The following is a 57671-nucleotide window of genomic DNA, read 5'->3' on the forward strand; positions in this document are numbered from 1 at the left end:
GACCGTATCGACCCCGTAGGTGCCTGTGTAGGTATGAAGGGAAGTCGTATTCACGGTATCGTTCGTGAACTTCGCAACGAGAACATTGATGTCATTAACTATACATCGAATATCTCCTTGTTTATTCAGCGTGCCCTCAGCCCTGCCAAAGTATCTTCGATCCGTTTGAACGAAGAAGAACGCAAAGCAGAGGTATTCCTTAAACCCGAAGAGGTTTCGCTGGCTATTGGTAAAGGCGGTTTGAACATCAAACTGGCCAGTATGTTAACTGAGTACACCATCGACGTGTTCCGTGAACTGGATGAAGCGGCGCAGGACGAAGACATCTATCTGGACGAATTCAAAGACGAAATCGACAGTTGGGTCATCGACGCCATCAAAGCTATCGGTATCGATACGGCAAAAGCAGTATTGGCCGCACCTCGCGAAATGTTGATTGAAAAAACGGATCTGGAAGAAGAGACGGTGGACGAGGTATTGCACATTTTGAAATCGGAGTTTGAAGACAATGAATGATTTCATTTACGATTAGACTATTTACGATTTACGATTGGAAACCCTTCTTTATTGTGAGTTGTAGATAAAAAGATAAAGCAATCGTCTAATCGTCAAACGTATAATCGTAAGTATTTTCACTCCATCATTCATTAAATTAAAGTATGACGATAAGGTTAAACAAAGTTACAAGAGATTTAAATGTAGGAATTTCAACGGTCGTTGAGTTCTTACAAAAAAAGGGACACACGATTGAGGCGAACCCTAATACTAAAATTACAGAAGAAGAGTATGCGATGCTCGTAAAAGAGTTTAGCACTGACAAGAACCTTAGACTTGAATCAGAGCGTTTTATACAAGAACGCCAAAATAAGGATCGCAACAAGTCAGTCGCTATCGACGGTTACGACAAACAGGCCGAAAAGCCGAAAGCAGACGAAATCTTCAAGACAGTAGTTCCCGAAGACGCGCGTCCGAAGTTTAAACCTGTCGGGAAAATAGATTTGGACAAAGTAAACCGTCGGTCGGAAGCCGCACCGGTAAGCGAACCCAAACCCCAACAACCGGCTGCTCCTATTGTGAAAGAAGAGAAGAAGGTAGAAGAAGTAGTAAAACCCATTGTGGTAGAAGCTCCCAAAGAGACAGTAACACCCGCTCCGGCTCCGAAACCGGAACCGGTCAAAGAACCTCAACCTGTGGTTGTGGAAGCCAAACCGGTGGTGGAAGAAAAAATAATCAACCCAGTAAAGAAAGAAGAGCCGAAAGTGGAAGTTGCTCCAGAAAAAGAACCAGAAAAGAAGGTCGAAGAGAAACCCGTAGTAGTTGAACAAGCTACCGAGGCTGCGACCGAGTCGGATAAGGAAGACGGTGTCTTCAAGATTCGTCAACCCGAGTTTGTCTCCAAAATCAACGTTATCGGACAGATTGACCTGGCTGCATTGAACCAGTCTACCCGTCCGAAAAAGAAGTCGAAAGAAGAAAAGCGGAAAGAACGCGAAGAAAAAGAGAAGGTACGTCTGGATCAGAAGAAACAGATGAAAGAAGCCATCATCAAAGAGATTCGCAAGGACGACAACAAGCTGGCCAAGGCAGGACCGAAAGAGAGCGCCGATGCAGCCAAGAAGAAACGCATCCGTATTAATAAGGAGAAGGTCGATGTTAACAACGTAGCATCCAACTTCGCTCCCCCCCGCCCCAACAGCGAAAGAGCAGCCAATGGCGGACACCCCGGACAAGGTGGTGCCAACAGAGGCCCCGGACAAGGTGGCTCGCAAAACCGCAACCGCAATACCGGTGGTGGCAATAATGGCGGTGGTGGCAACATCAACAGCCGTTTCAAGAAGCCAATCGTAAAGGCAGAGGTGAGCGAGGAAGATGTAGCTAAACAAGTAAAAGAAACCTTGGCTCGCTTAACAACCAAGGGTAAAAATAAAACCTCTAAATATCGTAAAGAGAAACGCGAATCGGTTTACAACCGTCAGCAGGAACAAGACGATAGAGAGATGGCAGAGAGCCGCGTATTGAAACTGACCGAGTTCGTAACAGCCAACGAGTTGGCAAGCATGATGAACGTATCGGTCAACCAAGTAATCGGAACCTGTATGAGCATTGGTATGATGGTATCTATCAACCAACGTCTGGATGCGGAAACCATTAATCTGGTGGCCGAAGAGTTCGGATACAAAACCGAATACGTAAGTGCAGAGGTAGCTCAGGCCATCGTCGAAGAAGAAGATTCGGAAGACGATTTGAGCCCACGCGCTCCGATTGTAACAGTGATGGGACACGTTGACCACGGTAAGACTTCGTTGCTTGACTATATTCGTAAAGCAAACGTTATTGCCGGCGAAGCAGGTGGTATCACACAGCACATCGGTGCTTATCACGTGACGCTCGAAGATGGTCGCGACATCACCTTCCTCGATACTCCGGGTCATGAGGCGTTTACCGCCATGCGTGCCCGTGGTGCAAAGGTAACCGATATCGCTATCATTATTGTAGCTGCCGACGACGACGTGATGCCTCAAACCAAAGAGGCCATCAACCACGCCGCAGCCGCAGGTGTTCCGATCGTATTTGCAATCAATAAAGTGGATAAGCCTCATGCAAATCCCGAAAAGATAAAAGAGACACTGGCACAGATGAACTACCTCGTCGAAGAGTGGGGTGGTAAGTACCAGTCGCAAGATATCTCGGCCAAGAAAGGTACGGGCGTAAAGGAACTGATGGAGAAAGTACTGCTCGAAGCAGAAATGCTTGACCTCAAGGCCAACCCCGATCGTCGTGCAACCGGTTCGGTTATCGAGTCTACACTCGACAAGGGTCGTGGCTATGTGGCAACCATTCTGGTATCGAACGGTACCTTGAAGATGGGAGACATCGTATTGGCAGGAACCAACTTCGGACGTGTAAAGGCAATGTTCAACGAACGTAACCAACGCATCAAAGAGGCAGGTCCTTCAGAACCGGTATTGATTCTGGGTCTGAACGGTGCACCGCAGGCAGGTGATACCTTCCACGTGATCGAGACAGAGCAGGAAGCACGCGAAATTGCCAACAAGCGTGAGCAGTTGCAACGTGAGCAAGGTCTGAGAACGCAGAAACTGTTGACACTCGATGAGGTAGGTCGTCGTATCGCACTGGGTAACTTCCAGGAATTGAACATCATCGTGAAGGGTGACGTAGACGGTTCTATCGAAGCCTTGAGTGATGCATTGATCAAGCTGTCGACCGAACAGATTCAGGTAAACGTGATTCACAAGGCTGTGGGTCAGATTTCGGAATCGGACGTGACGCTGGCTGCTGCTTCAGACGCTATCATCATCGGTTTCCAGGTTCGTCCGTCAACTTCGGCTCGCCGATTTGCCGAGCAAGAAGGTGTCGACATCCGCATGTACTCTGTGATCTATGCAGCCATCGAAGAGGTGAAAGCCGCTATGGAAGGTATGTTGGCTCCGGAGGTGAAGGAAGTCGTTACTGCTACGATCGAAGTACGCGAGGTATTCAACATCACGAAAGTGGGTACGGTTGCCGGTGCGATGGTCAAAGAGGGAAAAGCGAAACGCAGCGACAAGGCACGCCTTATCCGCGACGGTATCGTTATCTTCTCGGGCAGCATCAACGCCCTGAAACGTTTCAAAGACGACGTGAAAGAGGTCGCTACCAACTACGAGTGTGGTGTGAGTCTGACCAACTATCACGACATCAAGGTAGGTGACTTAATCGAAACTTACGAAGAGATCGAAGTGAAACAAACATTATAATTTGTATCAATGAACTAAAGACGGAGGCACAGAGTGATTATAACTCCGTGTCTCCGTTTTTAGTTATAATAACCTATGCCAATGATTGATATCATTATTCTCATCGCTGTCGGTACAGGCGTAGTGATGGGCTTCATGAAAGGTTTTATCCGACAGTTGGCCTCCATTCTCGGACTGATTGCCGGACTATTGGCAGCCAAAGCATTGTATACGCCACTGGCCGAAAAGCTCTGCCCCACGATAACGGAGTCGATGACCGTGGCGCAAATATTGGCTTTCGTCGTAATATGGATTGCCGTGCCGCTACTATTCACCATCGTGGCATCGGTGCTAACAAAAGCTGTCGAAGCGATCTCCTTGGGATGGCTCAACCGATGGTTGGGTTGCGGACTGGGCGCATTGAAATACCTGCTCCTCGTTAGTCTGGTTATCTGTGTTATTGAATTTATCGATTCGGATAACAAACTCATCCATCAAACAAAGAAGAGCGAATCCTTGTTATATTATCCGGTAGAGACGTTCGCGGGAATCTTTTTTCCGACTGCAAAAGAAATTACACAACAATATATACTCAATAAATAATGCAACAAGAAGAACCCAATAAATACGTAAAGGAACTCACACAGGAGAAGTACAAATATGGCTTCACCACCGATGTGCAGACCGACATCATTCCGATCGGATTGAGCGAAGATGTGGTGCGCCTCATCTCGGCAAAGAAAGAAGAACCGGAATGGTTGCTGGAGTTCCGACTGAAAGCGTACCGCCATTGGCTTACGCTGGAGATGCCTACGTGGCCACATCTCCGTATTCCTGAGATTGATTATCAGTCTATTTCGTACTATGCCGACCCGACAAAGAAAAAAGAGGGTCCGAAGAGTCTCGACGAGGTAGATCCTGAACTTATAAAAACATTTAATAAACTGGGCATCTCGCTCGAAGAGCAGATGATGCTGAGCGGCATGGCCGTTGATGCGGTGATGGACTCGGTATCGGTCAAAACCACCTTCAAAGAGACGTTGATGGAGAAGGGTATCATCTTCTGCTCCTTCAGCGAAGCGGTACGAGAACATCCCGATCTGGTAAAGAAGTATATGGCCTCGGTAGTGGGCTATCGCGATAACTTCTTTGCTGCCCTCAACTCGGCTGTATTCTCCGACGGATCGTTTGTTTACATCCCCAAAGGCACCCGTTGCCCGATGGAGCTGTCGACCTACTTCCGTATCAATGCCGTTAACACGGGACAGTTTGAACGTACGCTGATTATTGCCGACGAGGATTCGTATGTATCGTACCTCGAAGGTTGCACAGCACCCATGCGCGATGAGAACCAACTCCATGCGGCGATTGTCGAGATCATCGTACACGACCGTGCCGAAGTGAAATACTCGACCGTACAGAACTGGTATCCGGGCGATGCCGAAGGACGGGGAGGTGTATACAACTTTGTAACCAAACGCGGTAACTGCAAAGGCGTAGACAGTAAGCTTTCGTGGACGCAGGTAGAGACAGGCTCGGCCATCACATGGAAATATCCTTCGTGCATTCTCTCAGGCGACGGTTCCAGTGCCGAATTCTATTCGGTAGCCGTAACCAATCACCATCAGCAAGCCGATACCGGCACCAAGATGATTCACCTGGGAAAGAATACACGCAGCACCATCGTGAGCAAAGGTATCTCGGCGGGAGTGAGCGAAAATTCGTATCGTGGTTTGGTAAAGGTGACCGAGAAGGCCGACAATGCCCGCAACTACAGCCAGTGCGACTCGTTGCTGCTGGGTAGCAAATGTGGTGCACACACCTTCCCGTACATGGACATACATAACGAGACGGCTGTAGTAGAACACGAAGCCACCACCTCTAAAATCAGTGAAGACCAAATATTCTATTGCAATCAACGAGGCATTCCTACCGAAGATGCCATCGGACTCATTGTCAATGGATATGCCAAAGAGGTACTCAATAAACTCCCCATGGAGTTTGCAGTCGAAGCGCAGAAGCTGCTGGCTATCTCTTTGGAAGGAAGCGTAGGGTAATCAAGAATTTTAAATTAAGAATTATGTTAGAAATAAAAGACTTACATGCCAACATCAACGGCAAAGAAATATTGAAAGGTATCAACCTTACTGTAAAACCAGGCGAGGTACACGCTATCATGGGTCCTAACGGATCGGGCAAGAGTACACTCTCTTCTGTATTGGTAGGCAATCCGGCTTTCGAGGTAACCAAAGGCAGCGTTCAGTTCTACGGCAAAGACCTATTGGAGCTATCGCCCGAAGACCGCAGCCACGAAGGCATTTTCCTAAGTTTTCAATATCCGGTGGAGATTCCCGGTGTGAGCATGGTTAACTTCATGCGCGCGGCAGTAAACGAGCAACGCAAGTACAAAGGATTGCCCGCACTCACCGCCAGCGAGTTCTTGAAGCTGATGCGCGAGAAGCGTGCAGTAGTCGAGCTCGACAACAAACTGGCCAACCGCTCGGTCAACGAAGGTTTCTCGGGTGGTGAGAAGAAACGCAACGAGATATTCCAGATGGCGATGCTCGAACCGCGCCTGAGCATCCTCGACGAAACCGATTCGGGATTGGATATCGATGCCCTGCGCATTGTAGCCGAAGGAGTAAACAAACTGAAAACTCCCGAGACAAGTACGATCGTTATCACGCACTACCAGCGCTTGCTCGACTATATAAAACCGGATATCGTACACGTACTTTACAAAGGCCGTATCGTTAAAACTGCCGGTCCTGAGTTAGCACTTGAGCTGGAAGAGAAGGGATACGATTGGATCAAGAAAGAATTAGGAGAATAGTTATGAGTATAGAACAACAATACATAGATCTCTTCTCCCAGACGGAGGCAATGATTTGCCGACACAGTGCGGAGGCCTTGAATGCTCCAAGAGCGAAAGCTTTTGCCGACTTTCAGGCACAGGGATTTCCGACCCGCAAACTGGAGAAGTATAAGTACACCGACGTAAGCAAGTACTTCGAACCCGATTACGGATTGAACCTGAACAGACTGGCTATTCCTGCCAACCCCTACGAGGTGTTTAAATGTGACGTGCCCAACATGAGCACTTCGCTCTTCTTTGTTGTGAACGATGTATTCTATACACAAACACAACCTACCACTCACCTACCCGAGGGCGTACTCTTCGGTAGTTTGAAAGAGATGTCCATACAGCATCCCGAACTGGTGAAGAAGTATTACGGACAGCTGGCAGATACGGAAAAAGACGGGCTGACAGCCTTCAACACCACCTTTGCACAAGATGGCGTGTTGATGTACGTACCCAAGAATGTGGTGATAGAGAAGCCCATCCAGTTGGTCAACGTGCTACGTGCCGATGTGGACTTTATGATGAATCGCCGTGTACTCATTATCCTTGAAGAGGGAGCACAAGCCCGCCTTTTGGTTTGCGATCACGCCATGGACAATGTGAACTTCTTATCGACTCAGGTTATTGAAGTTTTTGCCGGAGCCAACACTACCTTCGATCTCTATGAGCTAGAAGAAACGCATACCAGCACTACCCGTTTCAGCAACCTGTACGTAAAGCAAGAGGCCAACAGCAACGTATTGCTCAACGGTATGACGCTGCACAACGGCACTACTCGCAATACCACCCAGGTGACTCTCGCCGGCGAAGGTGCAGAGATTAACCTCTGCGGCATGGCCATCGAAGATAAAAACCAGCATGTAGACAACCATACAACTATCGATCATACCGTTGCCAACTGCAACAGCAACGAGCTGTTTAAGTATGTGCTCGACGATCAGGCAGTAGGTGCCTTTGCCGGTTCGGTACTTGTTCGGCCGGGTGCACAGAAAACCACCTCGCAACAAACCAACCGCAACCTGTGTGCCACACGCGAAGCACGTATGTACACCCAGCCTCAACTAGAGATTTATGCCGACGACGTAAAATGTTCGCACGGTGCTACGGTAGGTCAACTCGACGAGAAAGCACTTTTCTATATGCGTTCGCGCGGTATCTCTCAGAAAGAGGCCCGCCTGATGCTGATGTTTGCTTTCGTTAATGAAGTGATCGACACCATTCGCTTGGATGCACTCAAAGATCGCCTCCACCTATTGGTCGAGAAGCGCTTCCGTGGAGAGCTGAACAAGTGCCAAGGTTGTGCCATTTGCAAATAAAACGTACCATTATGAATATTCAACAGATTCGCGAAGACTTTCCCATCCTCTCCCGTGAGGTATATGGGAAGCCTTTGGTCTATTTCGATAACGGTGCTACGACGCAGAAGCCCAGACTGGTAGTCGACTCGATAGTCGATGAGTATTACTCGGTCAATGCCAATGTGCATCGTGGCGTACACTACCTGTCGCAGCAAGCAACCGAGTTGCATGAAAGCTCTCGCCGCACCGTACGCGAGTTTATCAATGCCGGCAGTACCAATGAGATTATCTTCACCCGCGGCACTACCGAGGCCATCAACCTGCTTGTATCGAGCTTCGGACAAGAGTTTATGGAAGAGGGCGACGAGGTGATTATCTCGGTCATGGAGCATCACAGCAACATCGTACCCTGGCAGCTCTTGGCTGCCCGCAAAGGCATTGCCATCAAAGTAATCCCCATGAACGACCGGGGAGAGCTGTTGCTCGACGAATACGAGAAACTATTCTCCGAACGAACAAAAATCGTGAGCATCGTACAGGTATCTAACGTACTGGGTACTGTTAATCCGGCCAAAGAGATGATTGCTACCGCCCATGCACACGGTGTGCCCGTATTGCTCGATGGCGCACAGTCGGTACCTCATATGAAAGTCGATGTTCAGGATTTGGATGTAGACTTCTTTGCTTTCTCGGGACATAAGATTTACGGACCTACGGGCATCGGTGTGCTCTATGGCAAGGAAGAGTGGCTCGACCGCCTTCCTCCCTATCAAGGCGGAGGAGAGATGATACAGCATGTTTCGTTCGAAAAAACAACCTTCAACGAGTTGCCTTTTAAGTTCGAAGCCGGAACACCCGATTACATCGGTACCACCGCACTGGCCAAAGCACTCGACTACGTCAATGGTGTCGGAATCGAACACATTGCCGCCCATGAACACATGCTAACGGCTTATGCTATGGAGCGTCTCCGGGAGATTCCCGATATCCGCATCTTTGGCGAAGCCGCAAATAAAAGCAGCGTGATATCCTTCCTCGTAGGCAATATACATCATTTCGATATGGGCACCTTGCTCGACAGGTTGGGCATTGCCGTCCGTACCGGACATCACTGTGCACAACCCTTGATGCAGCGATTGGGCATTGAAGGTACTGTTCGGGCTTCATTTGCCATGTACAATACCCAAGCGGAAGTTGATACAATGATAGCCGGTATTGAAAGAGTGAGACAAATGTTTTAGAGGAACAACCTAGTTTTGAACAAGAAAGCCTCTTATCCCATTTCAAGATAAGAGGCTTTCTTCAAATCGCCAATAAAGGCAGAACTCTTGATTAACTGTTCGCTCCTACTTCCAACCAGGATTTTGTGTCAAGTTCGGGTTGAGAGTTAGCTCAGTTGTTGGTAACGGATATAGCCAGCGGCGATCTTCCTTAGACCATTTCCGCCCTTGATCCCCAATTTTTTTACTCGCAGCATATTGATACAAATAGGTCTTTCCATTATACTCCACGACCGGTCGGCCATCGGTACCACCAAAAGTTACATTGTGCTCCTTATACTCTTTGATTACGGTTGGGGTAATGCACAAACCAAACATGGTTTTGGGGTTTTCAAGTAGTTTCATTGCATTCCAACGCTTTAGATCGTCCATGCGAAAATCCTCAGCAATCAGTTCGATACGTCGCTCACGACGAATCTCATAAAGTAAGCTCGAAAGAGAATATCCATAATCAACAGGGTTGGTGTCTGCTACCGGAGTAGTAGTTAAATGGGGCATTTCAACTCTATCACGAAGCTGATTAATCGTCATGTCTAACACGGCTTGTGTACAGAGCCCCAATTCGGCTTGCGCCTCGGCATAAATCAACAACACCTCGGCATAACGATACACAAACCAGTCGTAAGAAGTATTACGCGCTTCGGCCTGTCGTGTATCTGCCGAACGGAATTTAACACAAGGATAGCCTGTGATTGCTGCACTTGCCGTACAATCAGCTACCGGATTATATGTTTTCTCACCATTTCTTACAATATATGGCTTATGCTTATTATCAATAATCTGATAAATACGCGGGTCTCGATCTGCAAATTCGCTTTCCTGATCCTCATCACCCTTATAAAGAGGGCTTAGCGAAATAGGGGCTCCGTCTTTACATAAAAAAGATTCGACAAAGTCTTTGGATAATCCCATTCCGTTTCCACCGGCATTTCTACCGGTTTCGTGAGTCAGTATTCCTGTTTTATAATAACGACAAAGAATTCCTTCTTTATTCGTGCTTAAGTCTTCCTGGGTAAATTGGTTGGAATAGTAGAGTGGATATCCGTTATTGGAAAGCTGTCCGCTCCCATTGTCCTGCCCTTTCACAATTTCGTAACTACCGGTATCCATTACCTCTTTCGCCAAAGCAGCCGCTTTTTTAAGCAGTTCATCAGAGGTAGGAGCCCCCGATTCATTGTGGTACTTTTTATATGTACCGTAATATAAACAGATACGAGCCAATTGAGTACGGGCGGCATCTTTGTTTAAGCGTCCACTTTCCGACTTCTCTTTGGTAGGCAACCACTGAATGGCATATTCAAAATCTTCTATAATCTTAGCAAGTACATAGTCTCGTTTATCTCTGGGCTTATACAGTTCTTCAACGTCTTCTGTTTGGAGGTCTTTATCGTAATAGGGTACATCTCCGAAAGTTTTTATCTTATCAAAATAAATCATTCCACGAAAGAAACGCACTTCGGCCACATATATATTGATTTCTGCTTCGGCACCCTTTACACGCATATAGCGCTGCATAAAGTAGTTGCAGCTTCGCAGTCCATCCCACTTCCAGCCACCATCGGTAGAGGGTACGGAATATTCGTCAAACAAGTACTTCGAATAGTCCGTCGTAACAAAGTTATCTGTCTCTTTATCTCCATCGGCTTTAGGACTGCTGATATTACCATACAAACCGTTGGCATATAGTTTCAAATCATTTACCGTATTCCAATAAGTCTCGTCTGTGAAAGAGTCTTTCGGTGACAGATTAGTTACGTCACAAGAACCGAGCGTACCCATAAGGATAGCCCAATAAAATATATGCTTTATTTTCATTGTTATTATTTCTTAGATTAAACATTAAAACGTCAGATTCAATCCGATTGAATATTTCTTATTAATCGGATAAACCATATTACCCAGTGTTTCCGGGTCGAACGCATCAATTAGCGGCGTAAAAGTGAGTAAGTTTTCACCTTGAACAAAGATTCGCAAACGCTGAATTTTTGCGTGTGCCAGAATATGCTGAGGAAGCGAATATCCGAGTACTACATTCTTTAAGCGAATGTAGCTTGCATCTTGCAAGTAGCGTGTTGATGTCTGCCGATTTCCGCCATTGTTCCAGTTGGGACGAGGGAAGTAAGCCGCTTTGTTATCGGGTGTCCAATAGTCCAGTGCCGTAGTCAGCGGAGTATCCCACTCACTTGTAAAGCCCCAAAACTGACCGCCACCTACAGCGTAATCGCGTTTACCGACCCCTTGCCAAAACATATCAAAATCAAAACCTTTGTATTCAAATCCTCCCGTGATACCATAAGCATAGCGTGAGGTATTATTACCAATGACCTTGCGATCTCCCGGATCAGAGAGCGTATTTTTACCAATATTTATTTTGCCATCTCCATTGAGGTCTTCATACTTGACATCGCCGGCTGTCCATTTGCCACCATATAAGTATGACTGATCATGTCCTGCAGCTGCTTCTTGTTCCGTTTGATAAAGTCCATTGGATACATATCCCCATATTTCGCCCACTTTACGCCCAACATAGTTTTTATCGATAAGTCCTGTTGGATTTGCAAATTTGGTAATGGTAGCCTGATTATCAGATAGAACACCTTTAACATGATAGCTTAATCCCGAGGACAATCGGTCTTGCCAGCCGATAGAAATCTCCCACCCAAGTGTTTTTAGGTCTGCTGCATTCTGATTAGGTACATTGGCTCCCAATACTGCAGGCAGTGCTTGTCCGGCAGTCAGCATATCTTTGGTATCACGACGGTACCAATCGAAAGAGGTATTTAAACGCCCACCTAAGAAAATAGCATCAAAACCGACATTCATCTGGTTCACCGTTTCCCAAGTAAACGAAGGGCTCACCAAGCCCGGAGAGGTGATGGCAACGGGAAGTGATCCACCCAGTAAAGCACCATATTTCGTATTTGTACCATAGGTAGCCAGATAGGGGAAATTGCCTAAGTCGCCCGTCAATTGGTTACCCAGTGAACCATAAGAGGCACGCAGTTTCAAATCATCCCACCATGTCTTTAAAGGCGACCAAAAAGCTTCTTCAGAGATTCTCCAAGCAGCCGATGCCGAAGGGAAAAAGGCATAACGTTGCCCCTTGGCATAACGAGATGATCCGTCATAACGTCCGTTCAATTCGACCAAATACCGTTGTTTATAGTTGTAATTGATGCGGGCAAAAGCTCCATTAATCGCCCAATGGCTTGCCGAATAGCCGGTAGCGATATCTCCTGTAGCTTGATTTAAAGCCGGATTAGATGAATCAATCAACTCTTTGCGTCCTACATAATGATATTTCGTCTGTTTGTTTTCTTGATTGTAACCCATCATTATCTTGAAGTTATGCACATTGTCTTTGAGCGAAAAGCCATACTCGGCAAAAGCATTAAAGGCATTGTAATAATCATCGTCATTGGTTAAAGTGACACTACTCGGATTAGTCCAGGGATAATAATTCTCTGTTCCGGGCACAGCCGTATAATCATAGAAGTTACGCACATGCTGAGAAGTAGCTTTGCCGTAATAATTAAAGGTATAGTCAACATTGACTATCAACCCTTTCAATGGTGTTAATTTAAGCCCTCCGGTCATCCAGAGATCATTTTGTTTATATTCGGCATTACCTCCTTGGGCTTGTATAGCCACTGGATTAGTATAACCACCTTGACCGGCATAGTGCCCATCGGGATGTTTTACCGGCATCAACGGGCTTAAATCATTTTTCATCATCCCCGAATAAGCCGATAGACCTGAGTAGGCCGTATTATTCATGGCTGTCGTACCACCTGTAGGGTGAAGTTCAGTCGTATAGGTATGTGTAATTTTAGCAGAGACGGTTAACCATTTTGTTACATCGGTAGAGACATTAAGATTGGCATTGTACTTTTTATAATTATCATCGGCTGCCTTCAAGTTACCACCTTGGTCATTCATCCCCACCGAGAGGTAATAGGTTGTTTTCTCACTTCCCCCACTAATATTAGCATTATAAATCTGAGAAAAGGATGTTTTATACAATTCATTCCACCAATCGGTATTACCACAATACTGATACTTATAGTCACTAATTGATTTATCAAAAAACACAGGTGAATCATACGTACCATTAAAGTATTTTTCGGTATACGAATAAATGGCTTCTTGATAATAGCGTCCGCTACCACCACCATTCTGATAAGCGAGATCTTTCATCCTCAAAAAATCCATCGAGTTAACATTATGAAAGTCCATCGCTGCCTTCTGCCAGTATCCAGTAGCAGAAACGGAGACAGTTGGTTTGCCCGATCTCTTTCCTTTCTTAGTGGTTATCAAAATAACACCATAAGCGGCACGTGCTCCGTAGATGGCCGAAGAGGCAGCATCTTTGAGTACAGAGATAGACTCCACGTCTTCTGGGTTCACTAAGTTGGCATCCATTTGTACATTGTCTACTAGTACCAACGGACCACCACCATTCAACGAAGTAGTACCACGGATATTAAAATTAGAGCCGGAACCGGGAGCCCCGCCTTGACTCATGGTAATATTCAAGTTGGGCACTACTCCCTGTAAGCCTTGTCCGATATTACTAATCGGTCTATTGGCCAAGACCTCACCACCTACAGAGGCTACAGCTCCTGTCAAATTCGCTTTCCTCTGCGTGCCATATCCAACTACAACGACCTCTTCGAGAGTTTGTGCATCTTCTTTCAGCATTAATTTTAAATGGCTGGAATCTTGCACTTTAACAGTCAACGGGATATAACCCACATACGACACTTCAAGAGTCATATCCTTCTTTGTTACAATTGTAAATGCACCATTCATATCAGTAATAGTTCCATTACCAACTCCTTTTACCACTACAGACACACCTATTAACGGTTCTCCATTTTGGTCTACGACAGTTCCGGTTACCTTGACATTTTGTTGCTGTTGTTGTGTTGTTGTGACGGTGGTTCTTTCATACGTATCGGCCGCTGCAAACTGCGACACTGTACCTAATAGCAAGAAACTGATGCCTGCTATTTTCAATAAGTTCGTTTCGCGCAATTGTGCTAATCCCGCAAACTGGTTGTTTTTTTTTGCCATACATTAAATTATTCGGTTTAACATAAAAAAAATGTGTTTTAATAAAAGTAGAGTTGCATACTCCAAATAAGAATTGCTAGTGTTTCTCTGATTTAAGTTTTCATAGGCGACATGTGTTTAGTTTATAATATTTCAATAGATAGAATATCTATGCTGATCTATGCTGAAACTTCGATAAAAAAATAAATGAGAACAAGTATCTAGGTACTGTCGGAACTTATCCCAAAAGGGATTACGGGGCTCACTTTCTCTTTGGCAGAATATATCTATAACGGTCGTTTCATTATTACTGTCAATCATAAGTCATTTCATTTCGCTTATATTTGAATAAGATAAGCAGAGAAAATCCCTTATTTATGCATCATATAAAGATATTAGCGGGGAGGAAAGAATAACGTTATTAAACATAGATGTAAATATTGCCAAAATACAGATATAAAAAATCTCTTTTGATATTCTTTTTAAAGAATATCAAAAGATCAAAAACAGCGTACATTTCAATACGGGGCTCCATCCATCAGCTATTTGAGTCCCATCGAAACGTTCTACCAATATTCACCTACTCAATATTGAGTCTATCGTTGCCGTCCTATTATTGACTAACAGGAGAATAAAAATATTCATGAATAAACCACTATTATATTGGATATTAAAAAGATATTAATATATTTGCAAACACAAAAAGATAATAAATAAAAAAAAGATAGATCAAAGAACCCGCTATCAGTGAGTATTCGGGAATTTACCAAGTTCCGACAGAACTATAAACTAAAAAGTTATTTTTGACATCCGAACATCAATATACTCTTTACAAAAAAAGATTCTCTTCATTGCAACTTTTCCATAGTATCTTGCGTCTAATAGAACAGCAAATAACTTTTAAACAGAAAACTATGTTAGTAACTACCACTCCCACTATTGAAGGAAAACAAATAATTACCTATTACGGTATTGTTTCGGGCGAGACCATTATTGGCGCCAATGTATTTCGTGACCTTTTTGCCAGCATCCGCGACATTGTAGGCGGGCGCTCGGGTTCATACGAAGAGGTGCTTCGCGAAGCAAAAGAAACCGCTTTGCTCGAAATGCAACAACAAGCCAGTGCCATGGGCGCCAACGCAGTAATCGGTGTTGACCTTGATTACGAAACCGTAGGTGGCAACGGCAGTATGCTGATGGTTACCGCTTGCGGAACAGCAGTGAGGATAGCAGACTAATCGAATGAGTTTTACGGGTGAAGGCAATGCTTTCACCCGTTTTTTTTGTTTTTTATTCGACCAATCGTTCTCCATCACGTATCATATAGTAAATGGATACTACCTTATGACTAACGATCAAATACAAATGCTCATTGACAGAAGCTTACGGCACGATGCCGAAGCATTCTCCATACTTGTTGCTGAATATCAGCCGCTTGTGTTTCGATTGGCATTCAGATTGTTGTGCAACGAAGAGGAAGCCAAAGACATGACACAAGAAACCTTTATCAAAGTATGGCTTTCGCTGTATCGGTATCATCCTAAATTTCGCTTTTCGACCTGGCTCTATAAGATTACAGCCAACACCTGTTACGACCGATTGCGATTACTTCAACACGAGCCTAACCAGAGTAAAAACAGCATCACCGCATCGGATGCAGATTTAACTTCGAGCCATACGATTGAAGAGGAAGTGGCAAACAAGGAGCTGAAAGAGCTAATCATCCGGTTTACCGATGAACTGACCCCAAAGCAGAAACTCGTATTTGTACTGCAAGACATCGAGGGACTGGAACCGCAAGAGATCAGCGCAATCACCGGCTTATCGGCTGCCAAGATCAAAAGTAACCTCTATCTGGCTCGAAAAAGTATTAAAAAGAAGTTGAACGAAATAGATCCTGACTTATGAAACGAGAAGATGAATGCTATGCCCAACTCATCGAAGAGTTGAAAGGGAAATTACCGATTCTACGGGAACCGGACATACTGACTGAAGAAATTATACACAGAATATCTTCTTTGCCTGTTAAGAGAAGAACGAGTCCATACGTAGCAATCATCAGTGGCATATCGGGAGTGGCAGCCACCTTGCTGCTGTGCCTGTTGGTCAGCCAATCGATGGTTACACCTCTGCCGGTTCGCGATACGAGAATAGCCATGCCGTACAAAGCTCTTATCCATCTTCCCGAGGAGATGAGTCTTTCGCAAAAGAAGACCTTATTACTGGCAAGGTGGCAAACCCAGCAACAGGAGCAGGCTGCCAGAAGAGAGTTTCTTATCAAGCGGGCAAACGAAATGAAGTGCAAACTTAAATAGATGTTGATTATGAAAGCAAAACAATTACTCTTCGTACTCGGTTGTGTAGCCTTGACGACTACCTCTTGTGTCTCTTCGTATTATCGGTCGGTAACGCATGTCGCCCCCGACGGCACGATCGGGAAAACAATTTATGCGCTGGGCGATTCGGCTTTTATGGTGGGCAATACGGCACACAATCCATTCTTGTTTGTGTTGAACAACGATTGGCAGGTAACCCGCTTCGACTCGTGTATAGCATACGACTTCTTTGGTGAGAAGCGCAACCTCAACGTAAAAGCCTATCGCCACTATTCGTTCGAAGATGAAACACCTGTGCCACCCGTACGCGAAGTAATGCGCCCACTGGCAGCCCCCAAAGAGACGTTGAAGAAACAGTTCCGTTGGTTCTATACCTATTATACCTTTACAGCCGTATATCCGGAGATAACAGACAAAGGGCCGATACCTCTCTCTCGTTACCTAACCGAACCACAGCAAGCTCTTTGGCTACAGGGAGACATGAAGGGCTACCAAGGAATGAACGGCATCGAACTAAAAAGTGTACTCGACGATCTTGAAAAGAACTTCTTGCAATGGTACGCTCACTCGATGTACGAAATTAGCTTTGATATCGTACAGCACTTTGATTCCCTCTCGGAGGATAAACGGTATCTGCCTCGCCTGGCTGCATGCAAAGATTCGTTATTCCTGACCAATCAGCCGGGAAGGGAAGATCTGCCCGATTTTTCTCCAACTATCGTATGCGACCTCTTGGACACACACTTCCACACATTGCACTTTTCGAACGTGAAAAGCCGGTATGCGAAAGAGTTTGAGCAGCAATTAGAAGAGCAGAGTCAGTCCATCGACTTGTTCGATACATTCATTCAATACGATCTCAGCTTGCCGGGAGAGATCCTATCGGCCAATACGACTCTTTATCAAGATGGTGCTTTGGTTTGGAAAGTAGATGCGTACCGCAACCTCGCTGCCGATTATACCCTCACAGCACAATCGCGCGTTACGAATGTCTGGGCTTTTATCGTAACGTTCGGCCTTCTACTCGGTGCTATTGTCGGGTTAGTGACTTACTCTCGTAGTAGATATATATGCCCAAAGAGCAAAGGGTGATGAGAAGAACTTAAACGAACGTGCTTTCAACCGTTTTTCGAGCAGTGATCGCACAAACCTTTCATCACGTAGTTAATGCTTTCGAGTGTGAAGTTCCGCGGCAGAGTCACCGGAGGAATGTGGATCCCTTTCAAACAAAAGGTTCGCTGGCAGGAGGTACAGTAAAAATGAACATGCAGGTCGCCAATGCCACAGTTGCACTCACTACCGCAAACGGCATATTTCAAAGAGCCCGAACCGTCGTCAATGGAGTGAATCAGGTGATGCTTCAAGAACAGAGTGATGGTTCGCGAGAGGGTCGACTTGTCTACCGTATCGAGATAGGTCTCGAGATCGAGCAGGGAGAATGCCCGCTCAAACTGCATCATTGCTTTGAGAATCAGCAGCCGCAGAGCAGTTGGCTTAATGTCTCGTTGGCTTAACTTCTGTAGATACTCATTTGCTTCCATATACTTCCTCCCTCTTTTTAACGTTCAAAACTCTTTGCGCTGAATGCGTATGGCATTCAAAATGGCTAGTAATGCTACGCCTACATCGGCAAAGACGGCTTCCCACAACGTGGCGATACCACCAGCCCCAAGCAACAGCACAATAAACTTAACGGCAAAAGCCAATCCGATATTCTGCCACACAATCCGGCGAGTCATCCTCCCGATACGTATGGCCGTAGCAATCCGCGATGGTTGGTCGGTTTGCAAAACGATATCGGCGGTTTCGATGGCAGCATCGCTACCCAGTCCACCCATGGCAATGCCAATATGGCTCAACGCCAATACCGGAGCGTCATTGATCCCATCGCCTACGAAGGCTATTCGATTGTTCGGATCGGCTTTTAACTGCTCGATATGCTTCACCTTGTCTTCGGGCAAAAGATTGCCATAAGCTTGTGCTACTCCCAACCGGTTGGCTAAGGTAGTAACGATGGTCTGTTTATCTCCTGACAAGATCTGTATATTAGCAATATTTAATGATTGCAAGTCTTCAATTGCTTGAAGAGCGTCTGTCTTGGGGCTATCACTTACTAACAGATACCCACGGTACTCACCATCCACGGCACACGCGACAATGGTTTCGGAGATGGCTTGCAACTGCTCCGGAACAGTGATACCCTCGCGTACCAACAACAATAAATTACCGACCAGCACCTCACGCTCAGCAATAGTAGCTCTCAGACCGAACCCGGCTATTTCTGTTGCACGGGTAACCGGAAGCAAGGCTACACCTTCTGCTTCGACATAGCGAGCAATGGCTCGCGCTATCGGATGATTGCTTTGTTGTTCGGCCGAACCAATCCACTGCAACAGCTGCTGCTCATCGCCCCAGCTTAAACCTTGCACCCGCTGTACTTCAAAGGTTCCGTTGGTCAATGTCCCCGTTTTATCGAATACAACGGTGTTGATCTTCGTAATACCATCAAGATAGTTGCTTCCTTTGAAGAGAATGCCTGCACGCGAAGCAGCACCAATACCTCCAAAATAGCCCAACGGAATGCTGACAACCAACGCACAGGGACAAGAGATAACCAGAAAAACCAGACTGCGATAAAACCAATCGCTCCATACAAATATAAAATCGGCAGCGAACAGTGACCAAACAAAGGGAACAAGCACTATGAGCACAGCCAAACCGGTAACGATTGGCGTATAGATACGGGCAAACTTACGAATAAAGAGTTCGACCGGTGCTTTGCGTTCAGTTGCCTCTTGTACCAGTGTAAGGATGCGCGATAGTGCACTCTGGTCATAGGGTTTATCGACTTGTATGCGTACCACACGGTCGTTAACAATCATTCCCGCCCACACCTCTTCGCCCTTTCGAATCGTTCTCGGCACGCTTTCGCCTGTCAGTGCCGCCGTATTAAAGAAAGCTTGTTCATCAATCATGTGTCCGTCGAGAGGTACTCGTTCGCCTACTTTGACCTCAATGGTTTCGCCTACGCATACCTGCCGCGGGTGTATCTTAACAGGTATTCCGTCTCGATACACGGTTGCTGTTTCGGGGCGCACATCGAGCAATGCCCGAATGTTTCGCTCCGCCTTCCCTACCGCTCTTGCTTGAAACAACTCACCAATGGAGTAAAACAGCATCACTGCCACTCCTTCGGGATATTCGCCAATGCAAAAGGCTCCGATGGTAGCGATGCTCATCAGCGTGAATTCATTGAAGAAATCACGATGCATGGTGCTCTCTACCGCTTCTTTAAGTACCGGAAAGCCTACCGGAAGATAAGCGATCAGGTACCAAATAAAGGCAACGATTTTGGTATCAAACAGCCCGAAATGCCCCAACAGCACTCCGACAATAATCATGACTAAACTAATGCTTGCCGGAAGATAAATCCGGAAACGTGCTTTCTCTTTTTTCGAGTGATCGTCTATCGTTTGGTTGCAACAATTACATCCCATTTTTCGTTCATTTTAAAGTTTCTGCATGCAAAGATAGAACAGTTGGCATGCAACAAGGTTGCAAAAACAGACGAAAGGGGCTACGGAAAGAGAAAGGAGTGCTTCGTTTGTTCAAGAACGGTTTAGTCAGACCAAATGCACGGTACATTCAATCGAAATGAACCGTTGGTACAGAACAAAGGGTCGGACCATGAGAAGCAAAGGGTCGGATGATCCGGGACGGATGATCGGATGATCTGGGGCAGATGTTCCGACGATCAACCGATACCCCCTCAAAGTAGTCGATCGGTATCAGCTCTATGAGGCATCGGTATCGTGTTTTTTCTTTATCCGCTTTGTCTATTAATTTTTTCTTTCTCTTTTCTTTGCTATTCAGTTTATATTCAATACTTTTAGGGCTTCGTAAACCTAATAAAAATTTATTCTATGGACAGCTTGCTTTTCTGGCTGATTCCCTCAGCCTCTGTGTTAGCTCTCTGCTTTGCTTACTATTTCCATAAGCAAATGATGAAAGAGAGCGAAGGTACTCCACAAATGATTAAGATCGCTGCTGCTGTGCGCAAAGGTGCGATGTCTTATCTGAAACAACAGTATAAGATTGTCGGCTGGGTCTTTCTCGGGTTGGTTATTTTATTCTCTATTATGGCCTATGGTTTCGATGTGCAAAACGGATGGGTACCGATAGCCTTCCTTACGGGTGGTTTCTTCTCCGGACTATCGGGATTTCTGGGTATGAAAACAGCAACGCAGGCTTCGGCTCGTACCGCACATGCAGCTCGTACATCACTCAATGCCGGACTACGGATTGCTTTCCGAAGCGGCGCAGTAATGGGGCTCGTTGTAGTAGGTCTGGGACTAGTCGATATCTCTTTCTGGTATCTGCTGTTGAATTGGGCCATACCAGCCGATGTACTCACGCCAACACATAAGCTCTGTCTAGTAACGACCACCATGTTAACCTTCGGTATGGGTGCTTCGACACAAGCGCTCTTTGCCCGTGTGGGTGGAGGAATTTATACCAAAGCGGCCGATGTAGGTGCCGACCTTGTAGGAAAGGTTGAAGCAGGCATACCCGAAGACGATCCACGCAACCCTGCCACTATTGCCGATAACGTAGGCGATAACGTAGGCGATGTAGCCGGTATGGGAGCCGACTTATACGAATCTTACTGCGGCTCCATTCTTGCCACTGCTGCCTTGGGAGCAGCCGCTTTTATCCATACAGGCGATACGGCCATGCAGTTTAAGGCGGTCATTGCCCCGATGCTGATTGCTGCCGTAGGTATTTTACTCTCTATCATCGGAATATTCTCGGTACGCACCAAAGAGGACGCAAAGATGAAAGACCTGCTCAACTCATTGGCTTTTGGTACCAACCTAAGTTCTGTACTGATTGTCGGAGCAACGTTCTTTATCCTGTGGCTACTCGGCTTGGATAACTGGATGTGGATTTCTTGTTCGGTAGTGGTAGGCCTATTGGTGGGCATTATCATCGGACGCTCAACCGAGTATTATACATCGCAATCGTACCGCCCTACACAGAAACTGAGCGAAAGTGGTAAAACCGGGCCTGCAACCGTTATCATCTCGGGCATCGGTCTGGGCATGATATCAACAGCTATACCCGTAATAGCTGTAGTGATAGGTATCATCGCCTCCTATTTATTCGCTTCTGGCTTCGACTTTGCCAATACCGGTATGGGGCTTTATGGCATTGGAATTGCTGCCGTAGGTATGCTTTCGACATTGGGTATAACGTTGGCTACCGATGCTTATGGCCCGATTGCCGACAATGCCGGTGGCAACGCCGAGATGTCGGGCTTGGGAATTGAAGTGCGCAAACGCACCGATGCACTCGACTCGTTGGGCAATACAACCGCTGCCACAGGCAAAGGCTTTGCCATCGGATCGGCTGCCCTGACCGGTCTGGCACTGCTGGCCTCGTATATCGAAGAGATCCGTATCGGTCTTACCCGCATGGGCACGATGGAGCTAACAATGCCCAACGGAGATATGGTTTCGACCAATAACGCTACTTTCATTGACTTCATGTACTATTACGATGTAACGTTGATGAATCCCAAAGTGCTCTCGGGTATGTTCATCGGCTCAATGATGGCTTTCCTCTTTTGCGGATTGACAATGAATGCCGTAGGCCGTGCTGCGGGACATATGGTAGACGAGGTGCGCCGTCAGTTCAGAGAGATAAAAGGTATCCTGACCGGCGAGACAGAACCCGACTACGAACGGTGCGTGGCCATATCGACCAAAGGCGCACAGCGCGAAATGGTAGTTCCATCGCTTATAGCCATCGTGGCTCCTATATTAACCGGACTGGTATTCGGAGTAACCGGTGTACTGGGCTTACTGATCGGTGGTTTGAGCAGCGGTTTCGTACTGGCTATCTTCATGGCCAACTCGGGCGGCGCTTGGGACAATGCAAAGAAGTACGTAGAAGAAGGTAACCACGGTGGCAAAGGAGGTGATGTACACAAAGCAACTGTCGTAGGTGACACCGTTGGCGATCCTTTTAAAGATACGTCGGGACCGAGTTTGAACATCCTGATTAAGCTCATGAGCATGGTTGCCATTGTCATGGCAGGACTAACCGTGGCTTGGAGTATATTTTAAATTAAATACGTATCTTTGCATGCACAAAAATACAACGTAGCATGTTATTACCCTATTTAAACGCCGACCTGGTAGAAGCCGGTTGTGACGAAGCCGGACGCGGATGTTTGTCCGGCTCTGTCTTTGCAGCCGCTGTGATACTACCGAAGGATTTCAAGAATGAACTGCTCAACGACTCTAAACAGTTGAATGAGCATCAACGATATGCCCTTCGGGAGATTATTGAACGAGAAGCACTTACTTGGGCGGTAGGAATTGTCACAGCTCAAGAAATTGATAAGATAAATATTCTCAATGCCTCTATTCTGGCTATGCACCGGGCAGTCGATTTACTACAATCACGCCCGGAGCATTTATTAATCGACGGCAATCGCTTCAAAGCCTATCCCGGCATTCCGCATACTACTGTTGTCAAGGGCGACGGCAAGTACCTCTCTATCGCAGCAGCTTCTATTCTGGCAAAAACGTATAGGGACGATTATATGGAGGCACTTCATAAGGAGTTCCCCGTTTATGATTGGAACCACAACAAAGGTTATCCTACCAAAAAGCACCGTGCTGCCATTGCAGAACACGGTGCTTCACCCTACCATCGAATGACGTTTAATCTGTTGGGTAGCGCAGCAAACGAGCCTACCCTCTTTTAAGTTTTTTGCAACAGCCTCATCATCCTGCCTTCATCCATTTGCTCGAGCGATAGCCGTAAATAACGATTACAACAAAGCAAATAAACGGGAGAATAAAAGAAAGATTGACTGACGGCATTCCAAAAAGTGTTTGCATATCAATAATGCTCGCCTGAACGGGAGGAAGTACAGAGCCTCCCAGAATGGCCATAATCAATCCGGCAGCGCCAAACTTGGCATCATCACCTAAGCCCTGCAAAGCAATTCCGTAAATAGTGGGGAACATCAGCGACATACAAGCCGACACGGCAACCAAGCAATACATACCCCAAATATTCTGAAAGGCGATAACCCCCAAAGTGAAACAACCACCTGCTATGGCAAGTATCATCAGTAAGCGACCCGGATTTAGATAACGTAACAGGAACGTACAGATAAAACGGCTGCAACAGAATATAATCATCGCCACAATGTTGTACTCCTGAGAGAGCACCTCGGCTGCTTTTTCTTCCATCCCTTGCGACATAAACAGGCGCGTACCGTATTGGATGATAAATGTCCAACACATAATCTGTACACCTACATAAAAGAACTGCGCAATGACTCCTTCGCGGTAATGGCGGATAGAGAAGATACGCTTCAACGTGGGCACAAAGTTTATCGAATGCGACTGATCGGCCGTTTTAGGCATCTTAACCAACCGAATAAGCAATAACATGGCTAAAATAACAATTCCGATCACCAGATAAGGAGCGATCAAAACGGCTAAATCCGAATCGCGCACCGCCTCAAACTCGGCATTGGATAGCTGGCTGCGTTCGAGCGTATCCATCGGATTCAATTTGTTCTGAATAAAATTCATCGCTACATACATACCCAGCAGCGACCCCATCGGATTGAAGGATTGGGCCAGATTCAAGCGTCTGGTAGCCGTCTCTTCCGTTCCCATCGATAAGATATAAGGATTCGAACTGGTTTCGAGAAAGGACAAACCACAGGTCAATATAAAATAAGCGATCAAAAACGGATAATAGCTTCCTGTCATCATGGCGGGGAAGAAGAGCAATGCCCCGATGGCATAAAGCCCCAACCCCAAAAGCACACCCGCTTTGTAAGAGTACTTACGAATAAATATCGCCGCAGGAAAAGCCATGGCAAAGTAACCGCCATAGAATGCGACCTGCACCAATGCTCCATCGGTAACACTCATCCTGAAAATCTTAGAAAAGGCTTTCACCATCGGATTCGTGATATCATTGGCAAATCCCCAAAGAGAGAAGCAACTGGTAATAAGGATAAAAGGAATCAGATAGCTCACACCATCCTTACTTAAAATAGAGAAATGTTTGGTGTTCTTCATAAAAATAAGTCTATTGTTTTATTAGTATTCGTACAAATGGAACATACGTTCCATCGGTTGCCACTTCTGTGCAGAACTTGCACCCGGAGCCACGAGTTGGAAGATAGCCATGTAGTCCTCCCACTCTTGCTGGCGCGGCAGTGTGGAAAGGCGGTTCATCGCCTCCTCCCAGTCAAAATCCAGACCGGTTTCTACAATCATAAACAGGCGTGTATTCAGAATATAGATTTCCATTTCAAGAATACCTACTTCCCGGATACCCGCCATTACTTCGAGCCATATACTGCCGGATTCGTGTCGACGACGATATTCGGCTATCAGCTCGGCATTATCCCGCAGATCAAGTGTCTGGCAGTAACGTTTCACAGGCTGTTGGTACATTTTCGTACGATAGCCACTTTGTGGATTTTCCATTTTCTCGTTCTTTAGCAAATTTCTATTATTTCGTTTCGGTCGGCAATCGCTCCGGTAGCTATCGCCTGCACCAATATATTGCCAATGGCCGTCGCTTCCACAGGGCCGGCATACACCGGAATACCCAAAGCCTCTTGTGTGAGGCGATTCAGCAAACGATTGCGGCATCCGCCACCCATGATGTGCAACTCTTCGACCGGTGCAGGAAGCAGACGGTTCAGTTGATCCATCCCTTGCTTGTATCGCTGTGCCAATGATTGGAGCACGCAGCACACGTATTCGCCCGAAGAAGCAGGTACCGGTTGCTGATGAGTCAGGCAATACGAGCGGATAGCCTCTTCCATATCTGTCGGACACTGAAAAGCCTCATCATCGACCGGAATAAGCGAATCGATGGTAGCTCGTTCGGCAGCCGCAAGGAGTCGGTCGTAGTCCGTATCTATGCATCGCTCTTCCCATTGTGCTATCAGTCGTTGCAGAATCCACAAGCCGGTAATGTTTTGCAGAAAGCGTATCTTCCCTCCTACACCTCCTTCGTTGGTAAATCCTGCCAGGCGAGCCTCTTCGGTTAGAATCGGTTCGTCGAGCTCTACACCCAACAAAGACCAAGTGCCCGAACTCAAAAAAGCACAACGCTTTCCGACGGTCGATTGAGGCACGGCATATACCGCACTGGCTGTATCGTGCGATCCTACGGCAATCACATCGATAGTAGGGTTAAGTCCTGTCTCTTCAAGTATGTCAGCTTTCAGCTTTCCTCTGATCGTGCCCGGAAGCACCAGATCGCCAAACAGATGTTCGGGCAATGCGAGCTGACGGATCAATTCACGATTCCAGCTACGAGTACGGGCATCGAGCAGTTCGGAGGTTGAGGCAATGCAATACTCATTATTGGCTATACCGGTCAGGAAGTAACTAAACAGATCGGGCATAAACAGCAAGCGATGCCCCACGCGGAGCATAGCATCGTCGTTTTTGCACATGCTGTACAATTGGAAAAGGGTGTTGATAGGCATCACCTGAATACCCGTACGGGCATAATGCTGTGCCACATCGGTTGTGGCAAAGAACTCTTCGAGCAGTCCGTTGGTACGCGGATCGCGATAGCAAACCGGATTGCCCAACAGGTTACCCTGTGCATCAATCAGCCCAAAGTCTACTCCCCAGGTATCAATACCGATACTTCGAATAGCATACCCTTTGCGAGCAGCCAGCCGAAGCCCGTTCTTCATCTCTTCGAACAGTGCCAGAAAATCCCAATAGAGGTGATTGCCCATGCGTATCTGCCTGTTCGGGAAGCGATACACCTCTTCGAGTGTCAAGCGACCTTGGTCGATGGAACCGGCCATAATCCGACCGCTTCCACCTCCAAAATCAACCGCTAAATACGTACTCATGGTCGTTTATTTATAAATAGGCCCGTAGACAGCACACGCTCTATAATCGGCACCCTCCTTTTCCATGCCGAAGGCATTCCATGCGGCGGGTCGGAAAATAGCATCTTCCTCTACATTGTGCATACATACCGGTATGCGCAACATCGAAGCCAAGGTAATCAAATCCTGACCGATGTGTCCGTAACTGATCGCACCATGATTAGCTCCCCAGTTGTTCATCACCGAATATACATCTTTGAAAGCCGGTTTGTCGCACAGGCGAGGCACAAACCAAGTGGTAGGCCAAGTGCGGTCGGTACGTTCGTTGAGTAGTTGATGAATGTCAGCGGCAATTTCTACCGTCCATCCTTCGGCTATCTGAAGCACCGGGCCGAGGCCTTTCACCAAGTTCAGGCGCATCATGGTTACCGGCATTCCTCCTTTAGACAGGAAGTTAGAGGAGAAACCGCCTCCACGGAAGTAGTCACGATTGGCCGGATACCAAGTGGTGGCTTCGAGACATTTCTCTACCTCCTCCTGCGTAATCTCCCAACAAGGTTTCATCACCGGTTCGCCCTTCTCGTTGGTTTGCTGTCCGGTTCCGTCGAGCGTAGTGGCTCCCGAATTGATTAAGTGAATGATTCCGTTGGTAGCCAATCCGGTAAGTTCTTTGCCGGTTACACGCTTCACTGCCTCGGGGCTCCAATAGGTACGTACATCGGAAAAGATCTGGGCACGATTGGTAAGCAGGTGACCAAACAACATGGCTACACCGTTGCAAGCATCGTTTTCGGTTGCTACGACAAAAGCCTCACGAATGCCATTCCAGTCGAAAGAGGTATTGAGCAATGCTTCAGGATAGTCGCCATTGGGGTAGAAATCCGTCCACTGGCGTTGCCCTTGAAAACCTCCGGCAATCGCATTGTGTCCTAACGCTTCTTCTTTAAATCCAAGTACTTCGAGCTTCGGATTGCCTTGCATCAAATCGCGCATGATGATCGTCATTTTCACGATAAACTCCCAATCGGCCTCCTTTTCGGCACGTGTCTTGGCCTTGGCAGGACTGTTGAAGTCTTCTCCTTCGTTCACTTTACAATACTTTTCGGTCCATGCCATCGCTTTTTTAAACTCCTCCTGATCGTATATACCTTCGGTCATGCGACGGATGATCTCGGTCAGGTCGACCGACTCACTACGCATACCCAAGTATTCCTGAAAGAAATCAGGACTCACGATAGAGCCTGCAATACCCATCGAAACACTACCCATCGACAGGTACGATTTGCCCCGCATCACAGCCACTGCTTGTGCAGCACGGGCAAAGCGAAGAAGTTTTTCCGCTACATCGGCAGGGATGGAGTTATCATCGAGATCCTGTACATCGTGCCCATATATACCAAAAGCCGGTAACCCCTTTTGTGCATGGCCTGCCAGTACAGCCGCCAGATATACAGCTCCGGGGCGTTCGGTTCCGTTAAATCCCCATACCGCTTTGGGATAATGCGGATTCATATCCATTGTTTCGGCACCGTAGCACCAGCAGGAAGTAACCGTTATCGTTGCTCCCACTCCTTCCCGTTCAAACTTCTCGGCACAAGCAGCACTTTCGGGCACACGGCCAATGGTGCTATCGGCTATGACACACTCCACAGGAGAGCCATCGCCATTTTTCAAATGGGTGGAGATCAGTTCGGCCACCGCTTTGGCCAGATTCATTGTTTTGTCTTCCAGACTTTCGCGAACGCCGCCCTGACGAGCGTCGATAGTGGGACGAATTCCAATTTTCGGATACTTTTTCATTTTTGTGTTATATTAGTTGGTAAAACAGTTATAAAGATTCTCGTAAATGCACCTCCGTCGGCAAATAAACCTGTACAGGCGTACCGGTAAGGATGAAGTTGGCAGCCAGTGCTCCCATCTTCTCCCAATCAATACTCAAGGTAGTAATTCCTTTATCAATAACTTCATAAACCGGTGCATCATTGTAAGCAATCAACCCAAAATCGACTCCACAGACCAATCCTCTGTCACGCGCTTTCTTGATGATACTCACTACATCGACCTGCCGGATAGCAATATATACCTCTCCCTGACGTACCTCTACTTTGTCCATTCTATCTTTGACCTCCCACTCCAAATGCTTATCTTCAGAGTATTGCTGAAAATAGACAGAAGTGCTTTGGGGGTGCTTTGTTCCGGACACAAGCAGCAACACCAGTTTTCGATACCACTTCAGTCTGTCAGACAGTTGTGACAAAGCCTTATAAAAAGCAGAATCAAAATCTTGACAGACATAAGAATATGTACGCTTATCAAACTTACCAAAGTCAAGCAATAACAATTTGGAAGAATCGATCTTGTATAAATCTGGAGAGAACTTTTCGTTATCGAAATTCATCACTACATATTTGTTATAACGGCCGAGTGATTGACTCAGAATGGTATTAAACAAACGCTCGTTGTATTGATGAAACCACAAATCGACCTTATAGCGAGGCGGAAGATGTGTAATGAGATGATTATAAAGTGCTTCCTTAAAAGGAGAGTATTCGTCGAGCAGAAGAAGTATGTTTTTGCTTCGATTCACCACATAGTAGGCCTTGCCCGGTGTCGAGTCGATAATATCGCGTGCCTTTAAGTCGATAAAGGCCTTAAATACTGTATCGCGCGATACGTGGTATGTACGACTCAATTGATTAATTGACGGCAAAGCATCCTCTTCCTCGTATTTACCGGTTGAGATATCCTGTGCGATTAAATCGGCCAATTGTTTTACTTTCGTTGTATGTTGTCCGAAGATAGCTTTCATACATTATTAAATTTAATGATGGGAAATACGAGAAAAACTGTGCTGATCTATCCCGATGTAAAGGAAAGTATTTTATCATCACTCAACAAGAAACATTGGTATGTTATACAACACACTCAGCCACTATTTATCAACCTTTACAGATTCGACTACATGATATATTTCAAATTCGGGCAATAATCACTACCTTTACCCCAAAATCGTAGAAATTATAGTAATATGGCACATCATTTAAACACCAACAAACAGTTTATGGTAGGTAATGGCATCCTTGCTTTTGCCGTTATCTTTGTGGTAGTACTCTTTATCTATATCAGCATGCAGATGAGTCAGCAGAAGCAAACGGAAAGACATTATGCAGAGGCTTATACGATTGAATTATCCAAAGGGTTTGTTGGCGATTCTATCTCGCTATTTGTCAATGACAGCTTGATTCTGAACCAGCAAATCGCGACAGAGCCAATACAAGTAAAAGTAGGCCGTTTTGCCGATCAAAGTGCCTTGATGGTGGTCGATAATCTGACCGAAAAAGTATCTACTTTCGACTTAAGCGAGAAGGGCGGTACGTATGCCTTCACCAAAAACGCAGAAGGAAGCGTCATGATGGTCAGCCAATAATCAATCGCTGATTGCAGTCTTATGTCTTTTAAGTTCTTGTCGCAAATCAAGGGCTTTACCATCGGTCAGTTCATTGAGTAAATGCCAAAAGCGATCTCCGTGATTCATTTCGCGCGTATGGCACAGTTCGTGCAACAGCACATAATCAATCAGGTGCTTGGGCAGTAGTACCAAAAAGCACGAGAGATTAATGGCTTTGGAAGCCGAACAACTCCCCCATCTGCCACGACTGGCATTTATCTTCACACTTTTATAAGGAAGGTGATGTTGTTGCGAGAGCATATACAACCGCGGAGGCAAAATAATTTTAGCATTCCTCCGCACCGCTTCTTCGATTACTTTCTGTAGCCAGGCCTGCAACTTCTCATCAGTAAAATCGGCATCGGGCGGACAGATAATCTTCATCTCCCCCAGCTCCGAATGTGCCAGAAACTTATCTCGTGCTCCCCGCACAAGCGAAAGTTTAAAGAACTCGGTATCGATCCGGTAGTCCAAATCGATAATCGGACGAGCTACTTTCTGCTTCGTCGCTTTCAATTTACTACGCAACTCCTCAATCGCTTTTTCAACTTCGCTTACAGTTACACCGAGAGGCACAGACACGTATATAGCATCACTCTTGGAGCGAAACACCAATCGTTTGGCACGCGCATGCTCTCGAACAATCAGGCGCCCAAGTTCTTTATCATCAATTATCTTATCCATCTTATGACGCAAATAAACGAATAATCTATCACATGTACAAATGATATATAAAGAACCCAGTCATAAAAAAAAGAGCAGAGCGATGCAACTTTTTGAAACGACACTACGTCTAATAGACAGAAACTTCAAAAACAAATAATATGAGAAAGAACATTAGCTACCTGTCACTCTTACTGTTTTGCACTTTACTATTCAATAGTTGCAGCATTATGGGAGATAGCATCAAGCCTAGCAAAAACTTTATTACCCGGGATTACAAAGTACACAACTTCAACCAGATTGATGCCACCACCGTAGGAGATATCTTCTATACCCAATCGACCGATGGCACTACTTCGGTAAAGATATACGGTCCGGATAACATTGTGAACTTAGTACAAGTGGTTGTAAAGGGCAGTACCTTAGAGATGACGATGAAGAAGTACAACCAAATAAAGAGCAGCAAGTTAAAAATCAATATCAGTTCTCCCGAGCTTACAGGTATCGATTTCAAAGGAGTGGGTGATATACATATCGACGACTCATTCACTACCCCTCAATTGAGCGTGGCATCCAAAGGTGTAGGTGATATCCATATTTTAAATCTGAACTGCGATGAACTAACCGTCAACTCAATGGGCGTAGGCGATATTAAGCTGGAAGGTGTTGCCCAAACGGCCAATCTATCCTCGAAAGGTGTAGGCGATATTGAAGCCCGCGAGCTCAAAGCTACGTATGTAGATGCTTCTTCGAAAGGTGTAGGCGATATTTCGTGTTATGCAACCGAAACCTTGAAGGCTTCAGTGAAAGGTGTGGGCAGCATCCGATACAAGGGAAATCCCGATAAAAAAGATTTTAGCAAAGGAGGCGTAGGCTCAATTAAGAACGATTAACTAACTCTAAAATAGAATTTTATGAAAAATTTTTTAATAGCCGTAGCTACGATCACATTGCTGATACTTTCAACCAATGTTCAGTCACAGACTCGTCGCGTAACAGGAAGTAAAAAGTACATTACGAAAGACGTAAAAGTGGCCAACTTTAACGAAATTCGCCTCATGGGTAGTCCGGATATCGTTTATACGCAAACAAACGGAAAAACAGAAGTGCAGGTGTATGGCTCAGACAACATTGTCGATCTACTCGAAATCGCTGTTATAAAAGAGGTACTCGTTGTTAAGTTTAAGAGCAACACTCAAATCAATAATAGCGGGAAGCTCGAAGTAAGAGTCTCTAACCCCGGTTTGAAAAGCATAAGCGTACAAGGATCGGGCGATATCAAGTTGGCCAATAACTTCAAAAGCAAAGAGAATCTGGGCATTTACATTCAAGGATCAGGCGATGTGGAAGGAAGTGGCGTAAACTGCAACGAACTTTCTCTATCCATCCAAGGATCGGGAGATATTTCTTTGCATGGAGTGAGCAGCCCTTCAGTTAAAGCAAGCATCGAAGGGTCGGGTGATGTAGAACTATCAGGAACAGCCAAGGAGGCAAACTATCGGGTAGCCGGTTCGGGAGACATCAATGCCACCGAGCTAAAAGTGTCGAATGCCGACATACAAATCAATGGTTCGGGAGATATTGGCTGCCAGGTAACCGACAATATGAAAGTTCGTGTCAACGGTAGTGGCGAAGTGTCTTATAAAGGAAATCCACAAATTGATTCACCCCGCAATAAAGGATTACGGAAACTCTAAACTCTCTATATTCTCTCTTTACTTCACAAATAAAAGGGCTACTGCATCTCGCGGTAGCCCTTTTATTTAGTTAGTATTTTACGAAAATTTAATTGAGTTGAAACTTCACAGCCTCGCATCATGTTGTTTTAATTAAGCATTCTAACTATATTATATGTTTAAAGCAAATGAAAATATCTTTTTATTAAGAGCGTTTCTGCTTCACCGAAGCAGCTAACCGAGCAATAAACTCTGGGTTCATATTTCCGGTAAAGTTAACTACTACAAAATGATTCTTCTCGTGCATGAGCATCACCACTTCAATGATTACCTTCTTCTTTTTGCGCACCATAATCTGGCAATTACCCGATTTATCGCTAAAAGAGAGATAAGGTTCAAATCGTCCGGTGTTCTTTTCTACAATCTTCAACGCTTCATTATAGTATTCGGAACCGTTCACCTTGGCGGTGAGCATCTGCATACTTTTGAGGTTGGAGATAATATTCAGCACTTTATTATCCTTTTCCGCATCGTTCTTAATAATCTCCTCCATCATTTTCGGACTGATGGTTACACAAGATAGATTAGAGTCAGCCTTGTGTTCAGTCAAGAAACGAGAAGTAAAATCCTGTGCCATCACAGACACAGAGAACAATGCCATCCAGCATATTAAAAGAACGCTCTTCATTTATTCTTTCATCATTTCGACCTTCTTTATTGACGACATACTGTCGACAATCTGCTGGTCTTTTGACTTATTTATACCTTCAGATAACATCATCAATGCCGAAGAAACTTGCTTATACGCAACTTCCGGATCATCGTATGTATCTCTGTATGTATCGTAATTATAATCTAACGGCTCTCCGGCAAAGAAGGTGTGTTGCACCACATTGCCCAACGAAAGCATGATAGCTACCACTGCTGCTGCTTTGAATAAAGGCATAAACCTTTTAGTCAGCGTTAAGCGTTTGGCCTTCACAACAGGCGTTTCTATCTGAGCCAACAAACGAGTATCAAAGTCGGCACTCAAACCTACTTCTTGCTGTACTTGCTGATAAACAAACAAGTCTTTATAGCAAAGCAGATGAGCCGGAACCTCTTCATGTAAGAAGAAAGACCGCAATTCCGATTCTTCTTCAATAGAAGTTTCGCATTGCCAATATTGCTCCAAAAGCTGTTCTATGTGCTTACAATCCATATTCGTCAAATTCAATGTACCGTTGTTTCACTTTCTGTCGTGCTCTGAAGAGGTTCACTTTTACCTGTTCCTCCGTCAGATGTAGCACGTTCGCTATCTCTTTATAACTTTCTCCTTCTATATCTCTCAGTTGCATGATCAACCGTTGTTTTTCGGGCAGTTCATTCACTAATCGATGGATAATGCTCATTCGTTCCTGATTCACCAATTGGTCGTAAGGCCCCGACGAATCGGTTTCTTCTTCCATGGCAGGGGTCAATTCGACTGTTTGAGCGTCTTTCTTCTGACTTCGGTCGATGGCCAAGTTTTTCGTTACCGTCAAACAATACGCTTCGATCGATCCAAATTGCGACCACTCTTCCCGTTTATTCCAGACCCTTATCATCGTATCCTGTACAACATCCTCTGCTTCGGCCCTGTCAAGGGTAATTCGGAGTGCCAATCGAAAGAGTTTGTCTTTCAAAGGCAATATGTCGTTTCGAAAACTGATTTCTTGCATCTCTATAATAATGACGGGTAAGTATTTGAAAAGTTACAGCTACTCGAATCTTTTTTTATTTATTTTTTTATCCGGGTTCCACCATTTCCATTAATAGCTGATGCCAAGGTGATTACAACCTCACTCACACCTGCCCGAATGGCTTCGAAAGAGTTCTCTAATTTCGGAATCATGCCTCCTTGAATCACTCCATCGGCTACGTATTGCTCAAATTCGGTGCGGTTGATGGTATCGATCACGCTGTCATCATCGTGTTCATCGCGCAGTACTCCTTTTTTCTCGAAACAGAAAACCAGGGTTACATCAAACAGTTCGGCCAGTGCTTTGGCCGTTTCGCCGGCTATGGTATCGGCATTGGTATTGAGCAGATGTCCTTCGCCATCGTGTGTCAGCGGAGCCATAACCGGCACAACTCCCTTCTTGATAAGGTCTGAAAGCAAAGAGGCATCGACTTTATCGACATCCCCTACAAATCCGTAATCGACCTCTTTGACCGGGCGTTTCACCGAACGAATCACATTCATATCGGCACCTGTGAGCCCCAGTGCATTGACTCCACGTGCCTGCAAACCGGCTACCATGTTTTTGTTCACCAACCCACCATATACCATGGTCACTACTTTCAGTGTTTCGCCGTCGGTAATGCGCCGCCCGTTAACCATCTGGCTTTCGATGCCCAACTGGGTAGCCAACCGGGTAGCTGAGCGACCACCGCCATGCACAAGCACCTTGTGCCCCTCGATAGCGGCAAAATCGTTCAATAATTGATTCAAAGTGGCCTCTTCTTCTACTATCTTGCCACCTACTTTAATCACTGTTAGTTTTTCTTTCATACTGACTATATGTGTTATGCACCATTAGTTAACACAAAGTTCCACAGAGTTTCTTTTTAAAATGAAAGAAAGACTCTGTGGAACTTTATATGACTTTGTGGTGAGATTTATTCTAAATAGGTATATCCATAAAGTCCCGAACGATAATTCGACAGGAACTCTTTTCCCTCTTCCACAGATATTTTGCCCTCTTTCACCGATTTGGTGACCCAGGTTTCGAGTGTACGAACCAGCTTTTTCGGATTATATTGTACGTAGTCGAGCACTTCGGCAACCGTTTCTCCATCAATAATCTGATCGATCGAATGGCCTTTGTCACTCACGGATACATGCACCGCATTGGTATCGCCAAAGAGATTGTGCATATCGCCCAATATCTCCTGATAAGCCCCCACCAGGAACACACCCATATAATAAGGTTCCTTTGCCTTCAGTGAGTGCACCGGTAGGTAGTGAGATACGTTTTTGGTCGAAATGAAGTTAGCAATCTTTCCGTCCGAGTCGCAAGTAATGTCCTGCAACGTAGCTGTACGCTCGGGCTTCTCGTCCAAGCGTTGAATGGGTATAATGGGGAATATCTGATCAATAGCCCACGAGTCGGGAAGCGATTGGAACAGTGAGAAATTACAGAAGTATTTATCAGCCAATAGCTTCGACAAGCCACGAAATTCATCGGGAGCATGCTTCAACCCTCCGGCAATCTGATTGATTTCGCGTGTGATGGACCAATACAGACGTTCGATCTGTGCACGTGTCTTCAAATCGACAATACCGTGACTAAAGAGATCCAACGCTTCTTCCCGAATTTGCTGAGCATCATGCCAAGCCTCGAGCATCTTGTTTTGGTTCAGCTTGTCCCAGATACCATATAGTTCCTGCACCAGCTCATGTGCATCGGGAGCAATCTCTTCTTCATCGTCCCATTGAGGCAAGGTTGTCGTTTCGAGCACCTCGAAGATAAGAACCGAATGGTGTGCCGTTAGTGCACGTCCGCTCTCGGTTATGATATTAGGATGAGGAATACCGTTCTTATCGCTGGCATCTACCAGCGTAGAGATAGAGTCGTTTACATATTCCTGAATGGAGTAATTGACACTGCTTTCGCTGCTCGACGAGCGCGTACCGTCATAGTCCACACCCAATCCACCGCCAATGTCGACAAACTCAACCTTAAAGCCCATCGTATGTAGTTGCACATAGAATTGTGAAGCTTCGCGCAAGGCTGTTTTGATGCGTCTGATCTTAGTAACCTGGCTGCCGATATGGAAATGAATCAACTTCAAACAATCTTTCAGGTCTTTCCGCTCCAGGTAGTCGAGTGCTTCGAGCAGTTCGCTCGAGGTAAGTCCAAACTTACTGGCGTCGCCTCCCGATTCTTCCCATTTGCCACTTCCCGAAGAAGCCAGTTTGATACGAATACCTATATTGGGACGTACATTGAGCTGCTTCGCCATCTTGGCAATCAGCTTCAACTCGTTCATTTTCTCGACTACCAAAAAGATGCGTTTGCCCATCTTTTGAGCGAGCAATGCCAATTCTACATAGCTCTCGTCCTTGTATCCATTACAGATAATTAACGAATCAGAATCTGTATTAATGGCAATCACAGCATGCAACTCTGGTTTAGAGCCCGCTTCGAGTCCCAAATTAAATTTCTTGCCATGACTGATGATTTCTTCAACCACCGGGCGCATCTGATTCACCTTGATCGGATAAATAATAAAGTTTTGGGCTTTATAACCGTACTCTTCGGATGCTTGTTTAAAACAAGATGCCGTTTTTTCAATACGGTTATCCAAAATATCCGGAAAACGAACCAGCATCGGTGCCGCCACATCACGCAGCTGCAACTCATCAACCAGTTCTTTTAAATCGACACCTACACCGTCTCTACGTGGTGTAACTACGACATGACCTTTGTCATTAATACCAAAGTACGAAGTACCCCACCCAGTAATGTTGTAGAGTTCCTCAGAATCTTCAATACGCCATTTTCTCATTTTCTGTATTCTGTTCTGTTTTTAGTGAATAATTATAAGAAGCAAAAGTACGTATAAATCTATAGCTTACAATCAGAAAGGGTGCTTTTTTTCTCTATTCACTTGCAGAAAGTTCAATCAGGCTATACACTCAACAACTTGCATAAGCGCTCAACCGACTTTTCAATCTGTCGGTGATCCTCCAGTTCATCGCCATCAAACTGATAGTGAGCCTGTGTATAGAAAGGTGCACGTTTGTTCAATGCTTCTACAATGAATGCCTTTAGCTCCTCGTCATTTTTGTTTTGTAGAATGGGACGTTGCTGCTTGGCTATACGCAACCGATGAAACAGCACATCGGGGTGAACATGCAGAAAAACAGTGCGTCCCTTGCTGTTCATAAATGCCATATTGTCGAAAAAGCAGGGAGCGCCGCCTCCGGTAGAGATCACCACATCTTCAAATTCGGCAACCTCGTGAAGCATCGTCCGCTCCAGTTCCCGAAAGGCGGCTTCGCCTCTTTCGGTAAATAGTTCTCCTACCGTTTTATGCAAACGCTCTTCAATATACCAATCTAAGTCGACAAAAGGAACCTGCAGTTTGCGGGCAAGTGCTTTTCCCAAGGTGGTTTTACCGGCACCCATATAGCCGGTTAGGAATATACGAATCATAGTTAATTACCTTTTTCCCACAAAGGTAAAAAAATTATTCAAACACCTTCACCCGGTCGACCAACGGTTTATATTCTTTTTCTCCGGGTTCGCTTACAGGCAGGCCAAAAGGCATTTCGGCAATAAGGCTCCAGCTTTGCGGCAAGTTCCATGTACGACGCACTTCTTCATCGATCAGCGGATTGTAGTGTTGCAACGAAGCTCCCAACCCGGCATCTTCCAACAGCGTCCAAATAGCCAACTGGTGCATAGCCGAAGTTTGCAAAGACCATACCGGAAAATTGTCTTTGTAGGCAGAAAACATATCCTGCAGGCCTTTGACCACAGTTTGATCTTCAAAGAACAACACCGTACCGTATCCACAAGCAAAACTGCCGTCAATCTTTGCCTCAGTAGCTTTAAATGCTTCTGCAGGAACTATTTTGCGCAAGGTGTCTTTTACTATTTGCCAAAGCTTCCGATGATTTTCGCCCAATAGCAACACCACACGGGTAGACTGTGAGTTGAAGGCAGAAGGCACATGAGTCACTACAAAATTGACAAGCTCCTCGATCTGTTTGTTAGAGATGGGCGATTGATTGGTAATGGCATAATACGTGCGTCGATGCTTCAACGCCTCCATAAATGATTTCTCCATAGGGCTATTTATTAATTGATTTGCGGTTTTCGTTATCTGTTAGAACAAGCTGTGCGTAAAAATTGTTCGATACTATAGAATATATTCGTACCTTTACACCCGTAAAAAATCAAGTACCACAACCTATGGCCAAACAAAAGTTTTATGTAGTATGGGATGGCGTTACACCAGGTATTTATAGCTCCTGGAACGAGTGTCTGTTGCAAACAAAAGGCTACGAAGGAGCCAAATACAAATCGTTCGACAGCCGCGAAGAAGCCGAACAGGCCTTTGCCTCCTCTCCCTACGCATACATTGGCAAGAATGCAAAGAAAACTTCAGGAACAACCCATACCCATGCTTCCGGCACATTGCCCGCAGCCGTTATTGACAACAGCCTGGCAGTAGATGCTGCCTGTAGCGGTAATCCGGGGCCAATGGAGTATCGTGGGGTACATGTAGCCAGCCGGCAAGAAGTATTTCATTTCGGCCCCACCAAAGGAACAAATAATATCGGTGAATTTCTGGCCTTGGTACACGGTCTTGCCCTGTTGAAGCAGAAGGCATTTGATATGCCAATTTATAGCGATAGCGCAATAGCCATCAGTTGGGTGAAACAGAAGAAATGCAAAACCAAACTAGACCGTACGGCAGAAACCGAGCAACTTTTCGTACTTATCGAGCGTGCCGAAAAGTGGTTGAAAGAGAATAAATACACCACGCGTATATTGAAATGGGAGACTCGTGAATGGGGAGAGATTCCGGCAGACTTCGGACGGAAGTAATACTAAAATTCAGAAAAAAAATCGTACACTCCATTTACTCCAAAAGAGCTATTTATCCTCAAAGATAAACACATAAGACCCTGATAATCAACTGTTAGAAAAGTACGTATTTTTATATAAAAAGAGTACGTACTCATTGATGCATAAAATAGTATATTATTGCATCATTAAGTACGTACTCTTTTCTATTAAGATATGCTAGTCTACGAGACAAGGTAAAATATCTTCCCTTTTAAACAAATCGCAATTAGCGCTTATAGAGACTGCATATCATTCAGTCGTTTATAGTATCCTTCCATCGCGAGCAATTCTTCGTGCTTGCCACGCTCTACTATTTCTCCTTCGTACAATACACATATCTCATCGGCATTCTTAATAGTCGAAAGTCTATGGGCAATGGCAATGGTGGTACGCGTTTTCATTAATCGTTCCAAGGCCTCTTGTACCAAGCGTTCCGATTCGGTATCGAGCGCAGAGGTAGCCTCATCGAGAATCAAAATCGGAGGATTCTTCAAGATAGCACGGGCTATACTGATACGCTGACGTTGTCCGCCGGATAGTTTGCTACCACGATCGCCGATATTCGTCTTATATCCTTCTTCTTTCTCCATAATGAAGTCGTGTGCATTGGCAATCTTGGCGGCTTCAATGACTTGCTCCATCGTTGCATTCTCTACTCCGAAAGCGATATTATTAAAGAAAGTATCGTTGAAGAGAATGGCGTCCTGATTCACATTACCAATCAAGCCACGCAAGTCGGCTATGCGTACATCTTTGATGCTTACTCCGTCGATAGATATCTCTCCTTCTTGTACATCATGGTAACGAGGCAACAGATCAACAAGAGTCGATTTGCCCGATCCGGACTGTCCAACCAATGCAACTGTTTTACCCTTAGGCACGGTCAAGCTGACATTTCTGAGCACTTCGCGACGACCGTCGTAGTTAAAAGAGATATTCTTAAACTCAATCTTATCATGAAGCCCATTTAATGGCTTAGGATTGGCAATCTCCACAATCTTATTCTCTGCTTTAAGAATCTTATCGACACGCTCCATCGAAGCTAGCCCCTTAGGGATGTTGTATCCAGCTTTCGAAAACTCTTTCAGAGGGTTGATAACGCTGTAAAGAACTGTCATATAAACAATAAATAGTGGTGCATTGATGAATGAATCTTTTGCCAAAATCAAAGAACCACCATACCACAATACAGCAACAATAAGCAATGTTCCCAGAAATTCACTCATTGGATGAGCCAATGACTGACGTATAGCCACCTTGTTGGTTGCATTACGATATTCATTGCTACATTTTGTGAAACGATCAACCATTTTCTTCTCGGCAACAAATGCCTTGATAATACGCAACCCACCCAATGTTTCTTCGAGTTGCGACATCGTATCGCTCCATCGTGCCTGTGCTTCGTGCGATTGTCGTTTTAGCTTACGCCCTACTGTTCCCATCAACCAGCCCATACCCGGCAATACCAAAACGGTGAAAAGGGTCAACTGCCAACTCATGAAAATCAAAGTCACGAAATAAAACAGAATAAGAATTGGATTTTTGATCAACATATCGAGAGAACTTGTAATCGAATTCTCTACTTCACCGACATCACCACTCATACGAGCCATGATATCGCCTTTCCGCTCCTCCGAAAAAAAGCCCAAAGGCAGGCTCATAACCTTCGTATAGACCATGATACGTATATCACGTACAACTCCCGTACGCAACGGAATCATAACAGCCGAAGAAGCAAAGTAACAGCCGGTTTTTATCAATGTCATGAAGGCTAAAAACAACCCCAAAAACAATAGTGTCAACGATGGACCATTCACCTGAATCATCTGTGTTACGTAATAGTAAGCATTGTTGATTGCAATTTCTTTTAAGTCTCCCGTAGTGTCCCATGGCATAAGTTCATAGACATTGCTATCATTCATCTCGAATAGGATAGAAAGAATCGGAGCAAGCACCGTAAATGAGAACACATTGAAGATAGCCGATAGAATATTTAAAAGTATAGCCCAACCTAAATACTTCTTATAAGGCGACACGAATCGTCGCATGAGTTGAAAGAATTCCTTCATTGATTGTGAAATAATAATTTAAGGTGCAAAGATAGGAGAAATTCTTTGAAGTGTATAGGTATTGAAAACAATATATTTAGATCAACGAGGTTTAACAAAATTATTTTTTCTGAAAAGCCCCATGAATAATCAAAAGAATATCTATATTTGCAAAAAGATCAATGATATGATTATTTCTAAAAAGTTTTTAAGACAAATCTACACATGGAATCTACGAAGGAAAAACAAAAATCATGATTTCAGTATCCTTAGTAGCAATTGTGTTGGAGCAATGGTTACCCATGATTTGGGCATACGCTTGAATAGTCCCACAGTTAATTTATTCATGTATCCATCTGATTTTATCTCTTTCTTGGAGAATATAGAGACTAACCTATCAGCATCTATAGAAGACATTACAGGTGATTCACCTTACCCTATTGGCTTATTAAACAATTCCATCCCAATCCATTTTTTACATTACGTATCATTCAACGATGCAGTAAATTGCTGGAAACGCAGAGCAGAAAGAGTCAACTTAAACAACTTATATATCGTATTGGTTGAGCGGGATGGCTGTACTTTCAATGACTTGAAACGATTTGATGCGCTACCCTATTCGCATAAAGTGATTCTCTCTCACAAACAATATAAAAATATACAGTCAGCTCGTTTGATAGCAGGCTATGAAGAACAGAATGAAGTAGGATTAATAACGGAATATAACGGTTCTTGGGGAAAGAGACATTATGATCGTTTTAATTGGTTACAGTTTCTTAATTCAAATTAAAGTCCAAAGAATATAATTCATCTATAAATCAGTAATAAAACACTATTCATTTTTCACATAAACACTTAACATACAACCAGCCATAAGTGAAAAATTTATCCTTCGAGTTTTAAACTGAATAGCATTTTAAGTATAAAAACACTTCGAAAAACTGACTCATATACTACTAAAGTTGCTCAATCATTTGACATGAATAGATTTCAGTGCAAACCATTTATACAGCATAAAAAGAATTTGTTTTTTAAGAAGCAAGATTTGCTATCAACGGAAATCTATCTATCTTTGTTACTCATATCAACAGAACAATTAATGATTTTCCAAGTAAATATCTACAAGAATGAAGAATAAATCCATATACGTAACGTCTCCTTTACTCCCGCCGTTAGAGGACTTCACACTACTTCTAAAAGAAATCTGGAATAGTAAAACATTGACAAACAATGGTAATTTTCATCAGCTTTTAGAAAAAGAGTTATGCAGTTATTTGAAAATCCCCTATCTTAGCTTATTTACTAACGGAACACTTCCACTCATTGTAGCATTGCAGGCTTTACGCATTACTGGCGAAGTAATTACAACCCCTTACAGCTTCGTTGCCACAACTCATTCTTTATGGTGGAATGGTATTAAACCAGTTTTTGTTGATATTGACCCAATAACATGCAACCTCGACCCCAATAAAATAGAGGCTGCAATTACCCCTTTGACTACAGCAATTATGCCCGTACATGTATACGGACACCCTTGTGATACCGAGCAAATTCAAAAGATTGCGGATAAATACGGTTTAAAAGTTATTTACGATGCAGCTCACGCATTTGGTGTAGAAACAGCAGGCAAATCAATACTCGAACATGGAGATATGGCAACACTCAGTTTTCATGCTACAAAAGTATATAACACAATAGAAGGAGGGGCTTTAATTTGTCATGATGAGCAAACAAAAAAGCGGATTGATTACCTCAAGAATTTCGGTTTTGCAGGCGAAACAACAATTGTAGCTCCTGGTATTAATGGAAAAATGGATGAAGTACGAGCAGCTTTTGGATTATTGAGCCTTAAGATGGTGGATAGAGCCATCCAATCTCGTCAAGAAATTGCTTTACAATATCAAGCAGGCTTAGAGGCAGCCTCAGGCATCACCTGCATGAAAGGGATAGGTGATACCAAATTAAACTATTCTTATTTTCCCATTTTTGTAGATGCCGATCAGTATGGTATGACACGAGATGAGCTTTATTGTAAAATGAAAGAAAAGAATATTTTTGGCAGGCGATATTTCTACCCACTTATCAGTAATTTTTCAACTTATAAAGGTTTAAATTCAGCGAAGCCAGAGAATCTTCCAAATGCCACAAAAATAGCTAACAGTGTTATCTGTCTGCCGATTTATGATGGTCTTAAGCAAGAAGAAGTTGCATCCATTATCAACCTCATCATCGAAAAATAATGAATCAATCAACAGCTGACCTTATTCCAGATTTAAATACACCCTTCTTTTTATTTGAAGAAGAGGTCCTGCAAAACGAGATAGACTCGTTGAAGGTTGCATTAAAAAAATATTGGCCAAATTATAAAATAGGATATTCTGTTAAAACCAATTCATTTCCTCCTCTTGCGAGTTATCTACAGACCCAAGGTATCTTGGCCGAAGTAGTTTCAGAAGACGAGTATCAATTGGCTCGTCGGATAGGATATACTTCTAGCGAACTGATTTGTAATGGCCCAATAAAAAAACGCTCATGGATAGAAGAGTTATTAGCCGACAATATTCTTCTAAACATTGACTCTCATAGAGAAATTACGTATGTTTCCGAATATGCCAATCAACACCCTGATCAAGAATTACATGTTGGACTACGCATTAACCTTCATCTGGAGACAGCATTTCCAAATGAGTCAAATGCAGGCAGTGAAGGAAGCCGATTTGGCTTTTGTGCAGAGAACAAAGAGCTTAGTAGAGTTATTAAGCGATTAAGTAACCATCCGAATATTACAATTTCAGGTCTTCACTTACATACAAGTACTAAGACCCGTAGTGTCGAAATCTACCGATGGCTAGTATCTCAATTTGCAAAATTGGCTAAAGAATACGATCTCGACCAGATTCAATACATAGACATAGGAGGGGGGTTTTATGGAGGCATTCCAGATAAGCCTAATTGGGAAGACTATTTGAAAGGAATATCTGATGAGCTAAGGCTAAATAATTATTTACCTGAATCTCTTACATTAATTATAGAACCAGGTGCAAGTTTATTAGCCGGATGCTTTAGCTATTTCTGTGAAGTTATCGATGTGAAGCAAAACATCAATCAACACCTTATCACATTAAATGGGAGTAGAATACATATTGATCCCCTCATGCACAAAACCACCTATTTTCATAAAATAATAAGAAAAAAGAGAGAAGCATCCAATTCTTTCATAACAGATCAACAACAACTAACTGGTTTTACCTGTTTAGAAAACGACCGATTCTTTAAGTTATGCAATGAACCTCTTTTAGAAGAAGGGGATATTATTGAATTTAATAAAGTTGGTGCCTATACACTAACCTTGGCACCATTGTTTATTACATACTATCCGGAAGTATACGTACATCGAATGAATGGAAAAATCGAATGTTTAAGAAAAAAGTGGGGTGTTGATGAATTTCTACAACTATCTAAAATATAAGTTATGAATATATTGATAACCGCCATTGGCTCTATGTCTGCTGCTTGCGTTATTTCAGAATTACGCGCGGATTCTCATTTGGTCGTTGGATGCGACATTTATCCACCAGAATGGCATGCCGAATCACAACTATGCGATTATGTATACCAAGCCCCTTTAGCCAGCGATCAAGAAACATACATCGATTTCCTATTAAAGACTGCCAAATCCCATCAAATAAGCTACTTAATACCACTCACCGACCTAGAAATAGATGTGATCAATTCTTACCGCGACTTATTTACAGCTCACAATATTATACTTTGTATGCCAGCAGTTGATACGATACAGATTGCTCGCAATAAATTTAATCTATACAATAAGTTTAAATTCGATTCAAACGTTCCTTCAATAAAAACCTACTTATGCCCTACCGACGCTGTAGATAAATCATCACTTCCATATATCGCAAAACCATTTAATGGTCGAAGTAGCGAGGGACTTATGCGCATTTATACAGAAAACGAGCTAAATTTGATCAGACAAACACCCGGATATATCTTACAAGAATATAAAGAAGGAAGTATATTTACAGTAGATTATGTACGTTGCGAGTATACCGACCATGATTTCTCTATCGCAAGGATGGAATTATTACGAACAAAAAATGGAGCTGGACTTACAATAAAAATCATCAAAGATGATTCACTAACAAAGTTAGTTTCTTATATCGGCAAAGCACTCCGCGTCAATGGATGCATCAATATGGAGTTTATCAAACAGAACGGTCAATATTACCTGATTGACATTAACCCTCGCTTCTCTGCAGGGGTCGCATTCTCTCACGTCGGTGGATATAAAATGGTTCAAAGTCATTTGAATTGCTTTATAGGCAAAGATATTTATCCTCCCATTTCGGTTTCAGAACAGATCATTACAAAAAAGCACAAAGAAGAAGTTTTATTTAAAACAAGAAAAGATGATGAATAAAGGAAGAGTAGTCGTATTCGGTGCAACAGGAAATTTGGGGGCATATACTGCTCTACAGTTGAAATCTAGCGGATTCGATGTTATTGCCGTAGGTGGAAGAAACTCTGATAACGGTTTCTTCTCAGAACTTGGAATCGAGTATTATTCTATTGATATTTGTGACAGCAACTCTTTTGCCAAATTACCACAGAAGGAAATTGATGCGGTCGTTCATTTTGCAGGTGAGTTACCTTCAAGATATGAATACAACCCAAGAAAGCTCATAGATTCTATTGTTCAGGGCACATTAAATGTTCTCGAATACATAAGATTGACCGGTGCCAATAAAATAGTATTTCCGCAAACCCCATTTGATGTTTGGTATCGGCACAATACTCAAACACTTATTGAAGCTGACGATCAGCGAAGCTTTCCCTTAACAGGGGATCACTCCATATATACAATAGCCAAGAACACAGCAGTAGATTTAATTGAGCATTACCACCACACCTTCGGTATCTCACGCTTTATACTTCGCTTTTTCACCATATACCAATATCACCCGAACCCATATCACTATGCCGAAGGGACCCGAAAGATGATGCCATATCGCATACTAATAGAGCGAGCAATGAAAGGCGAAGATATTGAGGTATGGGGTAACCCTTCTCTTACAAAAGAGATCGTATATATAAAAGATTTCACGCATTTAGTCAATCTTTGCATCTCTTCCAATAGCAAGGGAGGCATATATAACGTAGGAGGGAAACGTGTCTCTCTAGAAGAACAAATACAAGGTATTATAGAGGTGTTTTCTCCTCAAGACCACCCCTCACAGAAAAAATATCTCCCCGAGAAGCCTAATGCATTATTGGCCGGATTTAACACGAATAAAACAGAAAAAGAGCTAGGGTATAAACCGAGATACTCTTATATCGAAGCGATGGCTGATTTCTATAAAGAAATGCAGAATGAACCATTTGCAAAACTATGGGGAGTAAAAGAAGATTATTTAGAATAAATCAGAAGTTATATGTCTACACCAACAGTCAGTATCATTTGCGATGTATATAATCATGGACCTTATATCCGACAATGCTTAGAAGGCTTTGTTAATCAGCAGACAAGTTTCCCATTCGAAGTACTGATACACGACGATGCCTCTACTGATAATTCTGCAGAAATCATTCGCGAATATGAAGCAAAATATCCGGAGATAATCAAACCAATTTATCAATCAGAGAACAAATACTCAAAAAAAATTAGTATTTGGTGCAACTTTCAATTCCCAAGGATAAAAGGGAAATACGTTGCTTTCTGCGAAGGAGATGATTACTGGACTGACACTCTAAAATTAGCAAAACAAGTCACTTTTTTAGAGGCAAATCCAGATTATACTCTATCATATTCAAAAGCAAAAATATATAATCAAGTGATTAATCAGTTTGAAAATTATACATTTGGACATTTAGTAAACTCATATAAAAAGCTATTAGAGGATAACCATATTCCTACACCTTCAGTATGTCTACGAACCAATATTATTAATACATACATAGAATCCATACTAAAGAATCAGAACTGGCGTATTGGGGATTATCCTCTATGGTTACATGCTGCGGGATGTGGGAAGATACAGTTTATAAACGAAACAACTTGCGTCTACCGGGTACTTCCTTGTTCTGCAAGCCATCATAAGACATTTATAGAGATTTTGAATTTTCGTGAGGAAGTCGTTTCTATAAAAAAAACATTACTAGAAAAGCACAAATTAAATATATTCACCAAATGGTACATACTTAACAAAACATACTTATCACTATTAGAACTATGTATAGAGTATAAGGATAAAAAAGGGACACGGAAATACCTTTCAAAATCATTTCCATATGATAGTCGATCATTAAAAAAATGGATATTTTTTCTACAAAAATATATCAGAATGTAAGACTTTAACACGTAAATCAACCTCTCCCAAATAAAAAAAACGATATCATATATTTCGTCAAGAAAAGCCCAACAAGCGATGAAACCAAAGTTTAATCCTTTTAAACAACGACTTCTTCTTTTTCCAAGATCCGGCAAAATGATGGATTGAATAGGTATTTTCTGTTACTTTTAGTTCTTTCGTATCCCATGTTTTCGGACTAAAGTAATCAATCGGCAATATAGATATAACTTTTGAATCCATATTAAATTCTCTGATAGAAGGTATTTCTTCAAGAGTATAGTTCCGGTTAATATGTTCAAGCATAATAGCAGGAAGAGGCAAAATATCAGACTGCAACTTATCAATAATAAATTTACGATTTTTATAATAGTTCAATAAATCAAGAAGCAACGGATGCTCTTTTTCAAACCCTATAGTAGCTGCTTCAATGCCATATGCAGTATTTTCCCTGCCAATAAAATAAGGTAATTTCAACAAATCATCGAATGATCTTATTACTTCAACATCACAATCTAGATATATTCCCCCTTCGTGATATAGCGCATAAAAGCGTATGTAATCTGCTGCAAAAGCATACTTTTGTTGCAAATAAGACTCTTTAACCCAAATAGAAGATTCTATGTCAAAATTAGAGAAATTCCATAATTTAAATTCATAATCAGGAAGATATCTTTTCCAACTCAGCATACATGCTTTGATATCGTCAGGGAAAGGGTCTTTACTTAACCAGCAATAATGAATAATTTTAGGTATCATAATGAATTTATTTTAGTCAGATTTTGATTTTTGCATAAAGAGACTCAGCTTGATCTAATGTACACCCACAGAACACAAGAAGATTAACAGGGAATTTAAATTTTCTAAACACATAAGAATAGGAACGATTTTGCTTTCCCCAAGAGATACCCTTTAGATGTTTATAATACTCATCTTTCAAGGGATGCGAACAACCATGATGCCACGGCTTCAACGGCCCAGAGAAATGAATTACCTTTGCCGATTTCTGTCTAATGGCTAGGTTATTCAAATATTTCACTGGTATCAATGGTTTTTTATTAAAGAAGCAATCCAGCATATTCCAACTTATATCTATAAACAAAACTGTTCCGTGAAGTAAGGCATTCATAACATCTTGGTCATGAAGCTCAATTTTCTGATAATTATTCGCGATATAATCCAATGCAATATTAGTAAAATCAATAGATCTTAAATAATCAATATTAAGTAATACCAAGCCAGCATTAAAATAGGACTCAGATTCATCATACCCTAAGCGCAAAGGGTGACGATTAGGAGCATCTTCAATTCCTGCTAGTGAATATTGGCTGAGATCAAGACTATACAAGTCAGAAATATCTCCATTAAAAACAATATCTGAATCAACATACAACGCCTTGCTAATAGTTGAAGGTAAAGTTTGTGGAATAAACAAACGAAGATAAGTCGCTAATGATAAATAGTCAGCTTGTTTTATTGGAAAAGAATTAATAAGAGCTGGATCAATCTCAATAAACACAATTTTATTCCCATAAGAATGAACGAGTTCCTCTAGTTTCTTCTTATGTTCATTTTTTACCTGCAAGGAATATACATATATTGTGAAATGATCTTTATTAGTGACAAATAAAGAAACTAACATCACAGCACAATGCTGATAGTAATTATCGTCAATTCCACATACTATATTTTTAGATTCCATATTTCTAATTACTTAATATATACTCAAAAATTATTTTTCCTAAACTTTCGTTTAATTACTCGATAATAAATTTCAAAAAGGAATGGAGAAAAATTAAACAAGCAAAAATAAAAATGTGGCTTCCGAGGATGAAGTGGAAGCAGATTAGCTTCTTTCATCTTTAGAATTATTTCTTTTTGATTCCGATACCCCCGCTTGATACTATTTTTAAACAATTGCATCAGTGTAGTCGCAATATGATCATCAAAATATCTATTTAGCTCATAATCAAATGAATAACTTCGTCGAAAAACAGCCAAAGATGACATCGCTGCAATAAGATATAATACATTAGATTCTTGATAATGCATCATATATGATCCTTCATTCTGATAATAGCGATAAAACAGTAAAGGATAATATTTGATTCGATCGGCTAAACAGATAGCACGAGGAGTAAATTCTTCATCTTCGTGCCAAATTGGAATCATTTCCAATTTATTGTCAATGAGAAAAGAGCGTTTGTAAGCATAGATCCAAACCATAGGAGGGTAATGATCGCTCATTAGAAAATCTTTACCGCCAACAACCATACGGCTATTAGCATCCATTTTAAAGGGTATGTCTAAAGAAGCGTCATCTGTTGACAGAAATAAATAATTCATCAACATCATATCGAGTTGATTAGATGCCATTTCACGATAAATACTTCCCAATACATTCGGACAAATACTATCATCTGAATCAAGAAAGAGTAAATATTCACCAGAGGCTTCTAAGACTCCCCTATTTCTTGCCAAACTAAGTCCACAGTTTTCTGTTGTTACATATCTTAAAAAGGAGTATTTTGAGCAAAGTAAATCTAAGATCTCGATAGAATTATCTGTAGATCCATCATTAATCACAATCGCTTCATAACAATTGAAAGGCAAATCCTGATTAGAAAGGGATTCAACGCATCGTCGTAAGTAATTAACAGCGTTATAAGCAGGAATAATGATTGATAGTTTCATGAGAAGCTCAGAATCTGATAATGATATTATATAATTAAACACAAAGATAAATTAAATACTGCACTAGGCAAGAAGTTTTTATTGAATTTTAGAAAAACCAAAAGGGGAATCATAAAAACAATAAACGATATCTATATTTAGCAAGAGGATGAGTTGTATTTACAGAATAGTCGCTATCTTTGCAAAAACATACTCATTCTATGAAGAAAAGGCTATTAATAATTGTCAGCCGCTTATTACAAGGTGGAATTGATACGATGTTGATCGAATATTTAAAGCAGTTTGACAGAGATAAGTTCTCTATCAAATTGGCTATAGGGACTTGCATGGAAGAGCAAGAAGCCTATATTCATCATATCCCATCAGACATAGAGGTCAGTTATTTAGTCAAAAGACATTTTCTTATTAAGTACAGAAAGCAAAAGAATATAGGAAAATCTCCCATAGTAAAAAAGACGTATGACGAAACCATATTAAGTCCTATTAGACGATTTATTCAAAAGCGTAACTTAAATAAGCTAATTGCAGAAAGTGATGTCATTATCGATTTCGATTCGACTTTTTACTCTTTTTTAGCAAATACATCAATTCCTAAAATTGCCTTTTTTCATTTTAGCTTCAAGCAATACCATCATGGTAACGAAAAGAAGCTCAGACGATTAGGTAGAAAGCTTAACGTTTATGATAAGATTGTGACTATTTGTGATGAAATGAAAGAAGAGGGTATAGAAATGTATCCGGAACTAAGCAAGAAGTTTATCACAATTTATAATGCATTCGATCTTGAAGCAATCAAGAAAAAAGCAGCTGAGCCACTAGATTCGCCTCTGGCAAAACATCCTTATATCCTAGCCGTTCAACGCTTAGAAGAGAGTCAAAAAGACTTGACGACGCTCATTAAAGCATACAAAATTTTGATCGAAGAGTATAAGATTACGGAGAGACTCTATATTATCGGAGAGGGAAAGAGCAGAAAAGAGTTGGAAAATTTATGCAAAAGATTAAAATTGACTGAATATATACATTTTCTTGGATTGCAAATAAACCCCTATCCCTGGATAAGACATAGTAAACTGTTTGCATTCAGCTCAAAATTTGAAGGCTTTGGTATTGTACTTATTGAAGCGATGTCTCTAGAAAAGGCAATCGTGTCAACAAACTGTTCAACAGGCCCTTCGGAAATCTTAGATAATGGAAACGCTGGTACACTAGTACCAGTAGGAGATGAAAGAAGTATGGCAGAAGCGATATTTCAATTACTCACAGACCAAACCTATCAAGCACAAATGCTGTTAGGCGTACAGAGGCAAATAAAGAAATTCGACATAAACAATACGATTCAACAGATAGAAGAATTGATACTCTCTTTATAAAATCATCTCGTTAAGAAGAGATAGAGAGGTCTAGTATGCAAAAACAAGAATCGTCGAACGGATAACCACTTAGCATACTTAAAGAGAGATTTTGAAGAGACGTTCTTATGCAAGTAAATCGATAGTAAATTAATATAGCTCTGATCTGTTTTATGCCTAATACACTCATCCAGAATACTTAAATATTTCCGAGTAAGAAGTACAGATGAACGCTCCCATAAGCCGTGGGCTTGCGCAAATTGATACTGACTGTTTATAGCATCCAAATAGTCAAATTTATCTTTAACTGAAAAAGCTGAATGAACAATACTGGTAGAGCTCATGCAGTAGTGATATTTCGCTTGAGAAAGACAAAACACACTGTTAGCTTTAGCAAAGAGCTGATACATTACAAAAACGTCTTCAAAATTTCGACCAATAGGAAAGGATATACCATTAAACAACTCCTTAACAAAAAGATTATTCCACAAAAAATTCTTCATCACTTTATCTTCAAACAAGAGCTCTAGTGCTTGTTCTTTACTTAGAAGTTGCTCATGCATTTGTGAAACTTCTTTCACAAAATCTCCTCGGTGATAATAATAAGCACATTGCATAATCTCTGCTCCAGACTGATTATGCGCATTATATAATGCTTCAAACATATCATCATCTACCCAATCATCGCTGTCAACAAATCCCACAAATACCCCCTCGGCAACAGACAAGCCTTTATTTCTTGCAGCCGAACGTCCACCATTCTCTTGGTTATATACCTTTATACGGGCATCTAAAGAAGCAAAAGATAAGCAAATTTGAGAAGAATGGTCAGTAGAGCCATCGTTCACCACAATGATCTCTATATTCGAATAGCTTTGCTTGATAAGAGAAGAGAGACATCGTTTCAAAGAACTTTCAGCATTGTATACCGGAACAATAATACTTATTAAAGGTGTTTGCATATAACAATATTTAATCGACACAAAGGTACGTATATAGCAATAGAAAGCAAAATCCTTTGTATTTAATTTAAAGTTCTCATTTAATTCATGTATTTTTGCATGAAATGAGTTATACTAATAAAAGAACAGTTATGATGATCGACCCGAAAATATCCGTTGTTATCAATACATATAACGCTGAGAAGTACTTAGCAGAGGTGCTTGATTCGGCAAAAGGGTTTGATGAAATTCTAATTTGCGACATGGAGAGTACAGATCGTACATGTAGCATTGCAAAGGAGTATGGCTGTAAAATAGTAACTTTTGAGAAGAAAAATCACCATTCGGCAGAGCCTGCACGCACTTTCGCTATTCAAAGCGCATCGACAGAATGGGTGCTTGTAGTAGATGCAGACGAGCTAATCCCTGAAGATTTAAAAAACTATCTGTACAAATGTATCAAAGAACCTGATTGCCCGGCAGGTATTTATATTCCTAGAAAGAATTATTTCATGGGCAAATTTATGCATTGCCATTATCCCGATTACCTATTACGCTTCTTTCGGCGTGAAGGGACTGTATGGCCACCGTATGTACATACCTTCCCAATCGTTAAAGGAAGGCTTGAAAAAATTGCTAAGGATCAGCACCACTTGGCCTTTGTACATTTGGCAAATGATGGAGTTAGAGACATTGTACGCAAGACCAATCAATATACAGAAAATGAAATTGAAAAGAAAAAGAAGAAACGGTATGGAACAATGGCTTTGTTGCATCGCCCCTTGTTTCGTTTCTTTAAAACATATATACTCAAAGGAGGGATACGGGACGGAAAAGAAGGATTTATAAGAGCATGTCTGGAGGGATATTACCAGTTCATAATGGTTGCTAAAATACTTGAGAATAGAAAAGGGAAATCAAGCATCCATAAATAAATCCTCAAAATACTTAAAACTGTCTAGCGATAAAGACGCATGCTTATCTGTGATATGATAAATTGGTAAGTGACGATAAAATGAAGCGACCAAGGAGAAGGTGCTTTTTGCGCCAATAATGTAATCACACTCGGAGAGAAGCCTTAAATCCTCAGCTTCGGTTCCATGAAATAAATGGATAGAACATGTATCTAATTGTTCCTGATAAAACGCTAAATCCAGATGCCTGTCGTTCGTACAAATAAAAACAGAAATTTTTTTATGAGGAAAAAGAGCAAAGAACTCACGAATATTTTTTATATAAACCTCATCATCAAAGTAGTATATACCACCCAAAAAACGGGCATAATCACCGCGGCGAATATGAACAGCTAAACGCAAATCTGAACTCTCACAAGAGTGGAAGTATTGAGATACGTGTTCGCAAATAGACTCTTTTATAGCAAATTGCTGTTTTATTTCATCTTCATATTTAAAAAACAATTCCGGAAAACGAAATCCCCATCCACTTAATGCAATCATTTCATCTTGTTTAAGTTGCATAATAGCCTGTGGAGTTACCTCTTTACCGTCCTCAAGCCATAAGTGTTTAATAAGGTGAGTCGTAATCAAGAGTTTAGCAAAAGCATAAACTAACCAGTTATGATACCAAAGATCACAGAGCTTAAAATATTGATATTTATAAGAAAAGCGCATCGAAATAACTTTAACGCCATTCTCCCGTCCCCAAGCATAGATATGCGCATACTGGAGAATATTGTTACACATTTGCCCGTACCCTTTTACAAAAATCATTATAAAATTCTGTTTATTGGTTCATTGATTACTTTTCTTGCCACAAAGGTAACAAAATATCAAATACAGCCAAAAAACGAAAGTAATATAATGTCACGATATTTGCTAGTCTATATTAGCCGAAGCACCTTTCTTGGGCTTGAATACCCAGCGAAGTAATAAAAAATTTGTAGGAACGGCTACAGCAAGAACTAACAAAGGAGCCAACTCTCTCGACACATGTAAGTAGAGGAAAAAATTGAGCAAGAACATATGAAGCAGATAATTAACCAGATGACTACCGCCAAAGCCAAAGGCTCTCTTAAAGGAGGGAACAGTGCGAAAGGTTAGGTAGGAGGTTAAAAAGAAATTGCCGACAAAGCTAATGGCATAACCAACAGTATAGGCTATGTTGACATTGATCCAGCGTTGTAGTAGGTAGTAAATACCATAATGCACGCCGGTAGCAATTGTGCCAACGACACAATATCGGATAAACTCGCTCCATTTACGTTTGTTTTGAAACATTAGTTCTTGTTATTTAGAATAGGTGCATACTCTTTCCGACACATCTCATAAGACAACTTCAGCCAGATAAGCACACAAGGAAGGGCTTTCAAAGCATAAGGTTGCACAATCTCTCTACGAACATAAGCGGGGAATAAATCTGATGGAGAGAAGCTTGTTAATATCATTGCAAAAATCATCAATGCAACATCCCATTTGGAGCGCTTCCAAGGTGCGGCAATATACCAGATAGCCACCCCTATAAAGGCGATTATATAGGTACTTGATTCGCTTCCGGTACTGAATAAAACAACAAAAAGCAATACGGAAGCAAGCAGCGTATAGCGAAAGGCTTCATGCTTATATTGTTTGATTCGAAGATAGGGTAAGGCAAATACGATTAGCCCGCCCAAAAGTACCCAAATGTCCGAGTAGGTAGTACATTGGGAGATACGACGTATCAGACCAAGGAGGGAGATGTTTTGCGCAATAGAAGCTAAATTCTCCCCATTCTTCTCCAAAAGGCTTTGAGACCACTCGACATACTGCGACAAAACATAGCTGGGGCTACTGATAAGCATTGGAGATACAAACAGAACAACTGCCCAGAGCAACAGCCAGCCAATAAGCTTAATCTTGTGCTTTGAAAAGAAAAAGAATGCTAATCCGACAACACCATAAAGTTTAACAAACGTACCGAGCATGATATAAAACGCAGCCCATAACTCTTTTTCTTTTTGAATACAATAGAAGGTGGCAACAATAATAGCGGCAATAGCAATGTTGAACTGTGCCATGAATAGCGCCGTCAAAAGCTCGTGCGCACAAAACCAATAGATGAATATGTGCTTGCGCTTAACCAAGGGAAGCTTACGAACAGCATAATACAGCGCCAACGAGAGGACAACAAGCCAAAGTATCAGACCGAGACGAAGCGGAAGGATAGCAAATGGGGCAATCACCAAGCTAAATACCGGTCCATAATGATTCGTATCCCAATATTCGGGATAAGCTGTATAAAGTGAAGTTTGATCAACTGTATGCCAAAAGACATATTTGAATATGAGAAAGTTATTACTTACTTTTATAAGACCCGCAATAATCGGCAATAACAACCAAAGCCCAAATAACGTGCGATAGTCTGAGAAAAAAGGTTTTTGTAAGAACAAAGAAAGTCGATGCATTTGTTTCATAATCATAGGAAATAGAAAGAAGGAAAATTACTTTTGATTCTTTTTCTCATCACCTTCATCATATAAGAAAGTGTCGATGTGATAGAGAGGTCGATTCTTTACCTCTATGTATATTTTACCAATATATTGCCCTACTATTCCGATAGCAAAAAGAATAACACTGCCGATAAACCACATGGAGAGCATCAGAGAAGCCCAGCCCGGAACAGTTAAATGTTTACAATAAGAATACACAACATAAATCGTCATGAGCAGGCTGATGAACATAAAAAAGAAACCTACTCCGATAATCAGTGTAATGGGTTTGGTCGAAAAAGAGGTAATGCCATCAACTGCCAAAGAGAGCATTTTGCACAAAGTGTACTTGGAGTGACCTGCCACACGAGGGCTTATTACATCGTCGACTGTTGTTGATTTATGCCCAAGCAAGGGGATGATACCACGCAAATATAAATTGCGCTCTTTGAAATGAGACAACTGCTCCAGAGCACAGCGGCTAAGTAAACGAAAATCGGCATGATTGTAGACAGACTTAACGCCCAAACGTTGCTGCAGCTTGTAAAAGGTTAAAGCGGCATGCCTTTTGAGAAACGGATCGGCACAACGCGACACCTTTACGCCATAGACAATATCATACCCTTCTGCATGACGGTCGATCATTTCTTCAATAGCAGCCAAATCGTCTTGCAGGTCGGCATCTATCGTTATCACTGCATCACAGCGATCTTTTATAGTCATCATACCAGCCATGATAGCTTGTTGATGCCCCATATTGGCTGATAAATTGATTCCGCGCACATACGGGTTGGTAGTGAAAAAATGAGTAATTAACTCCCAGGTATTGTCGTGGCTCCCATCGTTAACGAAAAGGATAAAGCTATCCTGCGAAATTTTCTGTTTCGCAATCAAGTCATTCATCAAGTCGGTAAGCCGTTTGACTGATGCAGGCAAAACCTCGGACTCATTATAACACGGAGAAACGATTGCTAGTTTCATTCTCTTCTATTTAATAGTTCTCTATTCTTACAGTCGGTAAATTGGGAGAAAGTAACAAAGTCCTCTCCCCTTTGCTTAAAGTAATGTACAAAGTCGTCTAACCGCCTCACCATACCTTGTCCCGAATGATTACGAATGATAAATGGCATCTTCAGTTCGGGACAACTACCTAGCGGATAAAACTCCCACGGATGAAAATAAACAGCTAGATAACCATCGTGTTTCAACGTATAGGCACACAGTCGACGATAGATGGCAGCAGGAAGATTATGGTAAGAGAGCCAAAACAAGGGAAAACGCAAGTAAGGGGTTACCGAAGCGGGAATCTGAAGTACTTGCTCTTTTACGAAATAAGTACGGGGAGCCGATAAATGCATGTATCGCCCGGGGATAAAAGTTGGATTGAGGGAGGAGTTATACTCATATCCGGCTTTTCTTATTTCCGACTCAGGTACGGGCATCATACGTGCCTGACGATAGCCACGCACCTTAACACCGGTCAGTTCTTCCAGTTTCTCTTTGGATTTTTTTAAATCACCCACCTCAAACGTCCAGTGGTAAAAGCCATGAGAAGCTAGTTCATGACCTTCGGCCAAAATGCGCTGTAGTATCTCCGGTGCATGGAGTGCAAAATTGGCTGTACAAAAGAATGTCGCTTTTACATTATTACGCTGTAGGCAATCCAATATTTGATGAGTGCCATACACCGAAATACGAATTTGTTCTTCGAGCGAAATTTGAACCTGATGCTCCTTGGGGACATCAAACTCTTCGATATCAAAACTCAATAAAATCATCTTGTGTTGTATTAGCTGCCTTCTGACTGACTATTGCCAGCCGACAGAGTCGCATATTGGTCGCAAAAATAGCAATAAAAAGGAAGTCACGCACTTTTTTATCTCAAAATCTTCCTATATTTGCCTGGAAGATATAATAATAGCGATTCATGAAGATAGGATTTGATGCCAAAAGGGCCGTGCAAAATAGAACAGGACTGGGAA

53 protein-coding genes (2 of these 53 only partly in view) are annotated in these 57671 nt (G+C 42.7%); 26 read left to right on the forward strand and 27 right to left on the reverse strand.

Annotation, left to right across the window (positions count from 1 at the left end; genetic code table 11):
• The 7 genes from nusA to TY03_RS02495 form a co-directional block, all read left to right on the forward strand.
• On the forward strand, positions 1–516 hold the final stretch of the coding sequence (gene nusA, locus TY03_RS02465; RefSeq protein ID WP_042367015.1) for a transcription termination factor NusA. Its footprint begins 747 nt before the window's first position; only the last 516 of its 1263 coding nucleotides appear in the window; its start codon lies beyond the left edge, outside the window; it ends in the stop codon at positions 514–516.
• Between the two features lie 143 nt (positions 517–659).
• Entirely contained in the window at positions 660–3758 is a 3099-nt protein-coding gene (infB, locus tag TY03_RS02470; RefSeq protein ID WP_042367017.1) for a translation initiation factor IF-2, read from the forward strand.
• Positions 3759–3833: 75 nt separating this feature from the next.
• A complete protein-coding gene (locus TY03_RS02475; protein WP_042367019.1) occupies positions 3834–4340 on the forward strand; it encodes a CvpA family protein in 507 nt (168 codons plus the stop codon).
• The gene (gene sufB / locus TY03_RS02480) at positions 4340–5794 is read left to right on the forward strand and encodes a Fe-S cluster assembly protein SufB (RefSeq protein WP_042367020.1); all 1455 of its coding nucleotides are present in this window, start codon (positions 4340–4342) and stop codon (positions 5792–5794) included. The genes TY03_RS02475 and sufB overlap by 1 nt, the downstream gene beginning before the upstream one ends.
• Before the next feature lie 23 nt (positions 5795–5817).
• Positions 5818–6570 (forward strand): Fe-S cluster assembly ATPase SufC, encoded by a 753-nt coding sequence (sufC, locus tag TY03_RS02485; protein WP_042367022.1) that lies wholly within the window; start codon positions 5818–5820, stop codon positions 6568–6570.
• Positions 6571–6572: 2 nt separating this feature from the next.
• Entirely contained in the window at positions 6573–7916 is a 1344-nt protein-coding gene (gene sufD / locus TY03_RS02490) for a Fe-S cluster assembly protein SufD (protein WP_042367024.1), read from the forward strand.
• A gap of 11 nt (positions 7917–7927) precedes the next feature.
• Positions 7928–9139, forward strand: coding sequence for an aminotransferase class V-fold PLP-dependent enzyme (locus TY03_RS02495; RefSeq protein ID WP_042367026.1), 1212 nt, complete (start codon positions 7928–7930; stop codon positions 9137–9139).
• Positions 9140–9244: 105 nt separating this feature from the next.
• Here TY03_RS02495 and TY03_RS02500 read toward each other — a convergent pair whose 3' ends face one another.
• The gene (locus tag TY03_RS02500; RefSeq protein WP_042367028.1) at positions 9245–10993 is read right to left on the reverse strand and encodes a RagB/SusD family nutrient uptake outer membrane protein; all 1749 of its coding nucleotides are present in this window, start codon (positions 10991–10993) and stop codon (positions 9245–9247) included.
• Positions 10994–11017: 24 nt separating this feature from the next.
• On the reverse strand, positions 11018–14254 hold the full coding sequence (locus TY03_RS02505; protein WP_074434121.1) for a SusC/RagA family TonB-linked outer membrane protein: 3237 nt from the start codon (positions 14252–14254) through the stop codon (positions 11018–11020).
• 893 nt (positions 14255–15147) lie between these two features.
• On the opposite strand from TY03_RS02505, the gene TY03_RS02510 reads away from it, so the two are divergent.
• The 4 genes from TY03_RS02510 (at position 15148) to TY03_RS02525 (ending at position 17661) form a co-directional block, all read left to right on the forward strand.
• Complete coding sequence (locus TY03_RS02510; protein WP_042367030.1) at positions 15148–15471, forward strand: heavy metal-binding domain-containing protein; 324 nt, start codon at positions 15148–15150, stop codon at positions 15469–15471.
• Between the two features lie 106 nt (positions 15472–15577).
• Positions 15578–16141 carry an RNA polymerase sigma factor gene (locus TY03_RS02515; protein WP_042367311.1) on the forward strand — a complete coding sequence of 188 codons (564 nt, stop codon included), beginning with the start codon at positions 15578–15580 and terminating at the stop codon, positions 16139–16141.
• The gene (locus tag TY03_RS02520; RefSeq protein ID WP_042367032.1) at positions 16138–16548 is read left to right on the forward strand and encodes a hypothetical protein; all 411 of its coding nucleotides are present in this window, start codon (positions 16138–16140) and stop codon (positions 16546–16548) included. The genes TY03_RS02515 and TY03_RS02520 overlap by 4 nt, the downstream gene beginning before the upstream one ends.
• A 9-nt stretch (positions 16549–16557) precedes the next feature.
• A complete protein-coding gene (locus tag TY03_RS02525) occupies positions 16558–17661 on the forward strand; it encodes a hypothetical protein (RefSeq protein WP_042367313.1) in 1104 nt (367 codons plus the stop codon).
• A 26-nt stretch (positions 17662–17687) separates the two neighbouring features.
• Here TY03_RS02525 and TY03_RS02530 read toward each other — a convergent pair whose 3' ends face one another.
• The gene (locus TY03_RS02530; protein WP_042367034.1) at positions 17688–18110 is read right to left on the reverse strand and encodes a Fur family transcriptional regulator; all 423 of its coding nucleotides are present in this window, start codon (positions 18108–18110) and stop codon (positions 17688–17690) included.
• A 24-nt stretch (positions 18111–18134) separates the two neighbouring features.
• A complete protein-coding gene (locus TY03_RS02535) occupies positions 18135–20066 on the reverse strand; it encodes a heavy metal translocating P-type ATPase (protein WP_042367036.1) in 1932 nt (643 codons plus the stop codon).
• Between the two features lie 426 nt (positions 20067–20492).
• On the opposite strand from TY03_RS02535, the gene TY03_RS02540 reads away from it, so the two are divergent.
• Both TY03_RS02540 and TY03_RS02545 read left to right on the forward strand, forming a co-directional pair.
• Positions 20493–22697, forward strand: coding sequence for a sodium-translocating pyrophosphatase (locus tag TY03_RS02540; protein ID WP_042367038.1), 2205 nt, complete (start codon positions 20493–20495; stop codon positions 22695–22697).
• Between the two features lie 41 nt (positions 22698–22738).
• Positions 22739–23344: a ribonuclease HII gene (locus TY03_RS02545; RefSeq protein ID WP_042367040.1), complete on the forward strand. Its 606-nt coding sequence runs from the start codon at positions 22739–22741 to the stop codon at positions 23342–23344.
• Between the two features lie 19 nt (positions 23345–23363).
• On the opposite strand, the gene fucP is transcribed toward TY03_RS02545, so the two are convergent.
• Genes fucP through TY03_RS02570 form a run of 5 tightly spaced genes read right to left on the reverse strand, consistent with a single transcriptional unit; the run spans position 23364 to position 29282 of the window.
• Positions 23364–24683 carry an L-fucose:H+ symporter permease gene (fucP, locus tag TY03_RS02550; RefSeq protein WP_042367042.1) on the reverse strand — a complete coding sequence of 440 codons (1320 nt, stop codon included), beginning with the start codon at positions 24681–24683 and terminating at the stop codon, positions 23364–23366.
• Between the two features lie 21 nt (positions 24684–24704).
• Complete coding sequence (locus TY03_RS02555) at positions 24705–25097, reverse strand: L-rhamnose mutarotase (protein WP_042367044.1); 393 nt, start codon at positions 25095–25097, stop codon at positions 24705–24707.
• Between the two features lie 11 nt (positions 25098–25108).
• The gene (locus TY03_RS02560) at positions 25109–26494 is read right to left on the reverse strand and encodes a rhamnulokinase (RefSeq protein ID WP_042367046.1); all 1386 of its coding nucleotides are present in this window, start codon (positions 26492–26494) and stop codon (positions 25109–25111) included.
• 6 nt (positions 26495–26500) lie between these two features.
• The gene (fucI, locus tag TY03_RS02565; RefSeq protein ID WP_042367047.1) at positions 26501–28273 is read right to left on the reverse strand and encodes an L-fucose isomerase; all 1773 of its coding nucleotides are present in this window, start codon (positions 28271–28273) and stop codon (positions 26501–26503) included.
• Positions 28274–28301: 28 nt separating this feature from the next.
• Positions 28302–29282 carry a GntR family transcriptional regulator gene (locus TY03_RS02570; RefSeq protein WP_042367048.1) on the reverse strand — a complete coding sequence of 327 codons (981 nt, stop codon included), beginning with the start codon at positions 29280–29282 and terminating at the stop codon, positions 28302–28304.
• A gap of 219 nt (positions 29283–29501) precedes the next feature.
• Between TY03_RS02570 and TY03_RS02575 the strand changes: the two genes are divergently transcribed.
• A complete protein-coding gene (locus tag TY03_RS02575; protein ID WP_042367049.1) occupies positions 29502–29900 on the forward strand; it encodes a hypothetical protein in 399 nt (132 codons plus the stop codon).
• On the opposite strand, the gene TY03_RS02580 is transcribed toward TY03_RS02575, so the two are convergent.
• On the reverse strand, positions 29901–30605 hold the full coding sequence (locus TY03_RS02580; protein WP_042367050.1) for a YgjP family zinc-dependent metalloprotease: 705 nt from the start codon (positions 30603–30605) through the stop codon (positions 29901–29903). It abuts the gene before it with no gap.
• A gap of 140 nt (positions 30606–30745) precedes the next feature.
• Here TY03_RS02580 and TY03_RS02585 point away from each other — a divergent pair, with 140 nt between their 5' ends.
• Together TY03_RS02585 and TY03_RS02590 are read left to right on the forward strand one after the other, a co-directional pair.
• Positions 30746–31477 carry a head GIN domain-containing protein gene (locus TY03_RS02585; RefSeq protein WP_042367051.1) on the forward strand — a complete coding sequence of 244 codons (732 nt, stop codon included), beginning with the start codon at positions 30746–30748 and terminating at the stop codon, positions 31475–31477.
• Between the two features lie 21 nt (positions 31478–31498).
• Positions 31499–32281, forward strand: coding sequence for a head GIN domain-containing protein (locus TY03_RS02590; protein ID WP_042367053.1), 783 nt, complete (start codon positions 31499–31501; stop codon positions 32279–32281).
• Positions 32282–32465: 184 nt separating this feature from the next.
• Here TY03_RS02590 and TY03_RS02595 read toward each other — a convergent pair whose 3' ends face one another.
• The 7 genes from TY03_RS02595 to TY03_RS02625 all read right to left on the reverse strand — a co-directional run bounded on the left by TY03_RS02595 (position 32466) and on the right by TY03_RS02625 (position 38080).
• Positions 32466–32948, reverse strand: a complete 483-nt coding sequence (locus TY03_RS02595) for a DUF4252 domain-containing protein (protein ID WP_042367055.1) — start codon at positions 32946–32948, stop codon at positions 32466–32468.
• Positions 32949–33461 (reverse strand): hypothetical protein, encoded by a 513-nt coding sequence (locus tag TY03_RS02600; protein WP_042367057.1) that lies wholly within the window; start codon positions 33459–33461, stop codon positions 32949–32951. It lies immediately after the preceding gene.
• The gene (locus TY03_RS02605; protein ID WP_042367059.1) at positions 33451–33960 is read right to left on the reverse strand and encodes an RNA polymerase sigma factor; all 510 of its coding nucleotides are present in this window, start codon (positions 33958–33960) and stop codon (positions 33451–33453) included. Before TY03_RS02605 ends, TY03_RS02600 begins: the two co-directional genes overlap by 11 nt.
• A gap of 59 nt (positions 33961–34019) precedes the next feature.
• Positions 34020–34793: an acetylglutamate kinase gene (gene argB, locus TY03_RS02610; protein WP_042367061.1), complete on the reverse strand. Its 774-nt coding sequence runs from the start codon at positions 34791–34793 to the stop codon at positions 34020–34022.
• A gap of 107 nt (positions 34794–34900) precedes the next feature.
• Positions 34901–36793, reverse strand: coding sequence for a biosynthetic arginine decarboxylase (gene speA, locus TY03_RS02615; protein WP_042367063.1), 1893 nt, complete (start codon positions 36791–36793; stop codon positions 34901–34903).
• 122 nt (positions 36794–36915) lie between these two features.
• The gene (locus tag TY03_RS02620) at positions 36916–37443 is read right to left on the reverse strand and encodes a shikimate kinase (protein ID WP_042367065.1); all 528 of its coding nucleotides are present in this window, start codon (positions 37441–37443) and stop codon (positions 36916–36918) included.
• 34 nt (positions 37444–37477) lie between these two features.
• Positions 37478–38080 (reverse strand): nitroreductase family protein, encoded by a 603-nt coding sequence (locus TY03_RS02625; RefSeq protein ID WP_042367067.1) that lies wholly within the window; start codon positions 38078–38080, stop codon positions 37478–37480.
• A gap of 125 nt (positions 38081–38205) precedes the next feature.
• Between TY03_RS02625 and TY03_RS02630 the strand changes: the two genes are divergently transcribed.
• Positions 38206–38844, forward strand: coding sequence for a ribonuclease H1 domain-containing protein (locus TY03_RS02630; RefSeq protein ID WP_042367069.1), 639 nt, complete (start codon positions 38206–38208; stop codon positions 38842–38844).
• Positions 38845–39098: 254 nt separating this feature from the next.
• On the opposite strand, the gene TY03_RS02635 is transcribed toward TY03_RS02630, so the two are convergent.
• Complete coding sequence (locus tag TY03_RS02635; protein ID WP_042367071.1) at positions 39099–40934, reverse strand: ABC transporter ATP-binding protein; 1836 nt, start codon at positions 40932–40934, stop codon at positions 39099–39101.
• Positions 40935–41055: 121 nt separating this feature from the next.
• Here TY03_RS02635 and TY03_RS02640 point away from each other — a divergent pair, with 121 nt between their 5' ends.
• From TY03_RS02640 to TY03_RS02665, 6 genes are all read left to right on the forward strand, one after another.
• On the forward strand, positions 41056–41703 hold the full coding sequence (locus tag TY03_RS02640) for a DUF1919 domain-containing protein (RefSeq protein ID WP_081713027.1): 648 nt from the start codon (positions 41056–41058) through the stop codon (positions 41701–41703).
• A 337-nt stretch (positions 41704–42040) separates the two neighbouring features.
• Positions 42041–43153, forward strand: a complete 1113-nt coding sequence (locus tag TY03_RS02645; RefSeq protein WP_042367073.1) for a DegT/DnrJ/EryC1/StrS aminotransferase family protein — start codon at positions 42041–42043, stop codon at positions 43151–43153.
• The gene (locus tag TY03_RS02650) at positions 43153–44382 is read left to right on the forward strand and encodes a type III PLP-dependent enzyme domain-containing protein (RefSeq protein ID WP_042367075.1); all 1230 of its coding nucleotides are present in this window, start codon (positions 43153–43155) and stop codon (positions 44380–44382) included. The genes TY03_RS02645 and TY03_RS02650 overlap by 1 nt, the downstream gene beginning before the upstream one ends.
• A gap of 3 nt (positions 44383–44385) precedes the next feature.
• Positions 44386–45351 carry an ATP-grasp domain-containing protein gene (locus TY03_RS02655; RefSeq protein ID WP_042367078.1) on the forward strand — a complete coding sequence of 322 codons (966 nt, stop codon included), beginning with the start codon at positions 44386–44388 and terminating at the stop codon, positions 45349–45351.
• Positions 45341–46351, forward strand: coding sequence for an NAD-dependent epimerase/dehydratase family protein (locus tag TY03_RS02660; RefSeq protein ID WP_316929645.1), 1011 nt, complete (start codon positions 45341–45343; stop codon positions 46349–46351). Before TY03_RS02655 ends, TY03_RS02660 begins: the two co-directional genes overlap by 11 nt.
• A 12-nt stretch (positions 46352–46363) precedes the next feature.
• Complete coding sequence (locus TY03_RS02665; RefSeq protein ID WP_052332366.1) at positions 46364–47278, forward strand: glycosyltransferase; 915 nt, start codon at positions 46364–46366, stop codon at positions 47276–47278.
• A gap of 57 nt (positions 47279–47335) precedes the next feature.
• Here the strand turns inward: TY03_RS02665 and TY03_RS02670 are convergent, their stop codons facing one another.
• Genes TY03_RS02670 through TY03_RS02680 form a run of 3 tightly spaced genes read right to left on the reverse strand, consistent with a single transcriptional unit; the run spans position 47336 to position 49972 of the window.
• The gene (locus tag TY03_RS02670) at positions 47336–48037 is read right to left on the reverse strand and encodes a glycosyltransferase family 32 protein (RefSeq protein ID WP_042367082.1); all 702 of its coding nucleotides are present in this window, start codon (positions 48035–48037) and stop codon (positions 47336–47338) included.
• A gap of 16 nt (positions 48038–48053) precedes the next feature.
• Positions 48054–48980 (reverse strand): glycosyltransferase family 8 protein, encoded by a 927-nt coding sequence (locus TY03_RS02675; protein WP_042367084.1) that lies wholly within the window; start codon positions 48978–48980, stop codon positions 48054–48056.
• A 23-nt stretch (positions 48981–49003) separates the two neighbouring features.
• Positions 49004–49972: a glycosyltransferase family 2 protein gene (locus TY03_RS02680; RefSeq protein ID WP_042367086.1), complete on the reverse strand. Its 969-nt coding sequence runs from the start codon at positions 49970–49972 to the stop codon at positions 49004–49006.
• Positions 49973–50172: 200 nt separating this feature from the next.
• Here TY03_RS02680 and TY03_RS02685 point away from each other — a divergent pair, with 200 nt between their 5' ends.
• The gene (locus tag TY03_RS02685; protein WP_042367088.1) at positions 50173–51345 is read left to right on the forward strand and encodes a glycosyltransferase; all 1173 of its coding nucleotides are present in this window, start codon (positions 50173–50175) and stop codon (positions 51343–51345) included.
• Positions 51346–51347: 2 nt separating this feature from the next.
• Here TY03_RS02685 and TY03_RS02690 read toward each other — a convergent pair whose 3' ends face one another.
• Positions 51348–52286 (reverse strand): glycosyltransferase, encoded by a 939-nt coding sequence (locus tag TY03_RS02690; RefSeq protein WP_052332367.1) that lies wholly within the window; start codon positions 52284–52286, stop codon positions 51348–51350.
• 104 nt (positions 52287–52390) lie between these two features.
• Here TY03_RS02690 and TY03_RS02695 point away from each other — a divergent pair, with 104 nt between their 5' ends.
• Complete coding sequence (locus tag TY03_RS02695) at positions 52391–53200, forward strand: glycosyltransferase family 2 protein (protein ID WP_230201870.1); 810 nt, start codon at positions 52391–52393, stop codon at positions 53198–53200.
• Here TY03_RS02695 and TY03_RS02700 read toward each other — a convergent pair.
• The 5 genes from TY03_RS02700 to TY03_RS02720 all read right to left on the reverse strand — a co-directional run bounded on the left by TY03_RS02700 (position 53183) and on the right by TY03_RS02720 (position 57467).
• Positions 53183–53995 carry an alpha-1,2-fucosyltransferase gene (locus TY03_RS02700; protein ID WP_042367091.1) on the reverse strand — a complete coding sequence of 271 codons (813 nt, stop codon included), beginning with the start codon at positions 53993–53995 and terminating at the stop codon, positions 53183–53185. The genes TY03_RS02695 and TY03_RS02700 overlap by 18 nt on opposite strands.
• Positions 53996–54100: 105 nt before the next feature.
• Positions 54101–54502 (reverse strand): GtrA family protein, encoded by a 402-nt coding sequence (locus TY03_RS02705; protein WP_042367092.1) that lies wholly within the window; start codon positions 54500–54502, stop codon positions 54101–54103.
• Positions 54502–55674, reverse strand: a complete 1173-nt coding sequence (locus TY03_RS02710; protein WP_042367318.1) for a glycosyltransferase family 87 protein — start codon at positions 55672–55674, stop codon at positions 54502–54504. The genes TY03_RS02705 and TY03_RS02710 overlap by 1 nt, the downstream gene beginning before the upstream one ends.
• 27 nt (positions 55675–55701) lie before the next feature.
• Positions 55702–56670, reverse strand: coding sequence for a glycosyltransferase family 2 protein (locus tag TY03_RS02715; RefSeq protein ID WP_042367093.1), 969 nt, complete (start codon positions 56668–56670; stop codon positions 55702–55704).
• Positions 56667–57467 (reverse strand): polysaccharide deacetylase family protein, encoded by an 801-nt coding sequence (locus tag TY03_RS02720; protein ID WP_042367094.1) that lies wholly within the window; start codon positions 57465–57467, stop codon positions 56667–56669. The genes TY03_RS02715 and TY03_RS02720 overlap by 4 nt, the downstream gene beginning before the upstream one ends.
• A gap of 149 nt (positions 57468–57616) precedes the next feature.
• Between TY03_RS02720 and TY03_RS02725 the strand changes: the two genes are divergently transcribed.
• Positions 57617–57671, forward strand: the 5' end (the start) of a protein-coding gene (locus TY03_RS02725) for a glycosyltransferase family 4 protein (RefSeq protein ID WP_042367095.1). It continues 1085 nt past the right edge of the window; only the first 55 of its 1140 coding nucleotides appear in the window; its start codon is at positions 57617–57619; its stop codon lies off the right edge, out of view.

It is taken from the genome of Bacteroides neonati, from assembly GCF_000499785.1.
Lineage (GTDB): Bacteria > Bacteroidota > Bacteroidia > Bacteroidales > Bacteroidaceae > Bacteroides > Bacteroides neonati.

Coding starts and splice junctions, on each gene's coding strand:
- TY03_RS02515 (WP_042367311.1), top strand. CDS start 15,578: ATGACTAACGATCAAATACAAATGCTCATTGACAGAAGCTTACGGCAC.
- TY03_RS02545 (WP_042367040.1), top strand. CDS start 22,739: ATGTTATTACCCTATTTAAACGCCGACCTGGTAGAAGCCGGTTGTGAC.
- TY03_RS02680 (WP_042367086.1), bottom strand. CDS start 49,972: ATGAAACTATCAATCATTATTCCTGCTTATAACGCTGTTAATTACTTA.
- infB (WP_042367017.1), top strand. CDS start 660: ATGACGATAAGGTTAAACAAAGTTACAAGAGATTTAAATGTAGGAATT.
- TY03_RS02530 (WP_042367034.1), bottom strand. CDS start 18,110: ATGGAAGCAAATGAGTATCTACAGAAGTTAAGCCAACGAGACATTAAG.
- TY03_RS02620 (WP_042367065.1), bottom strand. CDS start 37,443: ATGATTCGTATATTCCTAACCGGCTATATGGGTGCCGGTAAAACCACC.
- TY03_RS02495 (WP_042367026.1), top strand. CDS start 7,928: ATGAATATTCAACAGATTCGCGAAGACTTTCCCATCCTCTCCCGTGAG.
- TY03_RS02640 (WP_081713027.1), top strand. CDS start 41,056: ATGAATAATCAAAAGAATATCTATATTTGCAAAAAGATCAATGATATG.
- sufC (WP_042367022.1), top strand. CDS start 5,818: ATGTTAGAAATAAAAGACTTACATGCCAACATCAACGGCAAAGAAATA.
- sufD (WP_042367024.1), top strand. CDS start 6,573: ATGAGTATAGAACAACAATACATAGATCTCTTCTCCCAGACGGAGGCA.
- TY03_RS02655 (WP_042367078.1), top strand. CDS start 44,386: ATGAATATATTGATAACCGCCATTGGCTCTATGTCTGCTGCTTGCGTT.
- TY03_RS02585 (WP_042367051.1), top strand. CDS start 30,746: ATGAGAAAGAACATTAGCTACCTGTCACTCTTACTGTTTTGCACTTTA.
- TY03_RS02560 (WP_042367046.1), bottom strand. CDS start 26,494: ATGAGTACGTATTTAGCGGTTGATTTTGGAGGTGGAAGCGGTCGGATT.
- TY03_RS02695 (WP_230201870.1), top strand. CDS start 52,391: ATGAGTTATACTAATAAAAGAACAGTTATGATGATCGACCCGAAAATA.
- TY03_RS02525 (WP_042367313.1), top strand. CDS start 16,558: ATGAAAGCAAAACAATTACTCTTCGTACTCGGTTGTGTAGCCTTGACG.
- TY03_RS02535 (WP_042367036.1), bottom strand. CDS start 20,066: ATGGGATGTAATTGTTGCAACCAAACGATAGACGATCACTCGAAAAAA.
- TY03_RS02720 (WP_042367094.1), bottom strand. CDS start 57,467: ATGATTTTATTGAGTTTTGATATCGAAGAGTTTGATGTCCCCAAGGAG.
- TY03_RS02555 (WP_042367044.1), bottom strand. CDS start 25,097: ATGGAAAATCCACAAAGTGGCTATCGTACGAAAATGTACCAACAGCCT.
- TY03_RS02510 (WP_042367030.1), top strand. CDS start 15,148: ATGTTAGTAACTACCACTCCCACTATTGAAGGAAAACAAATAATTACC.
- TY03_RS02700 (WP_042367091.1), bottom strand. CDS start 53,995: ATGATTTTTGTAAAAGGGTACGGGCAAATGTGTAACAATATTCTCCAG.
- TY03_RS02645 (WP_042367073.1), top strand. CDS start 42,041: ATGAAGAATAAATCCATATACGTAACGTCTCCTTTACTCCCGCCGTTA.
- TY03_RS02625 (WP_042367067.1), bottom strand. CDS start 38,080: ATGGAGAAATCATTTATGGAGGCGTTGAAGCATCGACGCACGTATTAT.
- TY03_RS02540 (WP_042367038.1), top strand. CDS start 20,493: ATGGACAGCTTGCTTTTCTGGCTGATTCCCTCAGCCTCTGTGTTAGCT.
- fucI (WP_042367047.1), bottom strand. CDS start 28,273: ATGAAAAAGTATCCGAAAATTGGAATTCGTCCCACTATCGACGCTCGT.
- sufB (WP_042367020.1), top strand. CDS start 4,340: ATGCAACAAGAAGAACCCAATAAATACGTAAAGGAACTCACACAGGAG.
- TY03_RS02650 (WP_042367075.1), top strand. CDS start 43,153: ATGAATCAATCAACAGCTGACCTTATTCCAGATTTAAATACACCCTTC.
- TY03_RS02580 (WP_042367050.1), bottom strand. CDS start 30,605: ATGGATAAGATAATTGATGATAAAGAACTTGGGCGCCTGATTGTTCGA.
- speA (WP_042367063.1), bottom strand. CDS start 36,793: ATGAGAAAATGGCGTATTGAAGATTCTGAGGAACTCTACAACATTACT.
- TY03_RS02675 (WP_042367084.1), bottom strand. CDS start 48,980: ATGGAATCTAAAAATATAGTATGTGGAATTGACGATAATTACTATCAG.
- fucP (WP_042367042.1), bottom strand. CDS start 24,683: ATGAAGAACACCAAACATTTCTCTATTTTAAGTAAGGATGGTGTGAGC.
- TY03_RS02570 (WP_042367048.1), bottom strand. CDS start 29,282: ATGAAAGCTATCTTCGGACAACATACAACGAAAGTAAAACAATTGGCC.
- TY03_RS02630 (WP_042367069.1), top strand. CDS start 38,206: ATGGCCAAACAAAAGTTTTATGTAGTATGGGATGGCGTTACACCAGGT.
- TY03_RS02505 (WP_074434121.1), bottom strand. CDS start 14,254: ATGGCAAAAAAAAACAACCAGTTTGCGGGATTAGCACAATTGCGCGAA.
- TY03_RS02665 (WP_052332366.1), top strand. CDS start 46,364: ATGTCTACACCAACAGTCAGTATCATTTGCGATGTATATAATCATGGA.
- TY03_RS02600 (WP_042367057.1), bottom strand. CDS start 33,461: ATGGATTGTAAGCACATAGAACAGCTTTTGGAGCAATATTGGCAATGC.
- TY03_RS02710 (WP_042367318.1), bottom strand. CDS start 55,674: ATGAAACAAATGCATCGACTTTCTTTGTTCTTACAAAAACCTTTTTTC.
- TY03_RS02520 (WP_042367032.1), top strand. CDS start 16,138: ATGAAACGAGAAGATGAATGCTATGCCCAACTCATCGAAGAGTTGAAA.
- TY03_RS02670 (WP_042367082.1), bottom strand. CDS start 48,037: ATGATACCTAAAATTATTCATTATTGCTGGTTAAGTAAAGACCCTTTC.
- TY03_RS02715 (WP_042367093.1), bottom strand. CDS start 56,670: ATGAAACTAGCAATCGTTTCTCCGTGTTATAATGAGTCCGAGGTTTTG.
- argB (WP_042367061.1), bottom strand. CDS start 34,793: ATGAAAGAAAAACTAACAGTGATTAAAGTAGGTGGCAAGATAGTAGAA.
- TY03_RS02685 (WP_042367088.1), top strand. CDS start 50,173: ATGAAGAAAAGGCTATTAATAATTGTCAGCCGCTTATTACAAGGTGGA.
- TY03_RS02605 (WP_042367059.1), bottom strand. CDS start 33,960: ATGCAAGAAATCAGTTTTCGAAACGACATATTGCCTTTGAAAGACAAA.
- TY03_RS02595 (WP_042367055.1), bottom strand. CDS start 32,948: ATGAAGAGCGTTCTTTTAATATGCTGGATGGCATTGTTCTCTGTGTCT.
- TY03_RS02705 (WP_042367092.1), bottom strand. CDS start 54,502: ATGTTTCAAAACAAACGTAAATGGAGCGAGTTTATCCGATATTGTGTC.
- TY03_RS02660 (WP_316929645.1), top strand. CDS start 45,341: ATGATGAATAAAGGAAGAGTAGTCGTATTCGGTGCAACAGGAAATTTG.
- TY03_RS02635 (WP_042367071.1), bottom strand. CDS start 40,934: ATGAAGGAATTCTTTCAACTCATGCGACGATTCGTGTCGCCTTATAAG.
- TY03_RS02690 (WP_052332367.1), bottom strand. CDS start 52,286: ATGCAAACACCTTTAATAAGTATTATTGTTCCGGTATACAATGCTGAA.
- TY03_RS02475 (WP_042367019.1), top strand. CDS start 3,834: ATGCCAATGATTGATATCATTATTCTCATCGCTGTCGGTACAGGCGTA.
- TY03_RS02575 (WP_042367049.1), top strand. CDS start 29,502: ATGGCACATCATTTAAACACCAACAAACAGTTTATGGTAGGTAATGGC.
- TY03_RS02590 (WP_042367053.1), top strand. CDS start 31,499: ATGAAAAATTTTTTAATAGCCGTAGCTACGATCACATTGCTGATACTT.
- TY03_RS02500 (WP_042367028.1), bottom strand. CDS start 10,993: ATGAAAATAAAGCATATATTTTATTGGGCTATCCTTATGGGTACGCTC.